At 71.7% G+C, this 45,343-nt stretch carries 42 protein-coding genes; 15 read left to right on the forward strand and 27 right to left on the reverse strand.

Features of this window, described 5'->3' with window-relative positions; translation table 11 throughout:
• Positions 1-69: 69 nt before the first annotated feature.
• Positions 70-1,077, reverse strand: a complete 1,008-nt coding sequence (locus E2C05_RS07610) for an NAD(P)H-quinone oxidoreductase (protein ID WP_133219017.1) — start codon at positions 1,075-1,077, stop codon at positions 70-72.
• A 153-nt stretch (positions 1,078-1,230) separates the two neighbouring features.
• Here E2C05_RS07610 and E2C05_RS07615 point away from each other — a divergent pair, with 153 nt between their 5' ends.
• The gene (locus tag E2C05_RS07615) at positions 1,231-2,466 is read left to right on the forward strand and encodes an ABC transporter substrate-binding protein (protein ID WP_133219018.1); all 1,236 of its coding nucleotides are present in this window, start codon (positions 1,231-1,233) and stop codon (positions 2,464-2,466) included.
• Between the two features lie 314 nt (positions 2,467-2,780).
• On the opposite strand, the gene E2C05_RS07620 is transcribed toward E2C05_RS07615, so the two are convergent.
• The 6 genes from E2C05_RS07620 to E2C05_RS07645 all read right to left on the reverse strand — a co-directional run bounded on the left by E2C05_RS07620 (position 2,781) and on the right by E2C05_RS07645 (position 9,327).
• On the reverse strand, positions 2,781-3,755 hold the full coding sequence (locus E2C05_RS07620) for a Bug family tripartite tricarboxylate transporter substrate binding protein (protein WP_133219019.1): 975 nt from the start codon (positions 3,753-3,755) through the stop codon (positions 2,781-2,783).
• A 53-nt stretch (positions 3,756-3,808) separates the two neighbouring features.
• On the reverse strand, positions 3,809-4,882 hold the full coding sequence (ugpC, locus tag E2C05_RS07625) for a sn-glycerol-3-phosphate ABC transporter ATP-binding protein UgpC (protein WP_133219020.1): 1,074 nt from the start codon (positions 4,880-4,882) through the stop codon (positions 3,809-3,811).
• A complete protein-coding gene (ugpE, locus tag E2C05_RS07630) occupies positions 4,882-5,769 on the reverse strand; it encodes a sn-glycerol-3-phosphate ABC transporter permease UgpE (RefSeq protein WP_456306485.1) in 888 nt (295 codons plus the stop codon). The genes ugpC and ugpE overlap by 1 nt, the downstream gene beginning before the upstream one ends.
• The gene (ugpA, locus tag E2C05_RS07635) at positions 5,756-6,637 is read right to left on the reverse strand and encodes a sn-glycerol-3-phosphate ABC transporter permease UgpA (RefSeq protein WP_133219021.1); all 882 of its coding nucleotides are present in this window, start codon (positions 6,635-6,637) and stop codon (positions 5,756-5,758) included. The genes ugpE and ugpA overlap by 14 nt, the downstream gene beginning before the upstream one ends.
• 78 nt (positions 6,638-6,715) lie before the next feature.
• Positions 6,716-8,053, reverse strand: coding sequence for a sn-glycerol-3-phosphate ABC transporter substrate-binding protein UgpB (gene ugpB / locus E2C05_RS07640; RefSeq protein WP_133219022.1), 1,338 nt, complete (start codon positions 8,051-8,053; stop codon positions 6,716-6,718).
• Between the two features lie 110 nt (positions 8,054-8,163).
• Entirely contained in the window at positions 8,164-9,327 is a 1,164-nt protein-coding gene (locus E2C05_RS07645) for a diaminopropionate ammonia-lyase (protein ID WP_133219023.1), read from the reverse strand.
• 78 nt (positions 9,328-9,405) lie between these two features.
• Between E2C05_RS07645 and denD the strand changes: the two genes are divergently transcribed.
• The gene (gene denD / locus E2C05_RS07650) at positions 9,406-10,392 is read left to right on the forward strand and encodes a D-erythronate dehydrogenase (RefSeq protein WP_133219024.1); all 987 of its coding nucleotides are present in this window, start codon (positions 9,406-9,408) and stop codon (positions 10,390-10,392) included.
• A 110-nt stretch (positions 10,393-10,502) separates the two neighbouring features.
• Here the strand turns inward: denD and E2C05_RS07655 are convergent, their stop codons facing one another.
• Both E2C05_RS07655 and E2C05_RS07660 read right to left on the reverse strand, forming a co-directional pair.
• Entirely contained in the window at positions 10,503-11,534 is a 1,032-nt protein-coding gene (locus E2C05_RS07655; RefSeq protein WP_133219025.1) for a zinc-dependent alcohol dehydrogenase, read from the reverse strand.
• A complete protein-coding gene (locus E2C05_RS07660; RefSeq protein WP_133219026.1) occupies positions 11,534-13,282 on the reverse strand; it encodes an acetolactate synthase catalytic subunit in 1,749 nt (582 codons plus the stop codon). Before E2C05_RS07660 ends, E2C05_RS07655 begins: the two co-directional genes overlap by 1 nt.
• A 118-nt stretch (positions 13,283-13,400) precedes the next feature.
• On the opposite strand from E2C05_RS07660, the gene E2C05_RS32860 reads away from it, so the two are divergent.
• On the forward strand, positions 13,401-13,562 hold the full coding sequence (locus tag E2C05_RS32860) for a hypothetical protein (protein ID WP_158291996.1): 162 nt from the start codon (positions 13,401-13,403) through the stop codon (positions 13,560-13,562).
• Here the strand turns inward: E2C05_RS32860 and E2C05_RS07665 are convergent.
• The 4 genes from E2C05_RS07665 to E2C05_RS07680 form a co-directional block, all read right to left on the reverse strand.
• Positions 13,549-14,079, reverse strand: a complete 531-nt coding sequence (locus tag E2C05_RS07665) for an MORN repeat-containing protein (protein ID WP_158291997.1) — start codon at positions 14,077-14,079, stop codon at positions 13,549-13,551. The two genes, E2C05_RS32860 and E2C05_RS07665, sit on opposite strands and share 14 nt — an antisense overlap.
• Before the next feature lie 400 nt (positions 14,080-14,479).
• Positions 14,480-15,187: a 2OG-Fe(II) oxygenase gene (locus tag E2C05_RS07670; protein ID WP_133219028.1), complete on the reverse strand. Its 708-nt coding sequence runs from the start codon at positions 15,185-15,187 to the stop codon at positions 14,480-14,482.
• 110 nt (positions 15,188-15,297) lie between these two features.
• Positions 15,298-15,951 carry an NrsF family protein gene (locus E2C05_RS07675; RefSeq protein WP_133219029.1) on the reverse strand — a complete coding sequence of 218 codons (654 nt, stop codon included), beginning with the start codon at positions 15,949-15,951 and terminating at the stop codon, positions 15,298-15,300.
• Positions 15,952-16,077: 126 nt separating this feature from the next.
• The gene (locus E2C05_RS07680; RefSeq protein ID WP_240046643.1) at positions 16,078-16,596 is read right to left on the reverse strand and encodes a sigma-70 family RNA polymerase sigma factor; all 519 of its coding nucleotides are present in this window, start codon (positions 16,594-16,596) and stop codon (positions 16,078-16,080) included.
• A gap of 216 nt (positions 16,597-16,812) precedes the next feature.
• Between E2C05_RS07680 and E2C05_RS07685 the strand changes: the two genes are divergently transcribed.
• Positions 16,813-17,157, forward strand: a complete 345-nt coding sequence (locus tag E2C05_RS07685; RefSeq protein ID WP_133219031.1) for a nuclear transport factor 2 family protein — start codon at positions 16,813-16,815, stop codon at positions 17,155-17,157.
• Positions 17,158-17,225: 68 nt separating this feature from the next.
• Here the strand turns inward: E2C05_RS07685 and E2C05_RS07690 are convergent, their stop codons facing one another.
• From E2C05_RS07690 to E2C05_RS32865, 4 genes are all read right to left on the reverse strand, one after another.
• Positions 17,226-17,657 (reverse strand): DoxX family protein, encoded by a 432-nt coding sequence (locus E2C05_RS07690; protein WP_133219032.1) that lies wholly within the window; start codon positions 17,655-17,657, stop codon positions 17,226-17,228.
• Positions 17,657-18,400, reverse strand: a complete 744-nt coding sequence (locus E2C05_RS07695; RefSeq protein ID WP_133219033.1) for a histidine phosphatase family protein — start codon at positions 18,398-18,400, stop codon at positions 17,657-17,659. Before E2C05_RS07695 ends, E2C05_RS07690 begins: the two co-directional genes overlap by 1 nt.
• Positions 18,401-18,497: 97 nt before the next feature.
• Positions 18,498-19,886 carry an amidase gene (locus E2C05_RS07700; RefSeq protein ID WP_158291998.1) on the reverse strand — a complete coding sequence of 463 codons (1,389 nt, stop codon included), beginning with the start codon at positions 19,884-19,886 and terminating at the stop codon, positions 18,498-18,500.
• Complete coding sequence (locus E2C05_RS32865) at positions 19,883-20,077, reverse strand: hypothetical protein (RefSeq protein ID WP_158291999.1); 195 nt, start codon at positions 20,075-20,077, stop codon at positions 19,883-19,885. Before E2C05_RS32865 ends, E2C05_RS07700 begins: the two co-directional genes overlap by 4 nt.
• A 214-nt stretch (positions 20,078-20,291) precedes the next feature.
• On the opposite strand from E2C05_RS32865, the gene E2C05_RS07705 reads away from it, so the two are divergent.
• The 5 genes from E2C05_RS07705 (at position 20,292) to E2C05_RS07725 (ending at position 26,445) form a co-directional block, all read left to right on the forward strand.
• The gene (locus tag E2C05_RS07705; RefSeq protein ID WP_133219035.1) at positions 20,292-21,983 is read left to right on the forward strand and encodes a thiamine pyrophosphate-requiring protein; all 1,692 of its coding nucleotides are present in this window, start codon (positions 20,292-20,294) and stop codon (positions 21,981-21,983) included.
• 88 nt (positions 21,984-22,071) lie between these two features.
• Positions 22,072-23,121: an ABC transporter ATP-binding protein gene (locus tag E2C05_RS07710; RefSeq protein WP_133219036.1), complete on the forward strand. Its 1,050-nt coding sequence runs from the start codon at positions 22,072-22,074 to the stop codon at positions 23,119-23,121.
• 22 nt (positions 23,122-23,143) lie between these two features.
• Positions 23,144-24,472 (forward strand): ABC transporter substrate-binding protein, encoded by a 1,329-nt coding sequence (locus E2C05_RS07715; protein WP_133219037.1) that lies wholly within the window; start codon positions 23,144-23,146, stop codon positions 24,470-24,472.
• Between the two features lie 115 nt (positions 24,473-24,587).
• Positions 24,588-25,544, forward strand: coding sequence for a carbohydrate ABC transporter permease (locus tag E2C05_RS07720; protein ID WP_133219038.1), 957 nt, complete (start codon positions 24,588-24,590; stop codon positions 25,542-25,544).
• Positions 25,537-26,445, forward strand: coding sequence for a carbohydrate ABC transporter permease (locus E2C05_RS07725; RefSeq protein ID WP_133219039.1), 909 nt, complete (start codon positions 25,537-25,539; stop codon positions 26,443-26,445). The genes E2C05_RS07720 and E2C05_RS07725 overlap by 8 nt, the downstream gene beginning before the upstream one ends.
• A 62-nt stretch (positions 26,446-26,507) precedes the next feature.
• Here E2C05_RS07725 and E2C05_RS07730 read toward each other — a convergent pair whose 3' ends face one another.
• Positions 26,508-27,269, reverse strand: coding sequence for an SDR family oxidoreductase (locus E2C05_RS07730; RefSeq protein WP_133219040.1), 762 nt, complete (start codon positions 27,267-27,269; stop codon positions 26,508-26,510).
• Positions 27,270-27,430: 161 nt separating this feature from the next.
• Here E2C05_RS07730 and E2C05_RS07735 point away from each other — a divergent pair, with 161 nt between their 5' ends.
• The 3 genes from E2C05_RS07735 to E2C05_RS07745 all read left to right on the forward strand — a co-directional run bounded on the left by E2C05_RS07735 (position 27,431) and on the right by E2C05_RS07745 (position 30,489).
• Positions 27,431-28,603 carry a mandelate racemase/muconate lactonizing enzyme family protein gene (locus tag E2C05_RS07735; RefSeq protein ID WP_158292000.1) on the forward strand — a complete coding sequence of 391 codons (1,173 nt, stop codon included), beginning with the start codon at positions 27,431-27,433 and terminating at the stop codon, positions 28,601-28,603.
• 79 nt (positions 28,604-28,682) lie between these two features.
• The gene (locus E2C05_RS07740) at positions 28,683-29,726 is read left to right on the forward strand and encodes a C-terminal binding protein (RefSeq protein ID WP_133219042.1); all 1,044 of its coding nucleotides are present in this window, start codon (positions 28,683-28,685) and stop codon (positions 29,724-29,726) included.
• A gap of 13 nt (positions 29,727-29,739) precedes the next feature.
• Positions 29,740-30,489, forward strand: coding sequence for an SDR family oxidoreductase (locus E2C05_RS07745; protein WP_133219043.1), 750 nt, complete (start codon positions 29,740-29,742; stop codon positions 30,487-30,489).
• Positions 30,490-30,560: 71 nt separating this feature from the next.
• Here E2C05_RS07745 and E2C05_RS07750 read toward each other — a convergent pair whose 3' ends face one another.
• Together E2C05_RS07750 and E2C05_RS07755 are read right to left on the reverse strand one after the other, a co-directional pair.
• Entirely contained in the window at positions 30,561-30,902 is a 342-nt protein-coding gene (locus E2C05_RS07750; protein ID WP_200305625.1) for a DUF6496 domain-containing protein, read from the reverse strand.
• Between the two features lie 69 nt (positions 30,903-30,971).
• Positions 30,972-31,376: a four-helix bundle copper-binding protein gene (locus tag E2C05_RS07755; RefSeq protein WP_133219044.1), complete on the reverse strand. Its 405-nt coding sequence runs from the start codon at positions 31,374-31,376 to the stop codon at positions 30,972-30,974.
• Between the two features lie 192 nt (positions 31,377-31,568).
• On the opposite strand from E2C05_RS07755, the gene E2C05_RS07760 reads away from it, so the two are divergent.
• Positions 31,569-31,958 (forward strand): phasin family protein, encoded by a 390-nt coding sequence (locus tag E2C05_RS07760; protein WP_158292001.1) that lies wholly within the window; start codon positions 31,569-31,571, stop codon positions 31,956-31,958.
• Between the two features lie 18 nt (positions 31,959-31,976).
• On the opposite strand, the gene E2C05_RS07765 is transcribed toward E2C05_RS07760, so the two are convergent.
• The 4 genes from E2C05_RS07765 to E2C05_RS07780 all read right to left on the reverse strand — a co-directional run bounded on the left by E2C05_RS07765 (position 31,977) and on the right by E2C05_RS07780 (position 36,153).
• Positions 31,977-33,137: a pyridoxal phosphate-dependent aminotransferase gene (locus E2C05_RS07765; RefSeq protein WP_133219046.1), complete on the reverse strand. Its 1,161-nt coding sequence runs from the start codon at positions 33,135-33,137 to the stop codon at positions 31,977-31,979.
• Positions 33,138-33,938 (reverse strand): crotonase/enoyl-CoA hydratase family protein, encoded by an 801-nt coding sequence (locus E2C05_RS07770; protein WP_133219047.1) that lies wholly within the window; start codon positions 33,936-33,938, stop codon positions 33,138-33,140.
• Between the two features lie 86 nt (positions 33,939-34,024).
• The gene (locus E2C05_RS07775; RefSeq protein ID WP_133219048.1) at positions 34,025-35,014 is read right to left on the reverse strand and encodes an acyl-CoA dehydrogenase family protein; all 990 of its coding nucleotides are present in this window, start codon (positions 35,012-35,014) and stop codon (positions 34,025-34,027) included.
• Positions 35,014-36,153, reverse strand: coding sequence for an acyl-CoA dehydrogenase family protein (locus tag E2C05_RS07780; RefSeq protein ID WP_133219049.1), 1,140 nt, complete (start codon positions 36,151-36,153; stop codon positions 35,014-35,016). The genes E2C05_RS07775 and E2C05_RS07780 overlap by 1 nt, the downstream gene beginning before the upstream one ends.
• 119 nt (positions 36,154-36,272) lie before the next feature.
• Between E2C05_RS07780 and E2C05_RS07785 the strand changes: the two genes are divergently transcribed.
• Together E2C05_RS07785 and E2C05_RS07790 are read left to right on the forward strand one after the other, a co-directional pair.
• Positions 36,273-38,606 carry a xanthine dehydrogenase family protein molybdopterin-binding subunit gene (locus E2C05_RS07785; RefSeq protein WP_133219050.1) on the forward strand — a complete coding sequence of 778 codons (2,334 nt, stop codon included), beginning with the start codon at positions 36,273-36,275 and terminating at the stop codon, positions 38,604-38,606.
• Between the two features lie 22 nt (positions 38,607-38,628).
• Positions 38,629-39,765, forward strand: coding sequence for a 2-methylaconitate cis-trans isomerase PrpF family protein (locus E2C05_RS07790; RefSeq protein ID WP_133219051.1), 1,137 nt, complete (start codon positions 38,629-38,631; stop codon positions 39,763-39,765).
• A gap of 70 nt (positions 39,766-39,835) precedes the next feature.
• On the opposite strand, the gene E2C05_RS07795 is transcribed toward E2C05_RS07790, so the two are convergent.
• The 3 genes from E2C05_RS07795 to E2C05_RS07805 all read right to left on the reverse strand — a co-directional run bounded on the left by E2C05_RS07795 (position 39,836) and on the right by E2C05_RS07805 (position 45,147).
• Positions 39,836-40,504, reverse strand: a complete 669-nt coding sequence (locus E2C05_RS07795; protein WP_133219052.1) for a hypothetical protein — start codon at positions 40,502-40,504, stop codon at positions 39,836-39,838.
• Between the two features lie 158 nt (positions 40,505-40,662).
• Positions 40,663-44,169: a methionine synthase gene (metH, locus tag E2C05_RS07800; RefSeq protein ID WP_133219053.1), complete on the reverse strand. Its 3,507-nt coding sequence runs from the start codon at positions 44,167-44,169 to the stop codon at positions 40,663-40,665.
• A gap of 21 nt (positions 44,170-44,190) precedes the next feature.
• Positions 44,191-45,147, reverse strand: coding sequence for an ArsR/SmtB family transcription factor (locus E2C05_RS07805; RefSeq protein ID WP_133219054.1), 957 nt, complete (start codon positions 45,145-45,147; stop codon positions 44,191-44,193).
• Between the last annotated feature and the right edge of the window lie 196 nt (positions 45,148-45,343).

Consider the following 45,343-nt stretch of genomic DNA (forward strand, 5'->3'; position numbering starts at 1 on the left):
CCGACGGGGCGCCGCGGCACGGGTGCCGCGCGGGCGGCGGTGCCCGGTCCCGCGCCGCGCGCCGCCGTGTCACGCCGCCACCCGCAGCATGATCTTGCCGATATGCGTGCTGGTCTCCATCAGCGCATGCGCCGCCGCCGCCTCGGCCAGCGGGAAGACCTGGTGGATCGGCGGCGCGACCTTGCCTTCCTCCAGCAGCGGCCAGACCTTGCCGCGCAGCGCCGCGGCGATCTCGCCCTTCTGGGCGGTGGTGCGCGGCCGCATGGTGCTGCCCGTCACGGTCAGGCGGCGGGTCATGATCGGGCGCAGGTCCACCTTCGCCGCCTCGAACCCGCCGAGGAAGGCGATGATGACCAGCCGCCCGTCCATCGCCAGGCAGCGCAGGTTGCGGGCGAAATACTCGGCGCCGACCATGTCCAGCACGACGTCGGCCAGCCTGCCGCCGGTCGCTTCCTTCACCGCCTCGGCGAAATCCTGCTCGCGGTAGTTCACCGCGTGGTCGGCGCCGAGCTTCGTCATCGCGGCGCATTTGGCGGCGCTGCCGGCGGTGGCGATCACCGTCGCACCGAAGGCCTTCGCGAGCTGGATGGCGGTGACGCCGATGCCCGAGGTTCCCCCGTGGATCAGGACGGTCTCGCCGGCGGCCAGCCTGCCATGGCCGAACAGGTTGGCCCAGACGGTGAAGAAGGTCTCGGGCAGCGCCGCGGCGCGGATGGCGTCGTAGCCCTTGGGCCAGGGCAGGCACTGCGCCGCCGGCGCGACGCAGTATTCGGCATAGGCGCCGCCATTGGTCAGGGCGCAGACCCGGTCGCCGACCTGCCAGGGTCCGGCCTGCGGGCCGACCGCCACCACCTCCCCCGCCGTCTCCAGCCCGATGACCGGGCTGGCGCCGGGCGGCGGCGGGTATTCGCCCTTGCGCTGCGCCACGTCCGGCCGGTTCACGCCGGTGGCCAGCACGCGGATCAGCACCTCATCCTCCCGCGGCCGCGGCAGCGGGCCCTGCTTCGGCACCAGCACCTCCGGCGCGCCGCCGGCGCCGTGGTCGATATAGGTCATGGTCTCGGGCAGGCTGGGCATGGCGGTCGGTCTCCGGCGGGGCGCGGAGGTTTCCGCCCCGACCCGCGCCCCGTCAAGCCGCGGCGGCGGGCGGGGTTGCGCGTTCGCGCGGCCGCGCTGAGTATCCGCGCGAATCCCGCCCCCGAAGGCACCTGTCCCCGAAGGCACCTGGCCATGGCCCGCTTCGCCCGCCGCCCGCTGCTCGGCGGCCTCGCCGCCCTCGCGGCCGCGCGCCCGGCCCTGGCGCAGCAGCCGGCCGAGGGCGGCAGCACGCGGCTGGGCGCGCTGTTCCCCTTCACCGGCCCGCTCGCGCTGCTGGGCGACGAGCATTTCCGCGGCCTGGAACTGGCGGCCGAGGAGCGCAACGCCGCCGGCGGCCTGCTCGGCCGGCCGATCCGGCTGCTGCGCGGCGACGCGGCGGATGCCGAACGGGCGCAGGCCGAGGCGAAGCGGCTGATCGGGCCGGACCGGGCGCTGGCCATCCTCGGCACCTGCGCCTCCCCGCTCTCCTTCGCCGCCAGCCAGGCGGCGGAGCTGGCCGGCGTGCCCTATCTCGAGCTCGGCGCCATCGCCGACCCGATCACCGAGCGCGGCTTCCGTCTGCTGTTCCGCACCGCGCCGCGCGCCACGGAATTCGGCCGCGTGGCGGTGGATGCCATCCCCGACCTGCTGGCCGCGGCCTGGACCGTGCCGGCCGGCGGGCTGAAGATCGTGCTGCTGCACGAGGACAGCCTCTATGGCCAGTCCTTCGCCGCGGCGGCGGAGGCGCAGCTGAAGGCCCGCGCCCTGCCGCTGGCCGAGAGGGTGGGCTATGGCGCGCGCAGCATCGAATGGGCGCCGATCATCCAACGGCTGCGCGGCCACGGCGCCGACGTGCTGCTGCATGCCGGCTACCAGAACGACATCCTGCTGCTGTACCGCGGCCTGCGGGAGGCCGCCTGGCGGCCGCGCATGGTGATCGGCGCCGGCGCCGGCTACAGCCTGGTGGATTCGGCGCATGCCATCGGCCCGGATTTCGAGGGCACGCTGGTCGCCGATGTCCCGGGCTATGAGGTGAACGACCGCTTCGCGCCGGGCGTGCGCCCCTTCCTGGAGCTCTATCGCAAGCGCTACGGCAGCGAGCCGCGGTCGGGCCACAGCCTGGCGAACTATGTCGGCGCCCGGGCGGGGTTCGATGCCATCCAGCGCGCCGCCGCGCCGGAGCGCGACCGCATCCGCGCCGCGCTGGCCGCGACCGAGGTGCCGGAGGGCGGCACGGCGAATGGCTGGGGCATCCGCTTCGACGACAAGGGGCAGAACCAGCGGACGCGGGTCCTGCTGCAGCAATGGCAGGGCGGCAGGCTGGTGGCGGTGGCGCCGGCCGAAGCGGCGACCGCCGCCCTGCGGGCCAGCATGGGCGCGGTGGGGTAGCGGGGCCCGCGCCGACGCGGGGCGTCGGTCGGGACCGGCCGACCAGCCATGGGCGCAAGGCGGGGCAAGCGGGCCGCGCCATCCGGCCGCGCGGCGGACGCCATCCATCCGCGGGCATGCCGCCTGTGGGCGGACCGGACGCGGCGCAGACCCTGCCGCCGCGACGGGATGCGGCCACGGCGCGACGGCCAAGCCCACCTGTCCCGCCACCGCGGACCCACCATGCTGCGGCGCGAAGGCGACGGCGATCCGCCGCGTTCCGTCGCCTGCCCGCACCGGGATCGCGCGGCCGGGCGGCGTCCCGGCCGCGAGCGCTATTCCACCCGGATGCCGGCCTGGCGGATCGTCGCCTCCCACTTGGCGATCTCGTCCATCAGCCAGCGCGTCGCCGTCTCCGGCGTCGTGTCGCTGCGGAGATCCATGGTCAGGTCGGTCAGGCGGCGGCGGACATTGTCCTGCGCCGCCACCTGGTTGAAGGCGGCGTTGATCGCCTGCACCACCGGCGCCGGCGTGCCGGCCGGGGCCAGCACCATGTGCCAGGTGTAGCTCTCGGCGCCCTGGATGCCGGCCTCGGCGAAGGTCGGCACCTCCGGCGCCTGGGCCAGGCGACGGTCGGCGGACACGCCGAGCGCCCGGGCATCGCCGCGGGTGTGGTAGGGCAGGCCGCCCGCCGCGACATCCATGAACATCGCCAGCCGGCCCGAGAGCAGGTCCGGCATGCCGGCGGCCGAGCCGCGATAGGGCACGTGGTTCACCGCGAGGCCGCCGGCGCGCGCCAGGAACAGCTCGGTCGCCAGGTGCACGGCGCCGCCATTGCCGCTGCTGCCGTAGTCGTACTTGCCGGGATTGGCGCGGTAGAGCGCGACCAGGTCCTGCAGGCTGCGGGCGGGCAGGTCCTTGTTCACCAGCAGCACCATCGGGATGACGCCGAGCAGCGCGACGGGCTGGAAATCCGCGACGGGATCGAAGGGCAGGCGCGGGAACAGCGCGCGCAGCACCGAATGGGCGATGGTGTTGTAGAGCAGGGTGTGGCCGTCCTTCGGCGCCTTCGCCACCACCTCCGACCCGACGACCACGCCGGCGCCGGTGCGGTTCTCCACGACCACCCGCTGCGGCAGGATCTTCGACAATTCCTCGGCGAAGAGCCGGGCGGGGATGTCGGTGGGCCCGCCGGCGGCGAAGGGCACGACCAGCCGGACGGGCTGGCTGGGCCAGGGCGCCTGGGCGCGGCCGACCGCCGGCAGGGCGAGGCCGGCGGCGGCGAGGGTCAGGACGGAGCGGCGTTGCATGGGCGGATCCCCCGGCTTGTTGCGGCGGGAGATGGCCCAGCCCCCGGCCGGGATCAAGCCGGGGCGGGATCGAGCCGGCGGCCGCCCTCGGCGACGAAGACATGCAGGTGCTCCGCCGGCAGCGTCACCGGCAGGGTGCCGTCGCGCGGGGCGGGCCCGGCCAGGCGGATCACCAGCGCCTCCCCGTCCGGCAGGCGGCCATGCAGCACGGTCTCCGACCCCAACGGCTCGGCCAGGTCGATGGCCAGCGGCAGCCCGCCCGCCTCCAGCCGCAGATGCTCCGGCCTCAGGCCGATGGTCAGCGGCAGCCCGTCCGGGCCGGGGCGCGGGCCATCGGCGAAGGGGATGGTGGGGCCGGCCCGCAGCGCCACGGCGCGGCCCCCCCCGGCCAGCACGCCTTCGAGGAAGTTCATCGCCGGGCTGCCGATGAAGCCGGCCACGTAGGTGTCGGCCGGCCGCTCGAAGATCTCCATCGGCGTCGCCACCTGCGCGGCATGGCCCTGATGCATGACGACCAGGCGGTCGCCGAGCGTCATCGCCTCGATCTGGTCATGCGTGACGAACAGGGATGTGACGCCGAGCCGCTTCTGCAGCCGGCGGATCTCGGCCCGCATCTGCACCCGCAGCTTGGCGTCGAGGTTCGACAGCGGCTCGTCGAACAGGAAGAGCTTCGGCTCGCGGACGATGGCGCGGCCCATGGCGACGCGCTGGCGCTGGCCGCCCGAAAGCTGCCGCGGCCGCCGGTCCAGCAGCGCCTCGATCCCCAGCAGGGCGGCGGCGTCGCGGACGCGGCGGTCGATCTCGGGCCGCGGCAGGCCGCGGATCTTCAGGCCGTAGCCCATGTTCTGCGCCACGCTCATGTGCGGGTAGAGCGCGTAGTTCTGGAAGACCATGGCGATGTCGCGGTCGGCCGGCTCCAGCGCCGTCACGTCGCGGCCGCCGATGCGGACGCTGCCGGCCGTCGGCGTCTCCAGCCCCGCCACGATTCGCAGCAGGGTGGACTTGCCGCAGCCGGAGGCGCCGACGATGACGATCATCTCGCCATCCGCCACGGCGAGGTCGACGCCGTGCAGCACGCGGGTGGCGCCGAAGGCCTTCTGCACCCCCGACAGATCCAAGGTAGCCATTACTTCTCGGTCTCCGTCAGGCCCTTGACGAACCAGCGCTGCATGAGGACCACGACCGCGACCGGCGGCAGCAGCGCCAGCACGCAGGTGGCCATGACGATGTTCCAGTCGGTGTTCGCCTCGGACCCGATCATCTTCACCATGCCGATGACGATGGTCTCCACATCGGCCGAGGTGGCGACCAGCAGCGGCCAGAGATACTGGTTCCAGCCATAGACGAAGAGGATGACGAAGAGCGCCGCCATGTTGGTGCGCGACAGCGGCAGCACGACGTCGAGGAAGAACCGCACCGGCCCGGCGCCGTCCATCTTCGCCGCCTCGACGAACTCGTCCGGGATGGTCAGGAAGAACTGGCGGAACAGCAGGGTCGCGGTCGCCGAGGCGATGATCGGGATGATCAGCCCGGCATAGGTGTTCACCAGCCCGAGGTCGGAGACGACCTTGAAGGTGGGGAAGATCCGCACCTCCACCGGCAGCATCAGGGTGATGAAGATCGACCAGAAGGCCAGCTGCCGGAACGGGAAGCGGAAGAACACCACGGCATAGGCCGAGATGATGGAGATGGCGATCTTGCCCACCGCGATGGCCAGCGCCATCACCGTGCTGTTGAACAGCATGCGCCCGACCGGCACGCCGGCGCCGCCCTGTTCCAGCGCGGCGCGGTAATTCTCCAGCGCATGGCCGCCGGGCAGCAGCGGCACCTCGCCGCGGCCGATGGTCGCGGCGTCATGCGTCGAGCCCATCAGGACGATCCAGATGGGCAGGAAGAACAGCAGCACGCCCAGCAGCAGGACGGCATGCGCCACCCAGTCCGGCCGGGGGCCCTGGCGGTGCGGCGCGGCCTCGGCCGGCAGGGCCAGGCCCCGCGTCGTTTCAGTAGTGGACACGGCGTTCGATGAACCGGAACTGGATGGCGGTGAGGGCGATGACGACCAGCATCAGCACCACGGATTGCGCCGAGGACAGGCCGATGTCGAGGTTGACCCGGCCGTCCACATAGGCGCGGTAGATGAGCGTCTCCGTCGCCTTGGCCGGGCCGCCCTTGGTCAGCGCGTCGATGACGCCGAAGGTGTCGAAGAAGGCATAGACCAGGTTCACCACCAGCAGGAAGAAGGTGGTGGGCGAGAGCAGCGGGAAGGTGATGGTCCAGAAGCGGTAGGCCGGCCGGGCGCCGTCGATCGCCGCCGCCTCCAGCACGCTCTTCGGGATGCTCTGCAGCCCCGCCAGGAAGAAGATGAAGTTGTAGGAGACCTGCTTCCAGGCGGAGGCGAGGATGACCATCAGCATCGCCTGGTTGCCGTTCAGCTTGTAGTCCCACGGGATGCCGGCGCCGTTCAGCGCCCGCCCGACCAGCCCGATCTGCGGGTGGAACAGGAAGATCCACAGCACGGCGGCGACCGCGGGGGCGATGGCATAGGGCCAGATCAGCAGCGTGCGGTAGGCGCCGCTGCCGCGGATCTGCCGGTCCGCCAGCACCGCCAGCAGCAGGGCGGTGGCCAGCGCGATGACCGTGACGCCGGTGGAGAACACCACGGTGTTGCGGATGGTCTCGAGGTAGAGCGGGTCGGCGAAGAGGTCGGTGAAATTCTCGAGCCCGACGAAGGTCGAGCGGATGCCGAAGGCGTCCTGCCGCAGGAAGGAGAACCACACCGCCTGCCCGGCCGGCCAGAAGAAGAAGACGATGGTGATGAGCAGCTGCGGCGCCAGCAGCGCCAGCGGCAGCGCCTTGCCCCTGAAGACGACCTTCCGTTCCAACCGCGGACTCCTGGTTTCCAGGGGCCCCGCGGCCCCTGGTGGGAGGATCCGGGGAGGGCAACGCCCTCCCCGGGTGGCTCAGGCCCGGTTCGCCCGCTCGAAATTCCGCAGCACCACGTTGCCGCGGCGGTTCGCCGCCTCCAGCGCCTGGACGGCGTTCTGCTGGCCCTGCAGCGCCTTCTCAAGCTCCTCCTGGATCACGTTGCGGATCTCGACGAAGCCGCCCAGGCGGAAGCCCATGGAATTCGGCGTCGGCTCGGCGCGCGAGAGCTGGCGGATGGCCGCGTCGGCGCCCGGGTTCTGCTGGTAGTAGCCCTCGGCCCGGCCCTTGTCCGCCGCCGCGGTGGTCAGCGGGACATAGCCGGTGACCTTGTGCCACCACAGGTCCTGGTCGACATCGGAGATGAAGCGGAAGAACTCCGCCACGCCGCGGTATTCCTCGGCCGGGCGGTTGCGGGCGGACAGCACCCACAGGCTGGCGCCGCCGATGACGCCGTTCTTCGGCTGCTGGATGACGTCGTCATGGAAGGGCAGCGGCACGCTGACCCACTTGAACTTCGCCTCCCGCTCCACCCGCGCCCGCAGGCCGGAGGAGTTGAAGCTGATCGCCGCCTCCCCCGCCGGGAAGAGCGGGTCGGCGGCATTGTCCCGGCCGCCATAGCGGAACAGCCCGTCCTTCTGCAGCTGCAGCAGGAAGTCCATGTGCTTCTGGAAGAAGGGGCTGGCCAGCTGCAGCTCGGCATTCATCCCCTCGAACCCGTTGGCGCGGGTGGCGAAGGGGATGTCGTGCATGGACGCCATCTGCTCCATCATCACCCAGGTCGGCCAGGTGGTGGTGATGGCGGCCGGCGTGGCATTCGCCGCCTTGATCCGCTCCGCCGCGGCGCGGACCTGGCGCCAGGTGCGCGGCAGGTCGGTGGTGGACAGCCCGGCCTTCTCGAAGGCATCGAGGTTCAGCCACATGATGGCCGAGGACGAGTTGTGCGGCATGGAGATCAGCCGCCCCTGGGTGTCGCTGTAGTAGCCGCGGACGCCGGCGAGGTAGCGCTTCGGGTCCAGCTCCACCCCGGCCTCGCCCAGCAGCTGGTGCACCGGGCGGATCGCCGGGCCGGCCGCCATCATGGTGGCCGTCCCCACCTCGAACACCTGGGCGATGTGCGGCGGGTTGCCGGCGCGCCAGGCGGCGATGGCGCCGGTCATGGTGTCGATGTAGCTGCCCTTGAAGCTGGCATTCACCGTGAAGCGCTGCTGGCTGTCGTTGAAGCGCTTCACCTGCTCCGCCACCCGCTCGCCGAGCGCCCCGGACAGGCCGTACCAGAACTCGATGGTGGTGCGCCCGGTGCCCTGCGCCCGGATGCTGGCAGGCGCGGCGAGGCCGAGGGCGGCGGCCCCGGCCAGGAGGGAACGGCGATGCATGGCGAAGACTCCCCGGTTCATTGTGCGGTGCGGCAGGTAACGGCGCCCCGTTAAGGCCATGTGACAACAAAAAGTCGAAACGATGAAGGGGGCATGCGCCGGCGCCGCGGTCAGGCGGTCAGCCGGGCATAGAGCTCGGGATCGGTCGCCCCCTCCGTCCCGAACAGCAGGACGCGGCTCCCCTCCTCCAGCCCCAGCGCGGCGCGGCCGAAGGGGTCGCGCGCCAGCAGCAGCAGGGCGGCCAGGCCGGCGACGGCGCTCTCCCCCGCCTCCAGCTTCGGCGTCCGCCTCGCCAGCAGGCGCATGCAGTCCACGGCGGATTCGTCCGGCACCGCCATCCAGGCGAAGGCGGCGCGCTCCAGCTCCTGCCAGGCCAGCAGGCTCGGCTCGCCGCAGGCGAGGCCCGCCATCAGCGTGTCGAGATCGCCCTCGACCGTCACCGGCCGCCCGGCCTCGGCGCTGGCCAGCAGGCAGGCGGCGCGGTCCGGCTCCACCACCACCAGCCTCGGCGCCCTGGTCCCGTAGCGCGCCCGCATCTGGACCGAGACGGCGGCCGCGACGCCCCCGACGCCGCCCTGGATGAAGACATGCGTCGGCGGCTCGGGGATCGCCTCGGCCGCTTCCTCGGCCATCAGCCGGTAGCCCTGCATGACGTCGCGCGGCACCTCGGTATAGCCGGGATAGGAGGTGTCGGAGACGACGAACCAGGCCTCCGCCTCGGCGGTGCGCTGGGCGGCGCGCACGGCGTCGTCATAGGTGCCGGGCACCACCCGGATCTCGGCGCCGTATCTCGCAATGGCGTCGCGGCGGCCCTGGCTCACGCCTTCATGCACGAAGATCACGCAGCGGCAGCGGAAGCGCTGCGCGCCCCAGGCGACGCTGCGGCCATGGTTGCCGTCCGTCGCACAGGTGACGGTGATGGCGCCGGTCGCGTCCTTGTGGGTGCCGTCCGCCATCTCCGCCGCCGTCGCGGCATTGGCGGCGCCGCGGCGGGCCAGTTCCGCCTGCAGCAGCTTCATCACTGCATAGGCCCCGCCCAGCGCCTTGAAGCTGCCCAGGCCGAAGCGCGGCCCCTCGTCCTTCCAGTGGATGGCGGCGACCCGCGCCGCCTGCGCCAGCTCGGCCAGCGGCAGCAGCGGGGTGGGCGCATAGCCGGGCCAGGCGGTGATTTCCTCCCTCGCGCGGCGGAAGCCGCCCTCGGGCAGGACGACCACGCCGGGCGTGCCGGCATGGCGGTTGAGCAGCAGGCGATAGGGTCGGCGCGGAATCGTCATGGCGGCGGACCATGGCCCGCTTGCGCGCCGCCTGCCAAGGCGCGACACAGCGACCCCCTGGGCAGCGGAAGGAACGCCATGCAGATCACGATCCTGGGCGGCGGGGGCTTCCTCGGCCGCAAGCTGGCCCGGCGGCTGGCGGAGGAAGGCGCGCTGGGCGGCCAGGCCATCACCGGCCTGACCCTGTTCGACCTGCAGGCGCCTCCCCCCCTCTCCGCCCCCTTCCCGGTCCGCTGCCTGGGCGGGAACATCGCCGACCCGGCAGCGGTGAAGGCCGCGATCCCGGCCGGGACCGGCGTGGTGGTCCACCTGGCCGCCGTGGTCTCCGCCCAGGCGGAGGCGGATTTCGACCTCGGCCTGACCGTGAACCTGCACGGCACCCTGGCGGTGCTGCAGGCCTGCCGGGCGCTCGCGACGCCGCCCCGCGTCGTTTTCACCTCCTCGGTCGCCAGCTTCAGCGGCGGGCAGGAGGCGCGGCTGGAGGACGATGCCCGGCAGCTTCCCGGCAATTCCTACGGCGCCGAGAAGGCGATCGGCGAGCTGCTGCTGCAGGATGCCACCCGCAAGGGCTTCCTCGATGCGGTGAACATCCGCCTGCCCACCGTCATCATCCGCCCGGGCCGGCCGAACAAGGCGGCGTCGAGCTTCGTCTCGGCCATCCTGCGGGAGCCGCTGCTGGGCCTCGAGACCGAGCTGCCGGTGCCGGAGGAGTTCGCGGTCTGGATCTGCTCGCCGCGGCGGGCGGTGGACTGGTTCCTGCACGCGATGACGATGGACACGAAGCCGCTGGGGCTGGACCGCGGCATCAACTTGCCCGGCCGCAGCGCCACCGTCGGCAAGATGCTGAGCGCGCTGGCCGAGGTGGCGGGGCCGGAGGCGCGGGCGCGGGTCAGGCACGCGCCCGACCCGGCGATCGAGGCCATCGTCGGCACCTGGCCGGCCAGCTTCACCGCCGAACGGGCGCGAAGGCTGCTGGGCTTCTCCGAGCAGGAGAGCCTGGAAGAGCTCATCCAGGCCTTCATCGAGGACGACCTGGCGGCGACGCGCGCCGAGCGGGGGGTGTAGCAAAGGGGGGCCTTGCCCCCCTTTGGATCCCCCCACCCGGGAACCCACGGACGATGCGCAGCATCGTCCGTGGGACCCGCATTGGCCGAAGGGCCTTTGGAAACCGCGAGTCAGGGCGTCAGGATCACCTTGCTCGCGGCGCGCTGGCGCGCGAGTTCGAAGCCTTCCAGCCCGCGTTCCAGCGGCAGGCGGTGCGTGATCATCGGCCGGAAGGCCTCCGGGTCCTGGCCGAGATGCGCCAGCACGCGGTCCCAGGTCCGCCGCTCCGCGCCATGGCTCGCCCGCAGCTGGTGGCGCATGCGCACGAAATCGGTCAGCGGCAGGGTCAGCGGCGCGGCATGGATGCCGGCGGCGACGATGACGCCGCCCTTCTTCAGCACCGAAAGCCCCTCGGTGATGGAGGCCGGCACGCCCGTCGCCTCCAACACCACGTCCACCGCCCGCCCGCCGGTCAGCGCGAGAACCTGGTCCTTCAGCGGGCCTTCGGCCACGTCCACCAACTCGGAGAAACCCAGGGCGCGCAGCACCGCGAAGCGCGGCGCATCGGCGCGGCCGGCGACGATCACCCGCGCCGCCCCCGCCAGCCGGGCAAACAGCGCGATGGCCTGCCCGATCGTGCCCGGCCCCAGCACCAGGACCGTATCGCCCAGGCCGACCGCGCCGGTCAGCACCGCCTCCATCCCGACGCCGAGCGGCTCGGTCAGCGCCGCCACCTCGGCCTCCATCCCCGCCGGCAGCGCGACGCAGCAGCGCGACGGCACCCGCACCTCCGCCTGGAAGCCGCCGTCGCGGGTCAGGCCGATCCCTTCCCGCTTGAGGCAGTTGCGCGTGTCGCCGGCGCGGCAGTTCGCGCAGAAGCCGCAGAAGACGAAGGGGATGACGGCGACGCGGTCGCCCTCGGCGAAGCCCGATCCGGTGCCGTTGCGCACGACCGTGCCGCAGAACTCATGCCCCATGGTCAGCGGCAGGTGCGGCACCATGAAGCCGTAGCCCTCCGTCCACTCATAGGCATGGACGTCGGAGCCGCAGATGCCGACCGCATCCACCCGCAGCACCACCTCGGCCGGTCCGGGCGGCGGCGGGTCCGGCACCTCCTGGAACTCCAGGCCGAATGCCGCCCCGGTCTTGCGCAGGGCCAGCATCAGAAGGGCTCCGGGTAGTGGCCGGCGAAGACGCTGATCGGCGGCTTCGCATCGGGGTCGGTCACCATGTCGATCAGCACGGGCTGCCGCGCCGCCAGCGCCGATTCCAGCGCGCCGCGGATGCCGGCGCTGCGCTCCACCCGCACGCCCTCGACGCCGCAGGCGCGGGCGATGGCGGCATGGTCCACGGCGGTGAAATTCACCGCCTTGGTGTGCTCGCCGAATTTCACCTCCTCGGCATGCTTCTGGTAGCCGAGGATGCCGTTGTTCAGCACGATGGTGGTCACCGGCAATTCCAGCCGCCGCAGCGTCTCCAGCTCCGCCCAGCTATGCGCGAAGCCGCCATCGCCGCAGAGGCAGACGACGCGCGCGCCGCTTCCCGCCTCCTCCGCCGCGATCTTCGCCCCGATCGCCATGGGCAGGCCCCAGCCCAGGCCAGCGATGCCGCGCGGCGTCAGGAAGCGCTGCCCGGCGCGCTTCGCGGTCAGGTAGTTCGCCACCCAGATGGAGGAGTAGGAGGCATCGGCCACCACGATGTCCTCCGGCCGCAGCAGCGCGTCGAGTTCCGCCATCAGGCGTTCGGGGCGCGGCAGCGGCGCGTCGCGCGTGACCAGGCCCTCGATGGTCCGGCGCCAGGCGCCGACGCCCGCGGCGATCTCCGACTCGATCGCCGGGCGCGCGGCGGCGCGGGCGGACAGGTCGCGCGCCGTCAACGCGTCCGTCAGCGCGGCCAGGGTCAGCTTCGCATCGCCGACCAGCCGCATCGCCTCGTAATTCCGCCCGACCTCCATGGGGTCCATGTCGAGGTGGATGAAGCGTGTTCCCTTGCCGAACAGCTTCCAGGAATCCGTGCCGTTCTGGTTGGTGCGGTTGCCGACCAGCAGCACGACATCGGCGCGGTCCACCATCGGCCGCAGCGCCTGGGTGCGGCTGCCCTGGCCCATGACATAGCCGATGACGCCGAGCGTCAGCGGGTGCGCCTCATCCGCTGCGCCCTTGCCCATGACCGTGGTGCCGACCGGCAGATGCGCCGCCTCCTGCAGCGCCGCCAGTTCGGCCGACGCGTCGGAGAGATGCACGCCGCCGCCGGCGACCACCAGCGGGTGCCTCGCCGTGGCCAGCGCCTCCGCCGCCGCGGCGATGGCGGCCGGGTCGGCCACCAGCCGGTCCAGCGGCACCCGCCCCAGCGCGGCGGTGCGCGGCCGCAGCAGGGAGGAGAGCGGCGCCGCCCCCTCTGTCAGCAGGTCGGCCGGCACCAGCAGCACGGCGGGGCCCGGCCGGCCGGAGCAGGCGGCGGTGAAGGCCATGTCCACCAGGTCGTCCAGCCGGTCGGCGCGGTCCAGCCTTCGCACCCATTTCGCCACCGGCGCGAACATCCCGAGATGGTCGAGTTCCTGGAAGGCGTTGCGGTCGGTGGCGTCGCACGTCACCTCCTGCACCAGGGCGATGATGGGGATGCTGGCCTTCAGCGCCTCGGCCAGCGGCGGCACCAGCAGCGTCGCGGCCGGGCCGTTCTGCGCCGTGACGACGCCGGGCTTGCGGCTGATCCGGGCATAGCCGTCGGCCATGGTCCCGCCGGCATTCTCCTGCCGGTACACCTTCTGGTCGATGCCGACATGCGGCGAGGCGAGGTGGAAGGCGCTGGGCAGGGACTGGCCGAAGGTCAGCGTCACGCCATGGCGGCGGAAGGCCTCGGCGAGGCGGAGGGCGACGGTGGCGTTGCTGGCGGGACCGGCGGCATCCGGCATGGCGTTTCCCCTGGCTGTTGCCCGGCAGGGTAGCAGCGTCGCCGGGGTGCGGAAGCCCGGGTGCTTGCCGGCGCATCGGCACGGCCTATGGTGCCGGCGCCCCTGACCGGACCCGCCCTTGCCCGACAAACCGCCCCGCCCACGCCCCGACCTGGTCGGCCCCCTCGGCCTGCTGCTGATCCTGGCGCTGCTGGCCGGCGGCTATTTCGGCTTCCCCTGGCTGCTGCGGGTGTTCAGCTACCAGGACTGCATCGCCTCCGGCCGCATCACCGGGTGCTGACGGGCCCCGCCGCACCGCTGCCCACCGGCCGGCAATGCGCGACCGCCACGCCCACGCCCACCCCGCCGCCGCGCTTGCCGTAACAGCCGGCGTGCCAGAAGCCCAGGACCCGGCCGCCGGCGGGCAGATGGAGTTCGCCGAATCCCTCGGCGTTCCCGTCGCGCCAATTGCCGTCGTAGCGCATGCCGTTGGCGAAGCTGATCGTGCCCCAGCCATGCGGCCGGCCGTCGTGCAACTGGCCGTCATAGGTCCAGGCCGCACGTTCCAGCCTGCCTTCCCCGTCGGGCCGGCCGTTCCGCCAGAGGCCCTGGTAGCGGCCGCCATCGGCGAAGACCGCGCTGCCCCAGCCTTCCGGGCGGCCATCCCGCGAGGCACCGTCGTAGCGGAAGCCGTTCGGCTGTTGGACGCTGACGCGCCCCTGCGGCCGGCCATCCACGAAGGATCCGGTGATGGCGAACAGCCTGCTCTCGCCATCCCCCGGCCACCGCCATTCCGCCGTGCCGGGGCCAGAGGCCACGCCGTCCGGGCACGCCCCGGACCAGCGCGGCGTTTCCGCCGCCCGGGGATTGGGGTTCCAAAGCCGGCAGCCGCTGACCGGATCGGTGCTCCAGCCCGGTTGGCCCGGCGCCGCGACCGGCAGCGCCACCGGCGGCGTCGCGTGCGGGGTCGGTGTCGCACAGCCGGTGGCCACGCTTACAAATCCCGCCAGGAAGCACCGCGCCCTGCCCTGCATGCGAATGCCGCCCGTCGATCGCCCCGGCCCAGCATGGTCCGAATGGTGACACAGGTTCAAGCAGCGCCGGCCTGGGCGACGGAGCGGATCGCGCGGGGAAGTCGTGCAGGCCGCAATGCGGGATCCCGCTCCGCCATCGCCGACCAGGCGCGGCCTGGATCCCCGGCCGAGCCGGCGAGCCGCCCTATGCCGCGTCGTGGAAGATCACCCCCAGCGTGAACCTCTGCCCGGCGCGGAGGCGGCTGACGCCGTGGCGCAGGTTGACCCGGTAGGTCCCGCGCGTGCCCCGCACCGGCCGGTGATGCACGGCGAAGACCACCCCCTCCCCCTGCCGCAGCGGCACCACCTCGGCGCGCGACTGCATGCGCGGGCGCTGCTCGGTGAGCACGAACTCGCCGCCCTCGAAGTCGCGGCCCGGCTCGCTCAGCAGCACCGCCACCTGCAGCGGGAAGGCCAGGTCGCCATAGAGATCCTGGTGCAGGCAGTTGTAGTCGCCGGGGCCGTAGCGCAGCAGCAGCGGCGTCGGCTTCGCCTGGCCGGCGGCGTGGCATTCGGCGGTGAAGGCGGCGAGGTCCGGCGGGAAGCGCCGCGGCAGGCCCATGGCGGCGTTCCAGGCATTCGCCACCGGCGCCAGGCGCGGATAGAGCCCTGCCCGCAGCCCCGCCACCAGCGGCGGCAGCGGCGCGGCGAAATACCGGTACTCGCCGCGGCCGAAGCCGTGCCGGGCCATGACCACGCGGCTGCGGAACCCCGCCGCCTCGCCATACAGCGCGGCCAGGGCGGCGCATTCCGCCGGCGCCAGCAGCGGCCCGGTGCGGGCGGCGCCATGGCTCTCCAGCTCCTGCGTGATGTGCGGCCAGTCCAGCGCGGCGATGCGGGGTTCGATCGGCATGCGCGCAGCATGGCATGGCCGGGCGGCGGGTGCCCTCCGCCGGTTGCGCCGGCACGGCCCGGCGCCGCGCCCCGGCCCGGCGGGTCAGCCCCTTGGGTCAGCCCCGGGGGTCAGCCTTGCCGCGGCACCTGCAGCAGCAGCCGCGCGCCCAAGGCCCAGGCCAGCACCACCAGCACCGCCACCGCGCTGCCGTGCCAGATGAGCACCATCAGCATGGCGTCCAGGTGGTGGAACAGGCTCAGCCCGGCCGAGGCGAGGGAGGCCGAGGCCAGCCCGCCCAGCAGCAGCACCGGCAGGGGCCGCACCGGCCCGGCATGCCGCAGCAGCAGCAGCAGCGCGACGGTCAGCGGCGTGCCGGTGCCGAGGATGAATTTCAGGCAGCCCCAGCTGGTGTCCATGGCCATCGCCTCCGGCCCGATGCGGTGGACATCGGCGAAGGTCCCCCAGCCCAGCGCCGCCAGCCACAGCAGCAGCGGCCCCACCGGCAGCAGGGCCCAGGCGCCGGGCCGGTCCGGCCGGGCCAGCAGGGCGGCGGCGAAGGCGGCGGCGATGCCGGTGGCGACGGAGGCGAGGAACTGCCCGACATCCCACATGATCGCCATGCGGTCATGGATGTCGTGCCGCAGGCCATAGACGGCGACGGCACAGCCGATCACCAGCAGGGCAAGCAGCAGCCATTGCAGGGCCTGCAGCGCCGGCGGCGGCATCGGCCGCACCGGGCGGAGGTCGGCGGCCAGGCGGCCGATCAGCTCCTCGCTGCGCATCTAGCGCCCCCCCATGCGGGAGGATGGCCGCGGGCGCGGCAAGGCGCACCGGGGCACGCCCGGCGAGCCCGGCGGGCCCGGCCGGGCCGATGCCGGGAAGGTCGGGCCGCGTCCTGCAGCCATGCCCTACTCCTCCGCCCCGAGCCGCTTGCGCAGCGCCTTCACCGCCCGATGCGTCGCCACCTTCAGCGCGCCGACCGACATGCCGGACCGTGCGCTCGCCTCGGCCAGCGGCAGGTCCTGCAGCTTGGCGAGCGCCAGCGCCGTGCGCTGGGCGGGCGGCAGGTCGGCCACGGCGGCGCGCAACTCCGCCGCGGCGACCCTGGCCTCCCCCTCATTCGCCATCGGCGCGGCCAGGGTTTCGCCGAATTCGTCGATCGGCGTCTCCCGCCCCTGGCGGCGGCCATGGCGGCGGAGGCGGTCCACCGCCCGCCGCTCGGCGATCGCGGCCAGCCAGGGGCGCAGCGGCCGGCCCGGCTCATAGCTTGCCCGCAACTGGTGCAGGGTCAGCAGGGCATCCTGCACGGCATCCTCCGCTTCGGCCGCATGGGCGATGCGGCGGCGGACCACGGCGCGCAGGAAGGGCAGGATGGCGCGCAGCAGCCGGTCATAGGCGCGCTGGTCGCCCGCCTGGGCCGCGACCATCCACGCCTCCCACTCTCCGCCATCGCGGTCTCCGGCCATGCGGCGCCCGGGTCCCCTCTGCCCGGGCGAAGCCTATACAGGGGTTGTCCGGGCGACGACAGGCGGGGGCCAGGGCCCGTCGCCGATCCGCCCCAGGGTCCCAACCCGATCAGCGCGTAGCGTCGGCGAGCCGAAGCCGGCTAGGTCTGGGGACGCAGGCACCGACCGGAGACGAGCGTGGACGAGCAGGCGATCTGGGCGCTGGAGCAACGGTTCTGGCTGGAGGGCGCCTCGGTCTACGACGACCTGCTCGACCCCGCCTGCCTCATGGCATTCCCCGGCTTGGGCGTGATGCGCGCGGCGGATGTCCTCGAAAGCCTGACGCAGGCCCCGCGTTGGGCGTCGGTCACCATGACCGACCGCTCGGTGGGCCGGGCGGGAGACGCGGTCCTGGTGCTCGGTTACACGGCCGAGGGCAAGCGTGACGGCGCAGGGCCGTACCGCTGCTTCTGCACATCCACCTATCGTGCCGATGACGGCCGCTGGACGCTGGTGCAGCATCAGCAGACCATGGCTGACTGACGCTGGTGGCCCGCGCCTCCGTTTCGCCCCCACCCCAGCGTCGCGCCGGAACTGGTTGAGTTTGGAGCCTAGGCCGCGGGCTGCCGCAGCACCGCCCTTTGCGTCGCCGGCGCGGCGCGCCAGGCGAAGGCGCCGGGGCCGAGCCCCGCCTGCGCCAGCAGCGCCACCATCCAGAAGGCCGGGTATTCCCAGCCGCCCAGCGGCCGCGTGTAGAGCCAGCCATTGGGGAATTGGTGCCAGACGATGCCGGCCATCAGCCCGGCCATGGCCAGCGCCACCCAGCGCGTCTGCCAGCCGAGGATGAGCAGCAGGCCGCCCGCCGCCTCCATGAGGGTCACGAACCAGCCGAACCAGGCGGGATAGCCATGGCCGATGAACCAGGGGATGACATGCGTGGTCATCCCGGCGGTGATGGTCTTCCACAGGATGGCATGCGCCAGGAACAGCACGCCCATGGCGATGCGCAGCAGGGCGGCGGCATAGGGGGCGGTGGCGGGCATCAGCGGAAGGCCGCCAGCCCGGTGCGGTCCGGGGCAGCGCCCGCCGCGGCCCCGGCACCGCGCAGCGCAGCCCCGGCCGGCGACCCGTCCGCCACCGCCGCATGGCGGTCGGGCCGCGCCGCCATCCGCGCCAGGTCCGCCCAGGCCTGCGGCGGCAACAGGGCCAGCGTCCGGAACCCGCCTTCGCCATCGGGGTGCAGGATGGCGGCGGCGCCCTGCGGTTCCGGCGGCGGGCCGCCGGCGGCGATCAGGTGGTAGGAATGCCCGACCAGGATCAGGTTGCCCGCCTCGGATGCCGGCGCCGCCCGGGCGATCAGGTCGCGCAGCGCCTGGCCCATCGCCCGGTGCGCGGCGGCATCCACATGCCGCGGCAGCGCCAGCGCCATCTCCGGCGCGCCGTCCCCGAAGGCCAGCGCCGCGGTTTCCAGCGTGCGGCAATAGGGGCTGGCGAGGACGCGGCCGACCGGCACCGCCAGGGCCCGCATCGCCTCGCCGATGGCGCGGGCCTGGGCGCGCCCCGCCTCGGTCAGGTTGCGCTGCGTGGCGCAGTCGCCCAGCACGGCCTGGCCCTGGTCCGGATGCGGCGGCCCCGTCTCCGCATGGCGGAGGAAGACGACGAGGCCGCCGGCGCGCAGCGCCTGCAGCCAGTCGGCCGGCGAGGCCGCGGCCGGAAGGGCGAGCAGGGCCAGCAGCAGGCCCGGAAGGATACGGTTCCGCATGGCGCCGATCTGGCCGCGCGCCATGCCGGGTTCAAGGCAAAACAAGTCGTGAATTCAGGTGTTTATCCACCAACACCTGAATAGGATTAACACCTGTTCATGCGTTGGTGGAACGCAAGGGTCAGCCGGTGACCAGGGCCGGCCGCTTTGCCCGCCAGGGATGCGCCGCCTCATAGGCATGGCCGGCGCGGAACAGCGTCGGCTCGGCGAAGGGCTTGCCGATGAGCTGCATGGCCACCGGCAGCCCGCCGGCGCCGAAGCCGGTGCAGAGCGTGAGGCCGGGCCAGCCCGTGACGTTGAAGGGAATGGTGAAGTTCAGCCGCTCGAGGAAGCCCCATTTCGGCACGTCCTCGAACCGCGCCGCCTCCCCGGGCTGGGCGGCGGTGAGCAGGATGTCCACGTCCTGCGTCGCCGCCACCGTCGCGGCGATCAGCTCCCGCCGCTTCTTCTGCGCCGCCATGTAGTCGGCCGCCGAGAGCATCCCACCCAGCGCCAGGCGGTCGCGCATCAGCTCCCCGTACAGCATGGGGTCGCGGCGCATCCATTCCTCGTGCACCGCGAAGGATTCGGTCAGCAGGATCAGCCAGCCGCAGGCGTTGAACTCGGCCAGCGACGGCAGGGTGACGTCGCGGACCTCGGCGCCTTCCTGGCGGAAGAACGCGGCGGCGGCATCGATCCCGGCGAGGGTGGCGGGGCTGACCGGCGCATCGGTCTCGTGGAAGTGGCGGATGACGCCGATGCGCAGGCCCTTCACGCCCTGGCCGAGCTCGGCGGAGAAGTCCGGCACCGGGCGGTTGGCGCTGGCCGGGTCGGCGGGGTCGTGGCCGGCCATGGCCTGCAGCAGCAGGGCACAGTCCTCCACCGTCCAGGCCATCGGCCCCGTGTGGTCGAGCGACTGCGCCAGCGGCAGCACGCCGGCGCGGGAACAGAGGCCATAGGTCGGCTTGATGCCGGCGATGCCGCAGAGCGCGGCCGGGCCGCGGATGGACCCGCCGGTGTCGGAGCCCGTGCCGCCGAGGATCATGCCGGCAGCGACCGCGGCGCCGGTGCCGCTGGACGACCCGGCCGGGAAATGCGCCGGGTTCCAGGGGTTGCGGGCGGGCGGCCAGGGCAGGTCGAAGCTCGGCCCGCCGAAGGCGAATTCATGCGTCGCCAGCTTGCCGAGCATGACCACGCCGGCCTCGGCCAGCAGGCGGACGGTGGTCGCATCCTCCTGCGGGACATGGTCCTTCAGCACCCTGGAATGCGCCGTCGTCGGGATGCCGGCGGTGCAGTAGATGTCCTTGTGCGCGAAGGGGATGCCGTCGAGCGGGCCGCGCGATTCGCCCTTCATCACGCGCGCCTCGGCCGCCTTCGCCTGGGCGCGGGCGCCCGCGGCTTCCAGCCGGATGAAGGCGTTCAGCGTGCCGTCGAGCGCCTCGACGCGGGCCAGGCAGGCCTCGGTCAGCTCCACCGGTGAAAGCTGCTTCGCGGCGATGGCACGAGCGGCGCCGGCGATGGTCGGGATCATCGGCCAGGCTCCGCCGAGAAGGTGGTGGCCGGCTCGGCCTCGGGCGGCGGGGCAGGGCTGCGGACGAGCTTCTGCCAGGCTTCCACGCCGCCCCAGACGGCATGCAGCGTCGCCTTCTGCGCCGGAGTCAGCGGCAGGCCGGCGCGCGCGACCAGCGCATCGAACTGGGCCTCGGTGGTCTCGGGCGGCATCGCTCTCTCTCCCCCAGCCATGGATGGCGGCGGAGTATGCGGGGTTTCCCGGTTGCGGGAAGCGCATGCGGCGGCGGCAGGCGCGGTGCTGACGCCGCGCGCTGCCCGCGGCGCAGGCAGCCAGCGCCAGGGTTGCCGGATGCGGCGGCAGTCACGGTGCCGCGCGACCGTTGCGCGCCCCGCGAAGGCAGGGCAAGCTTTCGGCAGGAAACGGATGCGCGCCGGGCGAACCGGCCGCGCGGCATCGGCTGCGCAAGCGCCGGGCGGGAGGAATTCGGACATGAAGCTTGGCGAAGCCATCGCGGAGATCATGCGGCGCGAGGGCGTCGAGATCCTTTGCGGCTATCCGGTCAACCACCTGATCGAATTCGCCGCGGCGCGCGACATCCGCCCCGTCATGGTGCGGCAGGAACGCATCGGGCTGCACATGGCGGATGCGATCAGCCGCGTGACCAGCGGCCGCAAGATCGGCGCCTTCTGCATGCAGCACGGCCCGGGCAGCGAGAACGCCTATGGCGGCGTCGCCCAGGCCTATGGCGAGAGCGTGCCGGTGCTGGTGGTGCCGCAGGGCTACCCGCAGCGGATCGCGCATATCGACCCGAACTACAACTCCTCCGAGGCGATGCGCCATGTGGTGAAGTCGGCCGAGCCGGTCGTCGTCGCCGCCGAGATCCAGAACATCATGCGCCGCGCCTTCACCAGGCTGCGCAATGGCCGCGGCGGGCCGGTGCTGGTGGAGGTGCCGACCGACCTGTGGAATGCCGAGGTCGGCGAGATCGACTATGCGCCGGTGATCGCCACGCGCTACGGCCCCGACCCGGCCGAGGTGAAGCGCGCCGCGGCGCTGCTGGCCGGCGCCAAGCGGCCGGTGATCTATGCCGGCACCGGCGTGCATTGGGCGCGGGCCTGGGACCAGCTGGCGAAGCTTTCGGCGCTGCTGGCGGCGCCGGTCTGCACCAGCCTGGGCGGGAAGTCCGCCTTCAACGAGGAGCATCCGCTGAGCCTGGGCGCCGCCGGCGTCGCCATGGGCAAGCACATGCGCGTCTTCCTCGACAAGGCGGATGTGATCATCGGCATCGGCTGTTCCTTCACCGAGACCAATTTCGGCGCGAAGATGCCGAAGGGGCCGAAATACATCCACGCCACGCTCGACCCGATGCACCTGAACAAGGATGTGCGGGCGGATATCGGCCTGATCGGCGATGCCGGCCTGACCATGGATGCGCTGCTGGCCGAGCTTGAGGCGCTGGTGGCGTCGCCGCGCGACCCGGCGCCGGTGGCGGCCGAGATCCAGTCGGTGCGGGAGCCCTGGCTGGCCGAGTGGATGCCGAAGCTGACCAGCAAGGACGCGCCGCTGAACCCCTATCGCGTGCTGTGGGATCTGCAGCACACGGTGGACAAGGACAACACCATCATCACGCATGACGCCGGCAGCCCGCGCGACCAGATCTCGCCCTTCTGGAAGAGCACGACCCCGCTGTCCTATCTCGGCTGGGGCAAGACCACGCAGCTGGGCTACGGGCTGGGCCTGGCGATGGGGGCCAAGCTGGCGGCACCCGAGAAGCTCTGCATCAATGTCTGGGGCGATGCCGCCATCGGTTTCACCGGCATGGATTTCGAGACCTGCGTGCGCGAGCGCATCCCGATCATGTCCGTGCTGCTGAACAATTTCTCCATGGCGATCGAGCTGAAGGTGATGCCGGTCAGCACCGAGAAGTACCGCAGCACCGACATCTCCGGCGACTATGCGGCGATGGCGCGCGCCTTCGGCGGCCATGGCGAACGGGTGACCGACCCGTCCGAGATCGTGCCGGCGATCCGCCGCGGCATCGAGAAGACGCAGGCCGGCATCCCGGTGCTGCTGGAGTTCATCACGAGCAAAGAGACACAGGTCTCCCGGCAATAAACTCGAGGGTTCCAAGGGCCCTTCGGCCCTTGGCGGAGGGAGCGCGAGGGAGGCAGAGCCTCCCTCGCTTGTCTTGGCAGGAGTCCGCATGGCCACGGTGACCATCAACAACGTCCGCAAGGCCTTTGGCCCGGTGGAGGTGCTGCACGGCGTCAGCGTGGACATCGCGGATGGCGAGTTCGTGGTCCTGGTCGGGCCATCCGGCTGCGGCAAGTCCACCCTGCTGCGGATGCTGGCGGGGCTGGAGAACATCACCTCCGGCGAGATCGCCATCGGCGGCCGCGTGGTGAACAACGTCCCGCCGAAAGACCGGGACATCGCCATGGTGTTCCAGAACTACGCGCTGTATCCGCACATGACGGTGCGGCAGAACATGGCCTTCTCCATGAAGTTGGCCAAGGCGCCCAAGGATGCGATGGATGCCGAGGTCCGGCGCGCCGCCGGCATCCTCGGCCTGGAGCCCTTCCTCGACCGCTTTCCCCGCCAACTCTCGGGCGGCCAGCGGCAGCGCGTCGCCATGGGCCGCGCCATCGTCCGGCACCCGCAGGTCTTCCTGTTCGACGAGCCGCTGTCCAACCTGGACGCCAAATTGCGCGTGCAGATGCGGGCCGAGATCAAGGAGCTGCACCAGCGGCTGAAGGTGACGACCGTCTATGTCACCCACGACCAGATCGAGGCCATGACCATGGCCGACAAGATCGTGGTGATGAACGGCGGCAATGTGGAGCAGGCCGGCCCGCCGCTGGAACTGTATGACCGCCCGGCGAACCTGTTCGTCGCCGGCTTCATCGGCAGCCCGGCGATGAACCTGCTGAAGGGCCGCCCCGGCAATGGCGGGTTCGAGGCGGAGGGCGGCGGCGTGCTGCCGATGCCGCCGCGGGCGAATGGCCATGCCGGCGTCTACGGCATCCGGCCCGAGCATTTCCGGCTGGACCCGAACGGGCTGCGCGCCCGCGTGCAGCTCGTCGAGCCGACGGGGTCGGAGACGCAGGTGCTGATGCGCCTGGGCGAGACGACGCTGACCGGCGCCTTCCGCGAACGCGTCTCGGCCGGCCCGGGCGACATCATCGGCATCGCGCCGGACCTGGACCTGGTCCACCTCTTCGACGGCGAGACGGGCCGGCGCGTGACCGCCTGACCCAAGGGGGAACGACACCACGATGCATGTGATCACGAGACGCGAGGCGCTGACGCTGGCCGGCGCCGCCCTGGCGGCAAGTGCGGCCGCGCGGCAGGCGGCGGCGCAGATCCCCGCGGCCGAGGCCTCGCTCAACCTGCCGGTCGAGAGCGGCGCGACCCTGCGCATCCTGCGCCCGGCCCGCTTCGTCGAGCCGGACGAGGTGCTGTTCCGCGAGAACACCGCGCGCTTCCAGCAGCAGACCGGCGTGCAGGTCCGCGTCGACTTCGTGGGATGGGAGGATATCCGCGCCCAGACCGCCGTCACCGCCAATACCGGCAGCGGGCCGGACGTGGTGCTGGGCTGGGCCGAGGACCCGCACATCTTCGTCGACAAGCTGGTCGAGCTGACCGACGTCGCGGAATATCTTGGCAAGCGCTATGGCGGCTGGAAATTCCTCGGCGAGAAGTTCGGCAAGCGGAACGGCACCAACAACTGGATCGGCATTCCCTTCGGCGGCACCTCCGGCCCCGTGGTGTACCGGGAGAGCGCGGTGCGGGAAGCCGGCTACAGCGGCATCCCGACCGAGCACGACAAGTTCCTCGACCTCTGCCGCAAGCTGCGCGCCGCCAACAAGCCGGCCGGCTTCACCCTGGGCAATGCCGTCGGCGACGGCAACGGCTATGCCAACTGGCTGGTCTGGTCGCATGGCGGCTTCCTGGTCGATGAGGCCGGGAAGGTCGCCATCAACAGCAAGCAGACGGTGGAGGCGCTGAAATACGCCGCCGAGCTGCAGAAGACCTTCCCGCCCGGCACCCTGTCCTGGAGCGACGTCTCCAACAACCGGGCCTATGCGGCGAACGAGTGCTTCCTGACGCAGAACGGCGTCTCGCTGTATTTCGCGCTGAAGAACGACCCGGCGACGGCGGCGATCGCCGCCGACACCAACCATGCGCCGATGCCGGCCGGCCTCGTCGGGTCCGCCCCGCAATCGGCGCTGACCATCAACGCCATGCTGTTCCGCCACAGCCGCTTCCCCAACGCGGCCAAGGCCTATCTGGCCTTCATGATGGAGCGGGAGCAGTACGACCCCTGGCTGCAGAAATGCCTGGGCTACTGGGCGCATCCGCTGAACGCCTACGACCGCAGCGCGGTCTGGAACAGCGACCCCAAGCTGGCGGTGTTCAAGGACAGCATGAACAACCGCTTCTGGAATGGCTGGAAGGGCCCGATCAACCAGGCCGCCGCCGCCGCCACCGCGGAATATGTCATGGTGCAGATGTGCGCCGCCGTCGCATCCGGCCAGCAGACGCCGGAAGCCGCGGCGCGCGAGGCCGACCGGCGCGCCCGCCGCTACTACCGCGGCACGTGAGGCGGGACAGATCGCGGCAGGGCGAAGGCCCGGACGCGTAGATCTGCCCGGCAGGCAGGGTTCGCGGGGCCGCCGGCGACGGCGGCCCCCACCAGATCAGGGAGGAAGGCTGCCCATGTCCGCAACGGCCACCGCGGCCTGGAAGAATGTCCGCCAGGAACCAAGCTGGCTGGTCCGGCTGTTCGACTGGAAGCCGTTGCTCGTCTTCCTCTGCCTGCTGCCGGCGGTCGGGCTGCTGCTGGTCTTCCTGACCTATCCGCTCGGCTTGGGCATCTGGCTGGCCTTCACCGACACCATGATTGGCCGCGGCGGATCCTGGGTCGGCCTCGAGAATTTCGAATACCTGGCGGAAGACCCGGTGTTCTGGAACGCGGTCTTCTACAGCGTGTTCTACACCGCCGTCGCCACGGTCGGGAAATTCGCGCTCGGCCTCTGGCTGGCGCTGCTGCTGAACCAGCACCTGCCGTTCAAGTCGCTGATCCGCGCCATCGTCCTGCTGCCCTGGATCACGCCCACGGTGCTGTCGGCGATCGCCTTCTGGTGGATCTACGACCCGCAGTTCAGCATCGTCTCCTACATCGTCGTCGACGTGCTGGGGCTGCGGACCACCTATTTCGACTTCCTGGGCTCCGCTTGGCCGGCGCGCTACTCGCTGATCGCGGCCAATATCTGGCGTGGCATCCCCTTCGTCGCGATCTGCCTGCTGGCCGGGCTGCAGACCATAAGCCCCAGCCTCTACGAAGCGGCGCTGCTGGACGGCGCCACGGCCTGGCAGCGCTTCACCCAGATCACCGTGCCGCTGCTGATGCCGATCCTGGCGATCGTCATGACCTTCAGCATCATCTTCACCTTCACCGACTTCCAGCTGGTCTACGCCATCACCCGCGGCGGGCCGGTGAACTCCACCCATCTCATGGCCACGCTGGCCTTCCAGCGCGGCATTCCCGGCGGGCAGCTGGCGGAAGGCGCGGCCATCGCGGTGGCGATGATCCCCTTCCTCGTCTTCGCCACGCTGTTCACCTATTTCGGCATGGCGCGGCGCAAGTGGCAGCAGGGGGAAGGCAATGACTGAAGCGACCGCCGCCGCATCCGACGGGCCGGAAGCGCGCGCCGCCCTGGCGCCGGAGCTGATGACCTGGGACAGCAAGGCGCGCCGGGTGGTGACGCTCTATGTCCCGCTCGCCTGCTTCCTCATCATCCTGCTGTTCCCGTTCTACTGGATGGCCGTGACGGCCTTCAAGCCGAACGCCGAGCTGTACGACTACAAGCAGTACAACCCGTTCTGGATCAGCAGCCCGACCATCGCCCACATCAAGCACCTGCTGTTCAACACCAGCTACCCGCGCTGGCTTTGGACGACGATGCTGGTGGCCATCGCCTCCACCTTCCTGTCGCTGTTCGCCAGCGTGCTGGCGGCCTATGCGATCCAGCGGCTGCGCTTCAAGGGCAGCCAGTATGTCGGGCTGGGGATCTACCTGGCCTACCTCGTGCCGCCCAGCATCCTGTTCATCCCGCTGGCGACCATGGTCTTCCGCCTGGGCCTGTTCGACACGCCCTTCGCGCTGATCCTGACCTACCCGACCTTCCTGGTGCCCTTCTGCACCTGGCTGCTGATCGGCTACTTCAAGTCGATCCCCTATGAGCTGGAGGAATGCGCGCTGATCGACGGCGCGACGCGGCTGCAGATCCTGACGCAGATCACCCTGCCGCTGGCCGTGCCCGGGCTGATCAGCGCCGGCATCTTCAGCTTCACCCTGTCCTGGAACGAGTTCATCTACGCCCTCGCCTTTATCCAGAGCAGCGAGAGCAAGACGGTGCCGGTGGCGATCCTGACGGAGCTCGTCTCGGGCGACGTGTACCAGTGGGGGGCGCTGATGGCGGGATCGCTGCTGGGAAGCCTGCCCGTGGCGATCTTCTACAGCTTCTTCGTGGACTACTACGTGTCGTCGCTGACGGGAGCTGTGAAGGAGTAAGCGAGGGCCTGCCCTCGCCCAGCCGCCGGGGCCTCGGGCGAGGCCCCGGACCCCGGCCCGGATCAGAGCTTGCGCTGCAGGCCGGCCACGTAGCCGCGGTTGTAGGTCGGCGTCAGCCAGACCTCGTTCATCGTCACGCCTGGCGGCAGCGTCGCCACATACAGCAGCAGGTCGGCGCAGTGCTCCGGCTGCAGCATCCGGTCCAGGTCCTCCTGGCTCAGCGGATTGGGGCGCTTCTTCAGGATCTCGGTGTTCACCTCGCCCGGGCAGAAGGCCGTGCTGCGGATGCCGTTGACGCATTCCTCCATGTTGATCGTGTGGCTCATCGCCACCACGCCGTGCTTGGCCGCGTTGTAGCCGGCGCCGCTCATCACGCCGACATTGCGCCCGGCCATGCTGGCGGTGTGGATCATCACCCCACCGCCCTGCTTCCGCATCACCGGCAGCACCGCCCGCGCGACATAGAAGGCCGAGGAGAGGTTGCCCTGGATCAGCTGGTCGATCCCCTCCGGCGTCAGGTTGTCCCAGCGCCGCTCCGTCACGTTCAGCCCGGCATTGCTCACCAGCACGTCGAGGCGGCCATGCGCCGCGGCGATCGCATCTGCCACGCGCTGCACGTCCCTCGCCTGCATCAGGTCGGCCGGCTGCACCTCGGCCTTGCCGCCCTTGCCGCGGATGCGCTCCGCCACCTGCTCCAGCCGGTCGCGCCGGCGCCCGGTCAGGATCACCATGGCGCCCTCGGCGCCGAAGCGCTCCGCCACCGCCTCCCCGATCCCGCTGCCCGCGCCCGTCACCCAGGCGATCCTGCCGTCCAGCCTGCCCATGGCATCCTCCCCGTCTCAGGCCGCCACGCTAACGCCGCCGCGCCGGCTTGTGGATAGCCGGGCGGCATGGTTCGATCCGGGACAAGCGGATCGCTCGGGCGCGATGGCGCGCCGTGATGCGACGCCGCGCCGAAGACCATGGGACGGGAACGGAGGACCGGATGAAGATCGCCCGGGTCGAGACGCTGCGCGCCGATGCCGGCTGGCGGCTCTTCTCCTTCCTGAAGGTCACCACCGATGACGGGCTGGTCGGCTGGTCCGAATTCAGCGAGAGCTTCGGCTCCGCCGGCCTCGCATCGGTGATCGAGGCGCTGACGCCGCTGATCATCGGCCGCGATCCCTGCCGGTGGGAGGAGGTGACGGCCTGGCTGCAGGTGATGACGCGGCAGTCGCGCGGCGGGCTGAACCAGCAGGCCATCGCGGCGATCGAGAATGCGCTGCTCGACATCGCCGCCCGGGCCCGCGGCATCTCCGTCGCGGCGCTGTTCGGCGGCCCGATCCGGGAGCGGATCCCGGTCTACTGGTCGCATTTCGCCAGCTACCGCGTGCGCAACGCCGCCCATATGGGCGTGCCGCCCATCCGGACCCGCGCGGACGTCGCCCGCCATGCGGCGGAGGTGAAGGACCGTGGCTTTCGCGCGCTGAAGACCAACATCCTGGTGCCCGGCGCGGATGGCGCGCTGTTCCAGTACTCGCCGGGCTTCGGCCGCCATGCCGGCTGGCCGGAGCTGAACTGGGACAACAGGCTGTTGGCCGAGCTGAAGGCGCATCTCCGCAGCATCCGCGATGCGGTGGGGCCGGAGATGGGCATCCATCTCGACACCAATTTCCATTTCAAGACCGAGGGCTTCCAGCGCGTGGCCGAGGCGGTCGCGGCGTTCAACCTGACCTGGCTGGAGATCGACAGCCACGATCCCGCCGCGCTGGCCACCATCAAGCGCATGGCGCCCTGCCCCATCGCCTCGGCCGAGACCTTGCACGGCCGCCGCGAATTCCGTCCCTTCCTCGAACACTACGCCATGGATGTCGGCATCGTGGACGTCATCTGGAACGGGCTGGGCGAGAGCATGAAGATCGCCTCGCTCTGCGACGTCTATGAGGTGAACTGCGCGCCGCATAATTTCTACGGCAACCTGTGCAGCATGATCAGCGCGCAGTTCTCCGCCTGCATCCCGAATTTCCGGGTGATGGAGATCGACATCGACAGCGTGTCCTGGCGCGACGAGTTCACCCCGCCGCCGGTGATCGAGGATGGCGAGCTTGTGCTGCCCACCGGCCCCGGCTGGGGCGTCGAGGTCAACGAAGCGGCGATCCGCGCCCGCCCACCCCGCTAGACCCGGAGAAAAGGAGGGGTGGGGGCGGGAGGGCATTTCCCTCCCCTCCCATCCTGTCTCGGAAAGGAAGGAACACCGGATGCCGCAATACCGCATCGTCACCCCTGCCGGCGCCAGCTTCACCGTGGCCGGCGGCGGCTACGACCTGGAGAGCGAGGCGCTGGCCGGCCTGGATGCCGCGATCGAGGAGGCGCCGACCGACACCGCCGGCTTCATCGCCGCGGCCAAGGATGCCGACGCCATCTATGCCAAGGGCATCCCGATCACCAAGGAGATCATCGACAGCCTGACGAAGTGCAAGCTGATCGCCCTCGGGTCGGTCGGCGTGGACAGCGTGGACGTGAAGGCGGCGACCGCGCGCGGCATCCCCGTGACCAATGTCCCCGACACCTTCATCGAGGAGGTGGCGGACCATGCCATGGCCCTGCTGCTCGGCGGCTTCCGCCGGCTGATCGAGCAGGACCGCATGGTGCGGGAGGGCCGCTGGAGGGAAGGCCGCCCGGCGCTGCTGAAGATCCCCCGGCTGATGGGCCAGACGCTGGGCTTCATCTCCTTCGGCCGGGTCGCCCGCGCGGTGGCGAAGCGCGCCGCGCCCTTCGGCCTGCGGATGATCGCCTACGACCCCTTCGTCGAGGAGATGCTGATCTCCGACCACGGGGTGCTGCCGGCGACGCTGAACGAGGTGATGGCGCAGTCCGACTTCGTGTCCATGCATGCGCCGGCGCGGCCGGAATGCACGCATATGCTGAAGGAGCAGCATTTCCGCCTGATGAAGCCCAGCGCCGTCTTCATCAATACCGGCCGCGGCCCGACCGTGGATGAGGAGGCGCTGATCAAGGCGCTGCAGGAAGGCTGGATCGCCCATGCCGCGCTGGACGTGCTGGAGACCGAGCCGCCGTCCCACAACAACCCCATCCTGCGGATGGAGAACGTGACGCTGACCGCCCATGTCGCCAGCGCGAGCGCCCGCTTCGACGAGGCGCGCAAGCGCCGCGTCGGGCATGAGCTGGCGCTGGTGCTGCAGGGCAAGTGGCCGATGAGCTGCGTGAACCCGGCCGTGCTGCAGACCACCGCCCTGCGCCGCTGGCAGCCGATCGGCATGGGCCGCGGCCCGAATTCCTGAGGAGTTCCCGAAGATGAGCAAATATGCAGTCGTCACCGGCGCCGGATCCGGCGTCGGCCGCGCCGCCGCCCTGGCCCTGCTGGCCGATGGCTGGACCGTGGCCCTGGCCGGCCGCCGCCAGGATGCGCTGGAGGAGACGAAGGGCCTGGCCGGCAATGCCGGCCCGCGCGCCATCCCGGTGCCCACCGATGTCGGCGACCCCGCCTCGGTCAACGCCCTGTTCGACAGGCTGAAGGCCGACTGGGGAAGGCTGGATTTCCTGTTCAACAATGCCGGCGGCAACGTGCCGGCGGGGCCGATCGAGGACCTGAAATACGAGGACTGGGCGCGCGTGGTGCAGGTGAACCTCACCGGCTCCTTCCTCTGCGCCCAGGCGGCCTTCCGCATCATGAAGAACCAGGACCCGATGGGCGGGCGCATCGTCAACAACGGCAGCATCAGCGCGCATGTGCCGCGGCCGGACAGCGTCGCCTACACCTCCACCAAGCATGCCATCACCGGCCTGACCAAGACCCTGGCGCTGGACGGCCGCGCCTTCGACATCGTCTCCGGCCAGGTCGATATCGGCAATGCCGCGACGCCGATGACGGCGCGCATGGCCCGCGGCGTGAAGCAGGCGAATGGCGAGATGAAAGTGGAGCCGACCTTCGACGTCGCACATGTCGGCAGCACCATCGTCATGATGGCGAACCTGCCGCTGGATGCGAACATCCAGTTCGTCACCATCGCCGCGGCGAAGATGCCGTGGATCGCCCGGGGGTAGGATCCGAGAGGGGGGCCTGCCCCTCTCGCGCTCATCCCGCCAGGGGCCGAAGGGCCCCTGGCCCGCCGGGGTCAGCCTTTCACCAGGGCGCGCGCCAGTTCGGCCTTCGTCATGCGGGAACGGCCGGCGATGCCGCGGCGCGTCGCCTCGGCATAGAGCGCGTCGCGCGTCTCGCCCGCCTTCGCCTCCACCGCCTTGGTGCGGCGCAGGTTGGCGCGGTTCCTCGCCGGCGTCTCGTCGCGGGATGCGCCGGCCTCGTGCAGCGCGATCGCCACCGCCTGGCGCTGGCTCTCCACCGGCGTGCCGCGGCTCGTCTCCAGCCGGCCGGCCTTCCACTCCTCCATCACGCGCGCGACGGTTTCGCGCTGCGCCTTGCTCTCCTTCGCCATCGCCGCCTCCCTCAAGCGGGTCACGGGCCGTGACGCCGCCCTGCACCAAACGATTGCCGGCCCTCCGGCGTTCACTTCCGGCCACCCGCCGCATCAGGGCACGACATCCAGCAGGTCCTGGCAGGCCTCCGCGCAGTCGCGGCAGGCCTCGGCGCAGACGCGGCAATGCGCATGCATCGCCGCATGGCCCTCGCATTCGGCGGCGCAGGCCTGGCAGGCGGCGATGCAAGCCTGCAGCGCCGCCGCCATCGTCGCCTTGTTCGGCCTGGTCAGCCGCCCCACCACGCGCGCCGTCGCGCCGCACAGGTCGGCGCAGTCCAGGTCCAGGCGGATGCAAGCGGCCAGGTGCCGGACATTCTCCTCCGCCAGGCAGGCATCGGCGCAGCCCGTGCAGGCGGCGGAACAGTCCAGGCAGGCGGCGATGCAGCGCGCGATCAGGTCCTGCGCGGAAGGGTGGCGCGGCTGGCTGTCCAGCATCGCCTGCAGGTGGCGGGTCATGCGTAACCTCCGGCTGAAGGGTTGCGAAGGAACGCGGCTGGGGGCACCGGGCTGCCACCGTTGCGCTGGCGTCGCGGCGGCAGGCTTGCCATGCTGCCGCTGGCGCCGGATCGCGCCGGGACCAGATACGGACGCAGGCCGGCGCACCCGCCAGGACGCGCCTGCGGCCGGGACAACGAGGGAGTCGTGAGGATGGATGGGGAGCAACCGCCCGGCGCGGGCTTCCAGCCGCTGGTGCCGCCGCCGCGGGCCGCAGGACCGGAAGCCCTGCTGACCATGCAGCGGCGCGGGCTGGACATGATCCTGGCGGCGAATCGCCTGGCGGTGACCTGGCTGCAGGCCGCGGCGGACCAGCATGCGCAGGTCACCCGCCGCACGCTGGACGAGATGGCGGAGAATGCCCGCCGCCTGGCCAATGCCGATGCGTCGCCGGAAACGGCCAGGGCGATGCTGGAGATGGTGGATCGTGCGCGCTCGCTGGGCCTGCAGACGGCGCAGGACATCGCCGGCCTGATGCAGCGCATGCAGGGCGACACGGTCACCCTGATGGGCAAGGTGCTGAAGGGCGGGGAGGAGGAGTAGCCCCGCCCGCGGCGCCGCTCAGCGCCGCGCCAGCCAACCCGTCACGCGGTCCAGGGCGCGGTCCAGCGTCGCCTCCTGCTGGGCGAAGCAGAGCCGGAAATGGCCTTCCCCACCCGGGCCGAAGGCGCTGCCGGGCGCGAGGCCGACCAGCGCGCCCTGCGCCATGCGCTTGGCCTCGGCCAGGCTGTCGGTCAGCCCCTCCACCCGGAAGAAGCTGTACATGCCGCCGGCGGCGACCGGCGCCGTGACGCCCGGCACCGCGTTCAGCGCCGCCGCCGTGCGGTCCCGCAGCGGGCGGAACAGCGCCACGGTCTGGTCGATGAAGGCGTCGCCCTGCGTCACCGCGGCGATGCCGGCGCGCTGCACGAAGACCGGCGCGCAGGAGGTGTTGTATTCCACCAGCTTGGCCAGCCCGTCCACCAGCGTGGCCGGCGCGGTCAGCCAGCCCAACCGCCACCCCGTCATCGCCCAGGATTTCGAGAAGCTGTTCACCGCGATGACGCGGTCCTCGGGCGTGGCGATGTCGAGGAACGAGGGCGCCGGCCCGCCTTCGTAGTAGAGCCGGTCATAGACCTCGTCGGCCAGGATCCAGGTGCCGGTGCGGCGGCAGTGATCCAGGATCGCCCGCACCTCCTCCCGCGTGAAGGCGAAGCCGGTCGGGTTGCCGGGGCTGTTCAGCATCACCATCCGCACCTCCGGCCTGATGGCGGACAAAAGCTGGTCCAAGTCCACGCGCCAGAGGCCCTGGGCCAAGTGCAGCGGCACCGTCTCCACCGGGGCGGAGAGGATCAGCGGGATGGCGCCGATATTCGGCCAGTGCGGCGCCAGCGTCACCACGCGGTCGCCCGGGTCCAGCACCGACTGGCAGGCGAGCATGATGGCGTTGACGCCGGCGCTGGTGGCGCAGATGCGGTCGGCCGTCACCTGGCGGCCGATGCGGCGCTGGTAGGCGGCGATGGCCTCCCGCAGCGGCTCGATCCCGAGGTTGGAGGAGTAGAAGGTCTCCCCCGCCGCCAGGCTGTCATTCGCCGCGCGCTTGATGAAGTCCGGCGTCGGGATGTCCGGCTCCCCCACCCAGAGGGGGATGAGGCCGGGGATGCCGCCGCAATCCCGGTAAACCTCCCGGATCTTGGAGGCTTCGAGGGCGGCGACGGCGGTGCGGGGAGCAGGGGCGTGCATTCAGCGCCCTGTAAAGCTTGGGCTCCGCTTTTCCAACATCGCATTGACCGCTTCCTTGTGGTCCTCCGTGGAGTGGGCAAGGGCCTGGAAGGCGGCGGACATCTCCAGCAGGGTGGACAGCCGGGTGTGCTGGCCCTCGCGCAGCAGGCGCTTGGTCATGCGCACCATCTCGGGCGGGTTGGCGGCGATGCGGGCGGCGAGGGCGCGGGCGGCGGGCATCAGCCCCTCGGCCGGGACGACGCGGGAGACCAGGCGGATCTCCTTCGCGGTCTGGGCGTCGATCTGGTCGCCGGTGAAGCTGAGCTCGCAGGCCATGGACATGCCGACGACGCGCGGCAGCAGCCAGGCGCCGCCATCGCCGGGGACGATGCCGACCTTGATGAAGCTCTCGGCAAAGCGGGCAGTCTCCGAGGCGATGCGGATGTCGCACATGCAGGCGACGTCGAGGCCGAGGCCGATCGCGGGCCCGTTCACCGCGGCGATGGTGGGCGCGTCGCAGTCATAGAGGGCATTGGCCATGGCCTGGACGCCGCGGCGGTAATTCTCCCGCAGGTCGGCATGGCTGCCTTCGATGATGCCGCGGCGGTCGCGCATGGCCTTCAGGTCGCCGCCGGCGCAGAAGGCGGTGCCGGCGCCGGTCAGGATCACGGCGCGCACGCTGCGGTCGCGATTCACGCGGCGCACCGCGTCCACGACGGCGTCGCAATCCGCGAAGGTGGAGATGGCGTTGCGCTTCTCGGGTGCGTTCAGCGTCAGGGTGACGACGTGGTCGGTTTCTTCGTAGGTGACGTAGCCGGACATGGCGTGTGTTTCCGCTTGCAGACTCAGGCCGGTCCAGGGGTCGCCTGACCCCTGGTGGGGGGAGCTTGAGGGGGGCAAAGCCCCCCTCAACGGGCTGTCAGGTCAGCCCAGAGATTGTCGCCCCCACGAGCGAGGGCTGCGGTGCCGATCCGCCTGGCCCAGACCCGCTCCGCGCCGAAGCCATCCCGCCACTCCCACATCCTGCGCGTGAACAGGTGCAGCGGGTGGTCGTCGGTGAAGCCGATGGCGGCATGGACCTGGTGGGTGATGGCGGCGCAGGTGCCGGCGGCCTCGCCGGCGACGACCTTGGCCGAGGCGATCTCGAATTCCGCGCCGGCCAGGCCGTGGCGGTCGGCGGCGCGGCCGGCATTGGCGACCGCGACGGCGGCGGCGGCGGTCTCGCCGGCGGCACGGGCCAGCAATTGCTGCACCGCCTGGAAGCCGCCGATGGCGCGGCCGAACTGCTTCCGGGTGTTCGCGTACTCCACCGTCATGTCCAGCACCGCTTCCAGCGCGCCGGCGATGCGGGCGGCGTTCAGCAGCGCGCCGGCCAGCAGCGCGGCGTCCGGGCCGAAGCCGGCGGGCAGGCGCCCTTCCTCGGCGGGCACGCCCGGTGCGGCGTGGTCGGCGGGTTCGCGGCTGTAGGGGGCGAGGCCCTGGCGGGTGGCGGGGCCGGGCTGCAGCAGCACCGTGCCGCCCGCGACCATCACCAGGGCAGCGGCGCGGCGGCCCCAGGCGACGGGTTCGGGCCCGACGCTCAGGCCCAGCAGGCCCGGCCGCGGCGCGATGCCGCCGGCGGCCAGCAGCGCGGCGGCGACCATGCCCTCGCCCAGCGGCAGGGGGGAGGCGTGGCGGCCCAGCACATGCCACAGCGCCGCGGCATCGCCCCAGGTGAGGCCGGCGCCGCCCAGCGCTTCGGGCGCCATGGCGGTGGGCAGGCCCAGCGCCTCGGCCTCGGCCCAGAGCGCCTCCGGCCACTCGCCGCGTTCGTTGGCGCGCAGGCGGTCGGGGCCGGACTGGTCGGAGAGCAGGCGCTCCACCTGCTCCAGCAGGATCGTGCGGAGATCGTCCGACATCAGCGCAGCCCCAGCTGGCGGGCGATGATGCCGCGCAGGATCTCGCGGGTGCCGCCGCGCAGGCTGTAGCTGCGGGCGACCATGGTCATGATGCGCTGCATCTCCTGCACCTCGGGCGGCGTGCGGGCGGGGTCGAACAGGTCGCGCAGCGTCTCGGGCAGCGCCTGCTCGTAGTCGTTGCCGACATCCTTTACCAATGCGGCCTCGCGGGCCGGGGTCTTGCCGTCCTGCAGCATGCCGGCGACCGCCAGGGACATTTCGCGCAGCGTGCCGGCGCGGGCCAGCAGGCGGCCGACGGTCTCGGCCGCGGCGGGTTCGGCGCGCAGATCGTCCAGCGCGGCGGTCAGCAGCGGCAGGGAGGAGAGGTAGCGTTCCGGCCCCGCCCGCTCGAAGGCCAGCTCGGCCGTCGCCTGTTCCCAGCCATTGCCTTCCTGCCCGACCAGCAGGCTGTCGGGGACGAAGACGTCGTCGAAGGTGATCTCGTTGAACCCCTCCTCCCCCACCAGGTCGAGGATGGGGCGGATGGTGATGCCGCTGCTGCGGCAATCCACCAGGAACTGGCTCAGCCCCTGGTGCTTCGCCTTGGGGTCGGGCGCCGGCGCGGTGCGCAGCAGCGCGATCATGAAGTCGCAGCGATGCGCGTTGGTGGTCCAGACCTTGCGGCCATTGATCCGCCAGCCGCCCGGCACCTTCTCCGCCCGGGTGCGCAGGCTGGCGAGGTCGGAGCCGCTGTCGGGCTCCGACAGGCCGATGGCGAAGGCCAGCTCGCCGGAGACGATGCGGGGCAGGAATTCGCGACGTTGTTCCTCGGTGCCCAGCCGCAGGATCAGCGGGCCTGACTGCCGGTCCCCGATCCAGTGGGCGCCGACCGGGGCGCCGGCCGCCAGCATCTCCTCCAGCACCACATAACGTTCCAGCGCGCTGCGCTCCCCGCCGCCATAGGCGCCGGGCCAGGTCATGCCGATCCAGCCGCGCCTGCCCACCTCGCGCGAGAATTCGCGGTCGAACCCCATCCAGGAATAGGCGCGGACCATGGGGGACCAGTGCCGCCCCGCCTCCGCCAGGAAGGCGCGGAGATCGGTGCGCAACGCCGCCGCCTCCGGCGGCAGGTCCCGCAAGTCGAAGCGCAAGCCGGCCATGGTCCGGTTCCCTCCTGCCCGTTTGGCGTCTGACTTGGCCCATTCCGGCCGGGCGCGCCACCCCCCTCGACAGGGCGGGGCGGGGTGGCTTTCCTGCCGGGGATGCGAGGGGGTGGGCTATGCACGGCCTTGGGGACAAGTTCGGGATCGGCCAGCCGGTACGGCGCAAGGAAGACGTCCGGCTGCTGACCGGGCGCGGCACCTATACCGACGACATCGACCGGCCCGGCCAGGCGCATGCCTTCGTCCTGCGCTCGCCGCATGCCCATGCCCGGATCGTCTCCATGGACACCGCGGCGGCGCAGGCGGCGCCCGGGGTGCTGGCGGTGCTGACCGGGCATGACGCCGCCGCCGACGGCATCGGGCATTTCCCGGTGATGGTGGATGTCCCCGGCAAGGGTGGGACGAAGCTGTTCCCCACCCCGCGCCCGATCCTGCAGACCGAACGGGTGCGCTTCGTCGGCGACCCCGTCGCGCTGGTGGTGGCGGAGACCCGCGCCCAGGCGCAGGACGCGGCCGAGTTGATCGAGGTGGAGTACGAGACCCTGCCCAGCGTCACCGACACCGCCGCGGCGCTGGACCCGGGCGCGCCGGTGATCTGGGAGGCGAATGGCAGCAATCTTTGCGTGCTGTGGGACAGCGGGCGGGAGGCGGAGGCGGAGGCCGCCTTCGCCGGCGCCGCGAAGACCGTGCGCCTAGAGCTGGTCAACAACCGCGTTGTCGGCAACCCGATGGAGCCGCGCGTCGCCATCGGCGAATACGACGCGACGACGGAGAGCTGGACGCTGCACTCCCCCACCCAGGGCGTGATGCGGGTGCAGGACGGGCTGGCCCGGCTGGTGCTGAAGGTGCCGAAGGAGAAGCTGCGGGTGATCTCGCCGGATGTGGGCGGCGGCTTCGGCCTGCGCGGCAAGATTTTTCCTGAGTCTGGCATGGTTCTCTGGGCAGCCCGACGCTTGGGCAGGCCGGTGAAATGGCTCAGCGGCCGCACCGAGACCTTCATGTGCGACCCGCATGGCCGCGACCATGTCACCCGCGCGGAGATGGCCTTCGACGCCCATGGGAAGACGCTCGGCGTGAAGATCCGCACCTTCGCCGCCATGGGCGCCTATCTGCAGGATTTCGGGCCGCGCGTGCCGACCGTGGCGGGCGCGCGCATCATGGGCACGGTCTACGACATCCAGGCGTTGAACGCCCAGGTCAGCTGCGTCTTCACCAACACCACGCCGACCGATGCCTATCGCGGCGCCGGGCGGCCGGAACAGGCCTATGTGCTGGAACGGCTCTACGACTTGGGCGCCGAAGCCTTCGGCATCGGGCGGGACGAGATCAGGCGGCGCAACTACATCAAGCCGGCGCAGATCCCCTATACCAACGTGGTCGGCAACGCGATCGACAGCGGGCTGTTCGCCGAGACGCAGGACCGCGCGCTGGCGCTGGCGGACTGGCAGGGCTTCCCGGCCCGGCGCGCCGAGGCGGCGCGGCGCGGCCGGCTGCGCGGCATCGGCCTCGGCTACTTCATCGAGGCCTCGGGCGGCCAGCCCAGCGAATGGGCGCGCGTGGCCTTCGAGGCGGACGGGACCGTCGCGCTGACCGTCGGCACCTTCAGCCATGGGCAGGGGCACGAGACCGCCTTCGCCCAGATCATCCACCACAAGCTCGGCATCCCCTTCGACGCGGTGCGGCTGATCCAGGGCGACACGGCGGTGGTGGCGCAGGGCAACGGCACCGGCGGCTCCCGCTCCTCCCAGATGGGCGGGGTGGCGGTGGCGCGGGCCTCCGACCTCGTGCTGGCCAAGGCGCGGCGGCTGGCGGCGCACCGGCTGGAAGCGGCGGTGGACGACGTGGAATTCGCCGATGGCGTCTTCCGCGTGGCCGGCACCGACCTGGCCCTGACCTGGACCCAGGTGCTGGAGGCGGCGCAGGCGCCGCCGGAAGGCGAGACCCCAGGCCTCGACGAGCAACTGGTCTATACCCGCAGCACCGAGTGCAATTTCCCCAATGGCTGCCATGTGGCGGAGGTGGAGGTGGACCCGGACACGGGCCGCGTGGAGATCGTCCGCTACGCCGCCGTGGACGATGTCGGCACCGTCATCAACCCGATGCTGGTGCATGGCCAGAGCCATGGCGGCATCATGGCCGGCATCGGCCAGGCGCTGCTGGAGCACGCGGTCTATGACCCCGAGAGCGGGCAGTTCCTGAGCGCCAGCTTCCAGGATTACTGCCTGCCGCGGGCGGCCGACGCGCCGGGCTTCGACCTGGATTTCCACATCGTGCCCTGCCCGAACAACGACCTGGGCGTGAAGGGCGCCGGCGAAGGCGGGGCCTGCGGCGCGCCGCCGGCCATCGTCTCGGCCATCTGCGACGCGCTGGGCATCCCGCATATCGACATGCCGGTCACGCCGGAGAAGGTCTGGCGCGTGCTGGCTTTGCGGGAGCGGAAGGCGGCATGAGGTCGGGCCGGAGGCGCGCGGAATGACCCAATCCTTCCTCCCGGCCGTCTTCATGCGCGGCGGCTCCTCCAAGGGCGTGTTCTTCCACGCCAAGGACCTGCCGGCGGACCGCGCGGCGGTGGACCCCATCCTGCTCTCCGTGCTCGGCAGCCCGGACCCCTATGGGCGGCAGCTGGACGGCATGGGCGGCGGCATCTCCTCCCTCTCCAAGGCCGTGCTGATCGGCCCGCCGAGCCACCCGGAGGCCGATGTGGACTACACCTTCGCCCAGGTGGCGGTGGACAGGCCGGTGGTGGACTGGAAGGGGAATTGCGGCAACCTCTCCTCCGCCGTCGGGCCCTTCGCGGTGGACGAAGGCCTGGTGCGCGTCGCGGATGGCGAGGCGCTGGTGCGCATCCACCAGGTGAACACGCGGAAGATCATCCATGCCCGCTTCCCGGTGCGGGAGGGCCGGGCCGAGGTGCGGGGCGATTTCGCCATCGCCGGCGTCGCGGGGACGGGGGCGCGCATCCGGCTGGACTTCCTCGCGCCCGGCGGGTCGCAATGCGCCGCGCTGCTGCCGACCGGCAGCCCGGTGGATGTGCTGGAGATCCCCGGCTTCGGCCCGCTGCGCGCCAGCCTGGTGGATGCCGCCAACCCGGCGGTCTTCGTGGCGGCGGCGGATCTCGGCCTGACCGGCGCCGAGACGCCCGACGCCATCGAGGCGCGCGCCGACCTGATGGCGCTGCTGGACCGCATCCGCCGCCTGGCCGGCGTTGCCATGGGGCTGGCGGCGACCGAGGCGGCGGTCGGCCTCGCCTCCCCCCGCGTCGCGCTGGTGGCGGGGCCGACCGCCGCCCGCACGCTGGACGGCGGGGTGCTGGACCCGGCCGGCCATGACGTGACCATCCGCATGCTGTCCATGGAACGCCCGCACCGCGCCGTGCCGATGACCGGCGCCATGGGCCTTGCCGTCGCCTGCCGGGTGGAGGGCAGCATCCCGCAGGCCCTGGCGAGGCGCGGCGCGCGGCCGGAGGAGATCCGGGTCGCGCATCCTTCCGGCACGCTGGCGGTGGGGGCCGAGGTGCGGCGGGACGACACGGGCTGGCAGGCCGACAGCGCGGTGGTGTTCCGCACCGCCCGCCGCCTGATGCAGGGGCAGGTCGCTTTGCCCCTGTAGCGGCTTCGGTCGCCTGCCGGCCCGCTCCCGCCGCCGCCGCTGGCGGCGAGCGTCGGGCCAGGCCGCAAGGTCAGCTCCGCAGCGCCTCGGCCACCGGCCAGCCGCGTTCCAGCCGCTTGCACAGCCGGGCATAGGGCACGCCGGCGCGCTCGGCCGCCTCGTGCAGGGTCATCTGCCGGCCGCGCCAGGCGACCAGGCGGCGCGGCACGCCGCGGCGCGGCACATCCGCCTGCCATTCGGCATTGTCCGGGCCGAAGGCGCGGGACGGGTCGGGGCGGACCAGGCGATGCCGTTCGGACGGCCGCGGGCCGACATCCTCGAGGAAGGCGGCGAAGCCCTGGCCCTTGCCGGCGCGCCAGCGGCGGCAGACCCGCACATCCTCCATCCGGTGCAGCATGGCCTGCCAGGCCCAGTATTCCGGCGCCGCCCGGCCATTGGCCCGGCCGCCATGCTTCAGCAGCCTCTCCCGCGCCACGCTGGTGCGGACGCAGCCGCAGCTGCGGGTGGTGGCCAGGCGCAGCCGGTCCTCCCGCACCTCGGTCAGGTTGCCGCAGTCGCAGCGGCACACCCAGCGGCGGCGGGAGAACTGCCCGCGCCACTCATAGGGCTCGCCCTCATGCTCAACCCGCAGCAGGCCGATGCGCGAGCCTGGCCGGACCGAGCTCGTCCGGCTGCCGGTGCCCCAGGCCGGGGCGTAGGACCGCCGCTTCCCGGACGTCTTGCGGGTGCGGGTTGCCATCCAGGTTTCTCCTCCGCGCCATCGCCTGCCTGGGGGTCTTCTCCGGGCAGGCGGAGTCGCCAGAATCCTGATGCAAACAGACCCTGCTTTAATAGGGGCTCAACGCAAGCGTTACGAATCCGCCAGTCACGCGGCGCGGCGCCGCGCGCCGCGGCGGATCAGACGGAGAAGTATTTCGCCTTCGGATGGTGAAGCACGATGGCGCTGGTCGATTGCTCGGGGTGGAGCTGCCACTCGTCGCTGATCGAGACGCCGATGCGCTCCGCCCCCAGCAGCCGCAGCAGCGGCTCCTGGTCCTCCAGCCGCGGGCAGGCGGGGTAGCCGAAGGAATAGCGGCCGCCGCGATAGCCCTGGGACAGCATCTTCTCCATGTCCCGGTCGTCGTGCTGGGCGAAGCCCCATTCGGCGCGGATGCGCTTGTGGACGTATTCCGCCATCGCCTCGGCCATTTCCACGGACAGGCCGTGCAGGTAGAGGTAGTCCTGGTAGCGGTTGTCCTCGAACCAGTCGCGCGCCATGTCGCTGGCCTTCTGGCCGACGGTGACGACCTGCAGGCCGATGACGTCGCGGGCGCCCGGCCCGTCCTCGATGTCGCGGACGAAGTCGGCGATGCACTCGCCATCCTGCTTCGGCTGGCGCGGCAGGCTGAAGCGGCAGGCCTCGGTCACCCCGTCCTGCTCGAACAGCACCAGGTCGTTGCCCTGGCCGGCGCATTTCCAGTAGCCGTAGATGGCCTGCGGCCGGAGGATCGCCTGCTCCTCCGTCAGCGCCAGCATGCGCTTGAGAACGGGGCGCAGCTCCTGCTTCGCCCAGCCGAGGAAATCCTCCAGGCTGCGGCCCTGCTTCCGGAAGCCCCACTGGAATTGGTACAGGCTGCGCTCGTTGATGAAGGGCACCACGGCCTTGGGCGCCGCCTCGATCACCCGCGCGCCCCAGAAGGGCGGGTCGGGGATCGGCTCGCCCTCCGTCACCCGGCGGCGGCGCCCCTGGGCGTAGTTCACGTCCACCGGGGCGAAGCCGCGCGGGTCGGCGGTGCCCAGCGTCCGGCTCTCGTTCCGCGCCTTGCCCTTGCGCTTCGACTGCACCGCGGCGAGGTAGTCGTCGAAGCCGTTGCCCGTCACCTTGTCCATCAGGTGCAGGCCGTCGAAGGCATCCCGCGCATAGGCGACGCGTCCCGACGCATAGGCGCGGACGCAGTCATCCTCGACATAGTTGCGGGTCAGCGCGGCGCCGCCCAGCAGCACCGGCACGTCGAGGCCGATGCGCGACATCTCCTCGAGGTTCTCGCGCATCACCACGGTGGACTTCACGAGAAGGCCGGACATGCCGATGGCATGCGCGCGGTGTTCCTTGACCGCCGCGACCATGTCGGCCAGCGGCACCTTGATGCCCAGGTTGACCACGCGGTAGCCGTTGTTGGTCAGGATGATGTCGACCAGGTTCTTGCCGATATCGTGCACATCGCCCTTCACCGTGGCGAGCACGATAGTGCCCTTCTCCTGCCCCTCGATCTTCTCCATGAAGGGCTCGAGGTAGGCGACGGCCGCCTTCATCGTCTCCGCGGACTGGAGGACGAAGGGCAGCTGCATCTTGCCGGCGCCGAACAGCTCGCCCACCACCTTCATCCCGTCCAGCAGGATGTCGTTGATGATGGACAGCGGGGCGATGCCCTGGTCCAGCGCGTCCTGCAGCTCCTCGTTCAGGCCCTTGCGGTCGCCGTCGACGATCCGGTCCTTGAGGCGGCCCTCGACCGTCTCGGCCTTCTTCTTGGCGCCGGTATCCGCCGCCTTGCGGCCGGCGAAGAGCTCCAGCATCCGCTGCAGCGGGTCGTAGCCCTCCCGCCGCCGGTCGAAGATCAGGTCCTCGGCGACCTGCACCTCCTCGGCCGGGATCTGGTGCAGCGGCTTGATCTTGGAGACATGGACGATCGCCCCGGTCATGCCGGCCTTCACGGCGTGATCCAGGAAGACGCTGTTCAGCACATGCCGCGCCGCCGGGTTCAGGCCGAAGCTGATGTTGGACAGGCCGAGGATGATCTGGATGTCCGGGAACGCGTCCCGGATCATCCTGATGCCTTCCAGCGTCCATTGGCCGAGCTTGCGGTCGTCCTCGTTGCCGGTGGCGATGGTGAAGGTCAGCGGGTCGATCAGCAGGTCGCTCTGCGGCAGGCCGTGCTTGTCGCAGGCGAACTCCACCAGCCGGCGGGCGATCCGCAATTTGTCCTCGGCCGTCTTCGCCATGCCCACCTCGTCGATGGTGAGGGCGATGACGGCGGCGCCGAATTTCTTGGCGAGGATCAGCCGGTCCTCGGCCGCCTTCTCGCCATCCTCGAAATTGATCGAGTTGATGATCGGCTTGCCGCCATGCAGCTTCAGCGCGGCCTCGATGACCGGCGTCTCGGTGGAATCGATGACCAGGGGCGCGTTCACCGAGGAGGTGAAGCGGCGCACCACCTCGTTCATCTCGGCCATCTCGTCGCGGCCGACGAAGGCGGTGCAGAGGTCGAGGCTGTTCGACCCCTCCCCCACCTGCTCGCGGCCGATGGCGACGCAGCCATCCCAGTCATGCGCCGCCTGCCGCTCCCGCCAGGCCTTGGAGCCATTGGCGTTGCAGCGCTCGCCGATGGAGAAATACGCATTCTCCTGCCGCAGCGCGACCGCGCCATAGAGCGAGGCGACGGAGGGCACCCAGTGGTACTTGCGGGCGACCGGCACCGGCCGATGCGCGGTCCCCTGCGCGCCGTGCCTGCGAAGCATGGCGTCCAAAGCGGCGATATGGGGGGTGGAGGTGCCGCAGCAGCCGCCGATCAGGTTCACCCCGTCCTCGCGGACGAAGCGCTCCATCCAGGACGCCATCTCGGCGGCGCCCAGCGGGTAGTGGGTCTTGCCGTCCACCAGTTCCGGCAGGCCGGCATTGGGCTGCACGCTGATCAGGCCGGGCCAGTTCTGGCTGAGCCAGCGGACATGCTCGGCCATCTCCTGCGGCCCGGTGGCGCAGTTGAGGCCGATCAGCGGCACGTCCAGCGCATGCACCACCGTGCTGGCGGCGGCGATGTCCGGCCCGACCAGCAGCGTGCCGGTGGTCTCGACCGTCACCTGCACGAAGACCGGGATGTCCTTGCCCGCCGCGCGGGTCGCCGCCTTGGCGGCGTTCACCGCCGCCTTGATGTAGAGCGTGTCCTGGTTGGTCTCGGTCAGCAGCGCATCCACGCCGCCGGCGATCAGGCCGCGGCACTGTTCCTCCAGCGCCGCCTGCAGCGCGTCGTACTGGATATGCCCCAGGCTCGGCAGCTTGGTGCCCGGGCCGATATCGCCGATGACCCAGCGGTCCCGGCCATCGGCGAAGCTGTCGGCTGCCTCGCGCGCCAGCTCCACCGCGATGCGGTTGATCTCGAAGGCCTTCCCCTCAAGCTCGAACTCGCCGAGCGTCACGGGGCTGCCGCCGAAGCTGTTGGTCAGCACCATGTCGGCGCCGGATTCGTAGTAGCTGCGATGGATCTCGCGGACGATGTCGGGGCGCGAGAGGTTCAGCACCTCCGTGCAATTCTCCTTGCCCCAGTAGTCCTTGTCCACGTCCAGCGACATGGCCTGCACGCGGGCGCCCATCCCGCCGTCGCAGAGCAGCACGCGGTCGCGCAGGGCATCGAGGAGGTGCGGACGGGCCATGGGGGGCGATGTTCCCGGGGATCAGAAGGTGAGCGCGGAAAGGGCGGGGGCGGCGACCAGGCCCGGCAGGCGCCGGGCGGGCCAGAGGCGGATGGCAAGCTCGCCGGGCACCAGCACCGGCGGCAGGGCGACGCAGCCGGCGGAGCCGAGCCAGCCGGCGATGGCGGCATCGTCGAAGCCGGGCCAGCGATGCGCATGGCGTTCCAGCACCAGGCCATGCTCATGCGGCGCCAGGTCGATGATCACCAGCAGCCCGTCCGGCCGCAGCACCCGCGCGGCCTCGGCCAGGGCGGCCGCCGGGTCGTCGGCGTAGTGCAGCACCATCTGCAGGGCGGCGACGTCGAAGCCGGCATCCGGCAGGGGCAGGCGGTACATGTCGGCCTGCCGCACGGCGCAGCGGCCGGCCAGGCCGCGCTCCGCCAGGCGGGCGCGGGCCAGCGCCAGCATCTCCCGGCTCGCATCGATGCCGAGGGCGCGGTCGGCCCGGTCCGCCACCAGCTCCAGCAGCCGCCCGGTGCCGGTGCCGATATCGAGGAAGCGCGGGATGGCCGGCGGCAGCAGCGACAGGAAGGCCTGCTCGATGGCCGAGGCCGGCAATTCCAGGGCGCGGATCTCGTCCCAGTCCGCGCCGTCGCGGCGGAAGGCGTCGGAGGCTTCCCGCGCCCGCTCGGCCGCGAGGCGCACGGCGGCGCGGCGGTCGGCGGCCAGCACCGGGTCTTCCTCCGGCAGGCGGGCCAGCAGCATGCGCGCCAGCTCCGCCCCCGGCGGCAGCTGGAAATAGGCATTGGCGCCTTCCGGCACGCGTTCCAGCAACCCCGCCTCGACCAGCAGCTTCAGGTGGCGCGACAGGCGCGGCTGGGACTGGCCCAGCACCTCGCACAGATCGGTCACGCAGAAGGCGCCCCGGGCGCAGAGCGCGAGCAGGCGGAGCCGCGTCGGCTCCGCGGCGGCGCGCAACTGGGCCAGCATCTTGTCCATGCGGGGCTGAATGACATAAAGATATCCTTATGTCGAGTATCCCTTTCGGGAGACTGAATGCATGGCCTGGACCCTCGATGCGCGGATCCCGCTGCAGGTGACGGCGGATGCAGCCGCCCTGGCGGCGGCGCTGGCGGCCGGGCCCCGGGCCGCGGTGCTGGCCGAGGCGCCGCCCCCCGCCCTGCCCGCGGGCGCG

Origin of the sequence: Paracraurococcus ruber (assembly GCF_004353985.1) — a bacterium.
GTDB classification, from domain to species: domain Bacteria; phylum Pseudomonadota; class Alphaproteobacteria; order Acetobacterales; family Acetobacteraceae; genus Paracraurococcus; species Paracraurococcus ruber.

Coding starts and splice junctions, on each gene's coding strand:
- E2C05_RS07675 (WP_133219029.1), bottom strand. CDS start 15,951: ATGCGCAGCGAGGAGCTGATCGGCCGCCTGGCCGCCGACCTCCGCCCG.
- E2C05_RS07615 (WP_133219018.1), top strand. CDS start 1,231: ATGGCCCGCTTCGCCCGCCGCCCGCTGCTCGGCGGCCTCGCCGCCCTC.
- E2C05_RS07660 (WP_133219026.1), bottom strand. CDS start 13,282: ATGCCGGATGCCGCCGGTCCCGCCAGCAACGCCACCGTCGCCCTCCGC.
- E2C05_RS07715 (WP_133219037.1), top strand. CDS start 23,144: ATGCATGTGATCACGAGACGCGAGGCGCTGACGCTGGCCGGCGCCGCC.
- E2C05_RS07765 (WP_133219046.1), bottom strand. CDS start 33,137: ATGCACGCCCCTGCTCCCCGCACCGCCGTCGCCGCCCTCGAAGCCTCC.
- E2C05_RS07695 (WP_133219033.1), bottom strand. CDS start 18,400: ATGGCGCGCGGCCAGATCGGCGCCATGCGGAACCGTATCCTTCCGGGC.
- denD (WP_133219024.1), top strand. CDS start 9,406: ATGCAGATCACGATCCTGGGCGGCGGGGGCTTCCTCGGCCGCAAGCTG.
- E2C05_RS07735 (WP_158292000.1), top strand. CDS start 27,431: ATGAAGATCGCCCGGGTCGAGACGCTGCGCGCCGATGCCGGCTGGCGG.
- metH (WP_133219053.1), bottom strand. CDS start 44,169: ATGGCCCGTCCGCACCTCCTCGATGCCCTGCGCGACCGCGTGCTGCTC.
- E2C05_RS07795 (WP_133219052.1), bottom strand. CDS start 40,504: ATGGCAACCCGCACCCGCAAGACGTCCGGGAAGCGGCGGTCCTACGCC.
- E2C05_RS07805 (WP_133219054.1), bottom strand. CDS start 45,147: ATGGACAAGATGCTGGCCCAGTTGCGCGCCGCCGCGGAGCCGACGCGG.
- E2C05_RS07645 (WP_133219023.1), bottom strand. CDS start 9,327: ATGACGATTCCGCGCCGACCCTATCGCCTGCTGCTCAACCGCCATGCC.
- E2C05_RS07740 (WP_133219042.1), top strand. CDS start 28,683: ATGCCGCAATACCGCATCGTCACCCCTGCCGGCGCCAGCTTCACCGTG.
- E2C05_RS07720 (WP_133219038.1), top strand. CDS start 24,588: ATGTCCGCAACGGCCACCGCGGCCTGGAAGAATGTCCGCCAGGAACCA.
- E2C05_RS07690 (WP_133219032.1), bottom strand. CDS start 17,657: ATGCCCGCCACCGCCCCCTATGCCGCCGCCCTGCTGCGCATCGCCATG.
- E2C05_RS07610 (WP_133219017.1), bottom strand. CDS start 1,077: ATGCCCAGCCTGCCCGAGACCATGACCTATATCGACCACGGCGCCGGC.
- E2C05_RS07680 (WP_240046643.1), bottom strand. CDS start 16,596: ATGGTCGCGGCCCAGGCGGGCGACCAGCGCGCCTATGACCGGCTGCTG.
- E2C05_RS07760 (WP_158292001.1), top strand. CDS start 31,569: ATGGATGGGGAGCAACCGCCCGGCGCGGGCTTCCAGCCGCTGGTGCCG.
- E2C05_RS07670 (WP_133219028.1), bottom strand. CDS start 15,187: ATGCCGATCGAACCCCGCATCGCCGCGCTGGACTGGCCGCACATCACG.
- E2C05_RS07655 (WP_133219025.1), bottom strand. CDS start 11,534: ATGCTGGCCCTGCGCAAGACCGGGGCGGCATTCGGCCTGGAGTTCCAG.
- E2C05_RS07710 (WP_133219036.1), top strand. CDS start 22,072: ATGGCCACGGTGACCATCAACAACGTCCGCAAGGCCTTTGGCCCGGTG.
- E2C05_RS07705 (WP_133219035.1), top strand. CDS start 20,292: ATGCGCGCCGGGCGAACCGGCCGCGCGGCATCGGCTGCGCAAGCGCCG.
- E2C05_RS07755 (WP_133219044.1), bottom strand. CDS start 31,376: ATGACCCGCCACCTGCAGGCGATGCTGGACAGCCAGCCGCGCCACCCT.
- ugpB (WP_133219022.1), bottom strand. CDS start 8,053: ATGCATCGCCGTTCCCTCCTGGCCGGGGCCGCCGCCCTCGGCCTCGCC.
- E2C05_RS32865 (WP_158291999.1), bottom strand. CDS start 20,077: ATGCCGCCCGAGACCACCGAGGCCCAGTTCGATGCGCTGGTCGCGCGC.
- E2C05_RS07770 (WP_133219047.1), bottom strand. CDS start 33,938: ATGTCCGGCTACGTCACCTACGAAGAAACCGACCACGTCGTCACCCTG.
- ugpC (WP_133219020.1), bottom strand. CDS start 4,882: ATGGCTACCTTGGATCTGTCGGGGGTGCAGAAGGCCTTCGGCGCCACC.
- E2C05_RS07730 (WP_133219040.1), bottom strand. CDS start 27,269: ATGGGCAGGCTGGACGGCAGGATCGCCTGGGTGACGGGCGCGGGCAGC.
- E2C05_RS07785 (WP_133219050.1), top strand. CDS start 36,273: ATGCACGGCCTTGGGGACAAGTTCGGGATCGGCCAGCCGGTACGGCGC.
- E2C05_RS07780 (WP_133219049.1), bottom strand. CDS start 36,153: ATGGCCGGCTTGCGCTTCGACTTGCGGGACCTGCCGCCGGAGGCGGCG.
- E2C05_RS07620 (WP_133219019.1), bottom strand. CDS start 3,755: ATGCAACGCCGCTCCGTCCTGACCCTCGCCGCCGCCGGCCTCGCCCTG.
- E2C05_RS07775 (WP_133219048.1), bottom strand. CDS start 35,014: ATGTCGGACGATCTCCGCACGATCCTGCTGGAGCAGGTGGAGCGCCTG.
- E2C05_RS07745 (WP_133219043.1), top strand. CDS start 29,740: ATGAGCAAATATGCAGTCGTCACCGGCGCCGGATCCGGCGTCGGCCGC.
- E2C05_RS07700 (WP_158291998.1), bottom strand. CDS start 19,886: ATGATCCCGACCATCGCCGGCGCCGCTCGTGCCATCGCCGCGAAGCAG.
- E2C05_RS07725 (WP_133219039.1), top strand. CDS start 25,537: ATGACTGAAGCGACCGCCGCCGCATCCGACGGGCCGGAAGCGCGCGCC.
- E2C05_RS07790 (WP_133219051.1), top strand. CDS start 38,629: ATGACCCAATCCTTCCTCCCGGCCGTCTTCATGCGCGGCGGCTCCTCC.